The organism is Leptospira weilii, from assembly GCF_006874765.1.
In the GTDB taxonomy this organism is placed as follows: domain Bacteria; phylum Spirochaetota; class Leptospiria; order Leptospirales; family Leptospiraceae; genus Leptospira; species Leptospira weilii.
Genome location: NZ_CP040841.1, coordinates 1 through 57,671, shown reverse-complemented (window position 1 = coordinate 57,671; position 57,671 = coordinate 1). Strand labels below are relative to the sequence as shown.

57 protein-coding genes and 1 pseudogene (1 of these 58 running past the window's edge) are annotated in these 57,671 nt (G+C 42.4%); 17 read left to right on the top strand and 41 right to left on the bottom strand.

The features are described 5' to 3' along the window. From FHG67_RS19710 to FHG67_RS19670, 9 genes are all read left to right on the top strand, one after another. Nucleotides 1–891: the 3' portion of a hypothetical protein gene (locus tag FHG67_RS19710; protein ID WP_004501511.1), read on the top strand. Its footprint begins 201 nt before the window's first position; the window shows 891 of its 1,092 coding nt (coding positions 202–1,092); the start codon falls outside the window, past its left edge; its stop codon occupies nt 889–891. Next, nucleotides 888–1,460 (top strand): hypothetical protein, encoded by a 573-nt coding sequence (locus FHG67_RS19705; protein ID WP_004498866.1) that lies wholly within the window; start codon nt 888–890, stop codon nt 1,458–1,460. The genes FHG67_RS19710 and FHG67_RS19705 overlap by 4 nt, the downstream gene beginning before the upstream one ends. Further along, complete coding sequence (locus FHG67_RS19700; RefSeq protein WP_004498902.1) at nt 1,460–1,822, top strand: LIC10183 family protein; 363 nt, start codon at nt 1,460–1,462, stop codon at nt 1,820–1,822. The genes FHG67_RS19705 and FHG67_RS19700 overlap by 1 nt, the downstream gene beginning before the upstream one ends. 3 nt (nt 1,823–1,825) lie before the next feature. Next, nucleotides 1,826–2,140: a 7(1) septoil knot domain-containing protein gene (locus FHG67_RS19695; RefSeq protein WP_004498874.1), complete on the top strand. Its 315-nt coding sequence runs from the start codon at nt 1,826–1,828 to the stop codon at nt 2,138–2,140. Next, on the top strand, nt 2,137–3,267 hold the full coding sequence (locus FHG67_RS19690) for a baseplate J/gp47 family protein (protein WP_142499602.1): 1,131 nt from the start codon (nt 2,137–2,139) through the stop codon (nt 3,265–3,267). Before FHG67_RS19695 ends, FHG67_RS19690 begins: the two co-directional genes overlap by 4 nt. Then, complete coding sequence (locus tag FHG67_RS19685; protein WP_004501519.1) at nt 3,260–3,925, top strand: hypothetical protein; 666 nt, start codon at nt 3,260–3,262, stop codon at nt 3,923–3,925. The genes FHG67_RS19690 and FHG67_RS19685 overlap by 8 nt, the downstream gene beginning before the upstream one ends. Nucleotides 3,926–3,981: 56 nt before the next feature. Then, nucleotides 3,982–4,704 (top strand): hypothetical protein, encoded by a 723-nt coding sequence (locus FHG67_RS19680; protein ID WP_004498892.1) that lies wholly within the window; start codon nt 3,982–3,984, stop codon nt 4,702–4,704. Next, on the top strand, nt 4,697–6,181 hold the full coding sequence (locus FHG67_RS19675) for a hypothetical protein (RefSeq protein WP_004501535.1): 1,485 nt from the start codon (nt 4,697–4,699) through the stop codon (nt 6,179–6,181). Before FHG67_RS19680 ends, FHG67_RS19675 begins: the two co-directional genes overlap by 8 nt. A gap of 784 nt (nt 6,182–6,965) precedes the next feature. Then, complete coding sequence (locus FHG67_RS19670; RefSeq protein WP_004497448.1) at nt 6,966–7,466, top strand: hypothetical protein; 501 nt, start codon at nt 6,966–6,968, stop codon at nt 7,464–7,466. Here the strand turns inward: FHG67_RS19670 and FHG67_RS19665 are convergent. The 17 genes from FHG67_RS19665 to FHG67_RS19580 all read right to left on the bottom strand — a co-directional run bounded on the left by FHG67_RS19665 (nt 7,447) and on the right by FHG67_RS19580 (nt 24,609). Further along, on the bottom strand, nt 7,447–8,013 hold the full coding sequence (locus FHG67_RS19665; RefSeq protein WP_026054406.1) for a hypothetical protein: 567 nt from the start codon (nt 8,011–8,013) through the stop codon (nt 7,447–7,449). The genes FHG67_RS19670 and FHG67_RS19665 overlap by 20 nt on opposite strands. A gap of 17 nt (nt 8,014–8,030) precedes the next feature. Further along, entirely contained in the window at nt 8,031–9,854 is a 1,824-nt protein-coding gene (gene htpG / locus FHG67_RS19660; protein ID WP_004500627.1) for a molecular chaperone HtpG, read from the bottom strand. Continuing rightward, a complete protein-coding gene (locus FHG67_RS19655) occupies nt 9,851–11,488 on the bottom strand; it encodes a BatD family protein (protein ID WP_172616540.1) in 1,638 nt (545 codons plus the stop codon). The genes htpG and FHG67_RS19655 overlap by 4 nt, the downstream gene beginning before the upstream one ends. Continuing rightward, complete coding sequence (gene batC, locus FHG67_RS19650; protein ID WP_142499938.1) at nt 11,485–12,189, bottom strand: TPR repeat-containing protein BatC; 705 nt, start codon at nt 12,187–12,189, stop codon at nt 11,485–11,487. The genes FHG67_RS19655 and batC overlap by 4 nt, the downstream gene beginning before the upstream one ends. Further along, the gene (gene batB, locus FHG67_RS19645; protein WP_004502670.1) at nt 12,186–13,229 is read right to left on the bottom strand and encodes a VWA domain-containing protein BatB; all 1,044 of its coding nucleotides are present in this window, start codon (nt 13,227–13,229) and stop codon (nt 12,186–12,188) included. Before batB ends, batC begins: the two co-directional genes overlap by 4 nt. Next, nucleotides 13,226–14,164 (bottom strand): VWA domain-containing protein BatA, encoded by a 939-nt coding sequence (gene batA, locus FHG67_RS19640; RefSeq protein WP_002625205.1) that lies wholly within the window; start codon nt 14,162–14,164, stop codon nt 13,226–13,228. The genes batB and batA overlap by 4 nt, the downstream gene beginning before the upstream one ends. After that, entirely contained in the window at nt 14,161–15,030 is an 870-nt protein-coding gene (locus tag FHG67_RS19635; protein ID WP_004500659.1) for an LB_053 family protein, read from the bottom strand. The genes batA and FHG67_RS19635 overlap by 4 nt, the downstream gene beginning before the upstream one ends. Beyond that, nucleotides 15,027–15,857, bottom strand: coding sequence for a DUF58 domain-containing protein (locus tag FHG67_RS19630; RefSeq protein WP_002625186.1), 831 nt, complete (start codon nt 15,855–15,857; stop codon nt 15,027–15,029). Before FHG67_RS19630 ends, FHG67_RS19635 begins: the two co-directional genes overlap by 4 nt. A 5-nt stretch (nt 15,858–15,862) precedes the next feature. Further along, nucleotides 15,863–16,852 (bottom strand): AAA family ATPase, encoded by a 990-nt coding sequence (locus tag FHG67_RS19625; RefSeq protein WP_004497394.1) that lies wholly within the window; start codon nt 16,850–16,852, stop codon nt 15,863–15,865. A gap of 370 nt (nt 16,853–17,222) precedes the next feature. Beyond that, complete coding sequence (locus FHG67_RS19620) at nt 17,223–17,837, bottom strand: LIC20036 family protein (protein ID WP_036076074.1); 615 nt, start codon at nt 17,835–17,837, stop codon at nt 17,223–17,225. Between the two features lie 240 nt (nt 17,838–18,077). Then, the gene (locus FHG67_RS19615) at nt 18,078–19,403 is read right to left on the bottom strand and encodes an LIC20035 family adhesin (RefSeq protein ID WP_004502101.1); all 1,326 of its coding nucleotides are present in this window, start codon (nt 19,401–19,403) and stop codon (nt 18,078–18,080) included. A 191-nt stretch (nt 19,404–19,594) separates the two neighbouring features. After that, a complete protein-coding gene (locus FHG67_RS19610; protein WP_004502060.1) occupies nt 19,595–20,662 on the bottom strand; it encodes a DUF1574 domain-containing protein in 1,068 nt (355 codons plus the stop codon). Between the two features lie 16 nt (nt 20,663–20,678). Then, a complete protein-coding gene (locus FHG67_RS19605) occupies nt 20,679–20,891 on the bottom strand; it encodes a hypothetical protein (RefSeq protein WP_141638254.1) in 213 nt (70 codons plus the stop codon). Between the two features lie 222 nt (nt 20,892–21,113). Further along, complete coding sequence (locus FHG67_RS19600; protein WP_004497440.1) at nt 21,114–22,298, bottom strand: Kelch repeat-containing protein; 1,185 nt, start codon at nt 22,296–22,298, stop codon at nt 21,114–21,116. A 642-nt stretch (nt 22,299–22,940) separates the two neighbouring features. After that, nucleotides 22,941–23,312 (bottom strand): PIN domain-containing protein, encoded by a 372-nt coding sequence (locus tag FHG67_RS19590; protein WP_004502079.1) that lies wholly within the window; start codon nt 23,310–23,312, stop codon nt 22,941–22,943. Between the two features lie 61 nt (nt 23,313–23,373). Beyond that, nucleotides 23,374–23,796 carry an SRPBCC family protein gene (locus tag FHG67_RS19585; RefSeq protein ID WP_002625198.1) on the bottom strand — a complete coding sequence of 141 codons (423 nt, stop codon included), beginning with the start codon at nt 23,794–23,796 and terminating at the stop codon, nt 23,374–23,376. A 9-nt stretch (nt 23,797–23,805) separates the two neighbouring features. Further along, the gene (locus tag FHG67_RS19580; protein ID WP_004502084.1) at nt 23,806–24,609 is read right to left on the bottom strand and encodes an SDR family NAD(P)-dependent oxidoreductase; all 804 of its coding nucleotides are present in this window, start codon (nt 24,607–24,609) and stop codon (nt 23,806–23,808) included. Nucleotides 24,610–25,278: 669 nt separating this feature from the next. Between FHG67_RS19580 and FHG67_RS19575 the strand changes: the two genes are divergently transcribed. From FHG67_RS19575 to FHG67_RS19565, 3 genes are all read left to right on the top strand, one after another. Continuing rightward, entirely contained in the window at nt 25,279–25,896 is a 618-nt protein-coding gene (locus tag FHG67_RS19575; protein WP_036087079.1) for a hypothetical protein, read from the top strand. A 77-nt stretch (nt 25,897–25,973) separates the two neighbouring features. After that, a complete protein-coding gene (locus FHG67_RS19570) occupies nt 25,974–26,186 on the top strand; it encodes a hypothetical protein (protein ID WP_004500620.1) in 213 nt (70 codons plus the stop codon). Then, nucleotides 26,167–26,556, top strand: coding sequence for a PIN domain-containing protein (locus FHG67_RS19565; RefSeq protein WP_004500678.1), 390 nt, complete (start codon nt 26,167–26,169; stop codon nt 26,554–26,556). Before FHG67_RS19570 ends, FHG67_RS19565 begins: the two co-directional genes overlap by 20 nt. 156 nt (nt 26,557–26,712) lie before the next feature. Here FHG67_RS19565 and FHG67_RS19560 read toward each other — a convergent pair whose 3' ends face one another. The 5 genes and pseudogenes from FHG67_RS19560 to FHG67_RS19540 form a co-directional block, all read right to left on the bottom strand. Beyond that, the gene (locus FHG67_RS19560; protein ID WP_036076062.1) at nt 26,713–27,174 is read right to left on the bottom strand and encodes a hypothetical protein; all 462 of its coding nucleotides are present in this window, start codon (nt 27,172–27,174) and stop codon (nt 26,713–26,715) included. Beyond that, the gene (locus tag FHG67_RS19555; protein ID WP_002625162.1) at nt 27,171–28,442 is read right to left on the bottom strand and encodes an NAD(P)/FAD-dependent oxidoreductase; all 1,272 of its coding nucleotides are present in this window, start codon (nt 28,440–28,442) and stop codon (nt 27,171–27,173) included. Before FHG67_RS19555 ends, FHG67_RS19560 begins: the two co-directional genes overlap by 4 nt. Nucleotides 28,443–28,464: 22 nt before the next feature. Continuing rightward, nucleotides 28,465–29,016: a low molecular weight protein-tyrosine-phosphatase gene (locus FHG67_RS19550; RefSeq protein WP_002625212.1), complete on the bottom strand. Its 552-nt coding sequence runs from the start codon at nt 29,014–29,016 to the stop codon at nt 28,465–28,467. After that, nucleotides 28,992–29,738: an SDR family oxidoreductase gene (locus FHG67_RS19545; RefSeq protein WP_004497409.1), complete on the bottom strand. Its 747-nt coding sequence runs from the start codon at nt 29,736–29,738 to the stop codon at nt 28,992–28,994. Before FHG67_RS19545 ends, FHG67_RS19550 begins: the two co-directional genes overlap by 25 nt. A gap of 257 nt (nt 29,739–29,995) precedes the next feature. Beyond that, a pseudogene (locus tag FHG67_RS19540) lies at nt 29,996–30,175 on the bottom strand (hypothetical protein); the annotation flags it as partial. 759 nt (nt 30,176–30,934) lie between these two features. On the opposite strand from FHG67_RS19540, the gene FHG67_RS19535 reads away from it, so the two are divergent. After that, a complete protein-coding gene (locus FHG67_RS19535) occupies nt 30,935–32,101 on the top strand; it encodes an acyltransferase (protein WP_004497293.1) in 1,167 nt (388 codons plus the stop codon). Nucleotides 32,102–32,935: 834 nt separating this feature from the next. On the opposite strand, the gene FHG67_RS19525 is transcribed toward FHG67_RS19535, so the two are convergent. From FHG67_RS19525 to FHG67_RS19515, 3 genes are read right to left on the bottom strand one after another with little or no spacing between them, the layout of a single operon-like run. Beyond that, the gene (locus tag FHG67_RS19525) at nt 32,936–33,538 is read right to left on the bottom strand and encodes an NADPH-dependent FMN reductase (RefSeq protein ID WP_004497430.1); all 603 of its coding nucleotides are present in this window, start codon (nt 33,536–33,538) and stop codon (nt 32,936–32,938) included. 30 nt (nt 33,539–33,568) lie between these two features. Further along, on the bottom strand, nt 33,569–34,276 hold the full coding sequence (locus FHG67_RS19520; protein ID WP_004497326.1) for a ParB/RepB/Spo0J family partition protein: 708 nt from the start codon (nt 34,274–34,276) through the stop codon (nt 33,569–33,571). Continuing rightward, the gene (locus FHG67_RS19515) at nt 34,269–35,186 is read right to left on the bottom strand and encodes a ParA family protein (RefSeq protein WP_004500651.1); all 918 of its coding nucleotides are present in this window, start codon (nt 35,184–35,186) and stop codon (nt 34,269–34,271) included. The genes FHG67_RS19520 and FHG67_RS19515 overlap by 8 nt, the downstream gene beginning before the upstream one ends. A 203-nt stretch (nt 35,187–35,389) precedes the next feature. Here FHG67_RS19515 and FHG67_RS19510 point away from each other — a divergent pair, with 203 nt between their 5' ends. Further along, nucleotides 35,390–36,487 (top strand): putative porin, encoded by a 1,098-nt coding sequence (locus tag FHG67_RS19510; RefSeq protein WP_004500649.1) that lies wholly within the window; start codon nt 35,390–35,392, stop codon nt 36,485–36,487. Between the two features lie 13 nt (nt 36,488–36,500). Beyond that, the gene (gene hemH / locus FHG67_RS19505; protein WP_172616541.1) at nt 36,501–37,601 is read left to right on the top strand and encodes a ferrochelatase; all 1,101 of its coding nucleotides are present in this window, start codon (nt 36,501–36,503) and stop codon (nt 37,599–37,601) included. Between the two features lie 7 nt (nt 37,602–37,608). Here the strand turns inward: hemH and hemG are convergent, their stop codons facing one another. The 10 genes from hemG to FHG67_RS19455 form a co-directional block, all read right to left on the bottom strand. Then, nucleotides 37,609–38,892, bottom strand: a complete 1,284-nt coding sequence (gene hemG / locus FHG67_RS19500; protein WP_142499935.1) for a protoporphyrinogen oxidase — start codon at nt 38,890–38,892, stop codon at nt 37,609–37,611. 101 nt (nt 38,893–38,993) lie between these two features. Next, nucleotides 38,994–39,944, bottom strand: coding sequence for an LA_0442/LA_0875 N-terminal domain-containing protein (locus tag FHG67_RS19495; protein WP_002556557.1), 951 nt, complete (start codon nt 39,942–39,944; stop codon nt 38,994–38,996). Nucleotides 39,945–40,049: 105 nt separating this feature from the next. Continuing rightward, nucleotides 40,050–41,399, bottom strand: a complete 1,350-nt coding sequence (gene hemN, locus FHG67_RS19490) for an oxygen-independent coproporphyrinogen III oxidase (RefSeq protein ID WP_004502117.1) — start codon at nt 41,397–41,399, stop codon at nt 40,050–40,052. Further along, entirely contained in the window at nt 41,396–42,418 is a 1,023-nt protein-coding gene (locus FHG67_RS19485; protein WP_002556556.1) for a uroporphyrinogen decarboxylase family protein, read from the bottom strand. Before FHG67_RS19485 ends, hemN begins: the two co-directional genes overlap by 4 nt. Further along, nucleotides 42,408–43,100 carry a response regulator transcription factor gene (locus FHG67_RS19480; RefSeq protein ID WP_004497370.1) on the bottom strand — a complete coding sequence of 231 codons (693 nt, stop codon included), beginning with the start codon at nt 43,098–43,100 and terminating at the stop codon, nt 42,408–42,410. Before FHG67_RS19480 ends, FHG67_RS19485 begins: the two co-directional genes overlap by 11 nt. A gap of 1 nt (nt 43,101) precedes the next feature. Further along, a complete protein-coding gene (locus FHG67_RS19475; protein ID WP_004497267.1) occupies nt 43,102–44,007 on the bottom strand; it encodes a sensor histidine kinase in 906 nt (301 codons plus the stop codon). Next, complete coding sequence (hemL, locus tag FHG67_RS19470) at nt 44,007–45,332, bottom strand: glutamate-1-semialdehyde 2,1-aminomutase (RefSeq protein ID WP_004500614.1); 1,326 nt, start codon at nt 45,330–45,332, stop codon at nt 44,007–44,009. The genes FHG67_RS19475 and hemL overlap by 1 nt, the downstream gene beginning before the upstream one ends. Beyond that, nucleotides 45,329–46,282 (bottom strand): porphobilinogen synthase, encoded by a 954-nt coding sequence (gene hemB, locus FHG67_RS19465; RefSeq protein ID WP_004497425.1) that lies wholly within the window; start codon nt 46,280–46,282, stop codon nt 45,329–45,331. The genes hemL and hemB overlap by 4 nt, the downstream gene beginning before the upstream one ends. Beyond that, entirely contained in the window at nt 46,251–47,879 is a 1,629-nt protein-coding gene (locus FHG67_RS19460; protein ID WP_004497353.1) for a type 2 periplasmic-binding domain-containing protein, read from the bottom strand. The genes hemB and FHG67_RS19460 overlap by 32 nt, the downstream gene beginning before the upstream one ends. Then, the gene (locus FHG67_RS19455) at nt 47,864–48,739 is read right to left on the bottom strand and encodes a Rossmann-fold NAD(P)-binding domain-containing protein (protein WP_004500652.1); all 876 of its coding nucleotides are present in this window, start codon (nt 48,737–48,739) and stop codon (nt 47,864–47,866) included. The genes FHG67_RS19460 and FHG67_RS19455 overlap by 16 nt, the downstream gene beginning before the upstream one ends. A 109-nt stretch (nt 48,740–48,848) precedes the next feature. Between FHG67_RS19455 and FHG67_RS19450 the strand changes: the two genes are divergently transcribed. Then, complete coding sequence (locus tag FHG67_RS19450; protein ID WP_080597185.1) at nt 48,849–49,055, top strand: hypothetical protein; 207 nt, start codon at nt 48,849–48,851, stop codon at nt 49,053–49,055. On the opposite strand, the gene FHG67_RS19445 is transcribed toward FHG67_RS19450, so the two are convergent. Beyond that, the gene (locus FHG67_RS19445; protein WP_004500647.1) at nt 49,026–49,886 is read right to left on the bottom strand and encodes a Cof-type HAD-IIB family hydrolase; all 861 of its coding nucleotides are present in this window, start codon (nt 49,884–49,886) and stop codon (nt 49,026–49,028) included. The two genes, FHG67_RS19450 and FHG67_RS19445, sit on opposite strands and share 30 nt — an antisense overlap. Nucleotides 49,887–50,270: 384 nt before the next feature. Between FHG67_RS19445 and FHG67_RS19435 the strand changes: the two genes are divergently transcribed. After that, nucleotides 50,271–51,101 carry a 1,4-dihydroxy-6-naphtoate synthase gene (locus tag FHG67_RS19435; protein ID WP_004500642.1) on the top strand — a complete coding sequence of 277 codons (831 nt, stop codon included), beginning with the start codon at nt 50,271–50,273 and terminating at the stop codon, nt 51,099–51,101. Between the two features lie 301 nt (nt 51,102–51,402). Here the strand turns inward: FHG67_RS19435 and metF are convergent, their stop codons facing one another. From metF to FHG67_RS19410, 5 genes are all read right to left on the bottom strand, one after another. Beyond that, nucleotides 51,403–52,275: a methylenetetrahydrofolate reductase [NAD(P)H] gene (gene metF, locus FHG67_RS19430; RefSeq protein WP_004497339.1), complete on the bottom strand. Its 873-nt coding sequence runs from the start codon at nt 52,273–52,275 to the stop codon at nt 51,403–51,405. A 10-nt stretch (nt 52,276–52,285) separates the two neighbouring features. Further along, the gene (locus FHG67_RS19425) at nt 52,286–54,799 is read right to left on the bottom strand and encodes a discoidin domain-containing protein (RefSeq protein WP_004497445.1); all 2,514 of its coding nucleotides are present in this window, start codon (nt 54,797–54,799) and stop codon (nt 52,286–52,288) included. A 25-nt stretch (nt 54,800–54,824) separates the two neighbouring features. Then, entirely contained in the window at nt 54,825–55,715 is an 891-nt protein-coding gene (locus FHG67_RS19420) for a helix-turn-helix domain-containing protein (RefSeq protein WP_004500629.1), read from the bottom strand. A 374-nt stretch (nt 55,716–56,089) separates the two neighbouring features. Next, nucleotides 56,090–56,935: a ParB/RepB/Spo0J family partition protein gene (locus FHG67_RS19415; RefSeq protein WP_004497417.1), complete on the bottom strand. Its 846-nt coding sequence runs from the start codon at nt 56,933–56,935 to the stop codon at nt 56,090–56,092. Further along, entirely contained in the window at nt 56,919–57,671 is a 753-nt protein-coding gene (locus tag FHG67_RS19410; RefSeq protein ID WP_002727692.1) for a ParA family protein, read from the bottom strand. The genes FHG67_RS19415 and FHG67_RS19410 overlap by 17 nt, the downstream gene beginning before the upstream one ends.

The following is a 57,671-nucleotide window of genomic DNA, read 5'->3' as shown; positions in this document are numbered from 1 at the left end:
CCCGAGTTCTGCGGTTACGTTTTGGAAGTCAGTCAAAGCGTCCCATTATCAATCAAATGTGTAGACCCGTTTTTTTTCTGCCAACGAAAGACTATGACAAGAAGTTATAGCAACGAATCACTGCTTTCATTTTTAAACGATTGTATTCATCCTCAGATAAAAACTGACGTATCGATTCTAATTCGCGATTCAGATATTCCATCCATTATTAGTCTTGAATGTGCTGGAAAGTCGGCGCGATATGCTCTTTCACGGTTAAAGGAAACGCTTGGTGTGGATGTTTTTTTTCACGATTGGAAACTTGTTGTTCAAAAGGCATTGGTTCATCCAAACCTTTTCGAGAAAACGAAGAACAAAAAGATCCAGAAAACGCAAAATACTTCCGCATCTGGATCTTCCAATCCTTCTGGAAACTTTCCGGCGTTTCGAGTTGGTTTCAACATAATTCAAGACGAACTCATAGCAAGAGAAAAGAAAGAAATCAAAATCACAGTGCGAGGTGAGAACCCGAAAACGGGGACAACATACAAAGGATCGTATGGAACAGGAGAGGAAAGATTTTTTGAAGTGGATGGGCTTGATAAAGCGGGCGCGGAAAAAAGAGCGAAAGAACTCTTTATGGAACACTGTGGATCCGGATATAACGGAAAATTCGTAACGTTCGGATATCCGCCGGTCACTCACTCGCAAGTCATCCACGTTATAGATCCGGAAGAACCTTCGAGAACTGCGAAATCTTTTGTAGAGAAAGTGACAAAAACGTTCGGAATCGGCGGTTATCGTCAAGAAATCCACCCCGGATTTTTCTTCGAACCTCCGAAAAAATCGGGATCAAAGCCGTCCAAAAACGAAAGCAAATTCCGAAATGATTATACTGGACCGCAACCATGAAAAAACAATCGTTAGTCGATCTTGTCGTAAAAGCGTGGACTCTTGGCTTTCCGGTTTATTGGCCGGAAAGCGGAACCATAGAATCTGTGGACAAGGTGAACAAGACGCTCAAGGTAAAAGTTGGTGACATTTTCCGAAACGACGTAACTTGGACTGATCCGGTCATTCCGCGAGAGGGCTCAAAGTGTTTGCTCATCGCGCGAAACAACAAATCGGAACGTTATACAGCGTTTGCGTTTGAGAAGGTGGACGAAATCAAAACCAAAATCGCGGATACCGTCGAAGTCGATATTTCGAAAGATCAAGCATTCGTAAATTTCAATAATCTAATCAAGATTTCCATTACTCCAACCGGATTTTTGCTTGATTTGGGTGGGCAAAAGTTCACGATTATGGGTGACGTGGAACAAATAGGTAACTTCAAAACCAGCGGAAAAGTAGACGCAAAGATGGAAGTAACCGCGTTTTCGGAAACTCCGAATTCGGTGGGACTCTCCACTCACGTGACCGATTATGTGGATACGCCGGTCGGTCCGGCGGTTACAAGCAAACCGAAGGCAGGAACCTGATGATTGATTTCGCAAATGATACTCTCTCGTTCGGCGATCTCGTTTTGGATTCTTCGAACGATGATTTTCAAACCGATTTAAATCCGGTTCGAATTGTTCTTTCCGAAGTTCGGGAAATGTTTGAAATGACGGTCGCGGACGATCTGGATTATCCGGAGATTTATAGTCGTCAACGCGCCGCTCAAAACTCCACAGAGTTTATGGATCAGGCCGCGCGAATTCGAGACGCGGAAAGAATTCTAAATTTACACCCGATGATTGACTCAAATTCAATCGATGTTGGTCTAAATTCTGAGAATGGACTTGTTGTAAGTTTTAAGCTCAAAACCGGAGAAGCGATTCAGGGCTTTGTGATGGGGTAAACGATGAAGAGATTTATTTTGATTCTATTATTGATTCCTGTTCTACTTTTTTCAGAGAGTTCTGTTTCCAACGACTGCATGTTTCAAGGAAAGAAATTGTATGGTCGAATCATGCTCGTTTCCTCAAATCCGGATCTTCGAGTTCGTTCCGTAAATACGATTCCCGATTTGAGAGTGCAGGCGGTGACCACAGTCCCGAATCGTTGCGGAGAATGGCAAATGGTTACTTCGAATCCGGATCTCCGTATCCAAATAGATCCTTCTTTCGGTGAGTTTACAATTCAGTTTGTGGAATCTTTCCCGGGAGTCGGTCCTTGAATCTAAATGTAACGAAGGATCAGGTTCTTTCCGATCATCTGCAAAGTATAAAAGCCTCCGGAGTTTTTAAGAATCATTCATTCAGCCCAACTTCCAAAACGTTCACGCTCATACGCGCTGTTTCGAACGCTGTCTTCTCGTTTATCGATACCGATCTAATCTCAATTCAAAAAGCGATTCACCCGCATACTGCGGAGGACGATGCGCTCCACGAACATTTAATCCGACGCGGTATGAAATGGAAACCGGCTCTTCCCGCAATCATCAAGGTAAGAATTGGTTCCTCTACTCAGCCGATCATCGATCGGGATATTCCTCAGTCTTTGGTTGTAACGACTTCCGGAAACGAAGATCAGAAGATCCGATTCTTTCTGATCGATTCACTTACTCTTCCCGCCGGGATCTCCGCAGACGCTCAGGGAAAATTCACGATCGAAGCCTTCGTTCAGTGTATGATCGACGGTCCTGCGGGGAATGTCGTTCCGGGATCGATCTCGATCATAGAAAGTCCGCCGGAAGGAATCGACTACATTAAGAATCTCGAATCAGATCCGATTCAACAAGGTCAATACCGTGAAACCCGAACTTCCGTTCGTTCCCGCCTTCAAACCGCCGAAGGCGTTTCTTCCAAATGGACTCCGGCGTGGTATACGAGCGAAGCGGAAAGTTTCGCATTCGTCAAACGAGCTATTTTCAAAAGCGCGAAAACACTTGGAAAAGACGGAGAAGTAAAAATTCTTCTGCAAGGTTCTGTTGGTTCTTTGACATCCGCTCAACTGAATCAAGTTCAGGATCATTTCAATGCCGAGGAAAACGATCCCGGTGGAGTCGCTCATCTTTCCGCAGAGAACATCAACGAAGCGGTCATAAACAAAACGGTGACTGTCAAATTTTCTTCTTCGGATAAGATTCCAAGTAAATCCGTTCTCGATCAAATCACGGATGAATACTTTCTTTCTCTTTCCGAAGGACAGGATTTTGTGGATGCTCAACTGAAAAGTCTTTATCAGGCTCTTCCAAGTTGTATCGATGTGGAATTCAATCCTCTTGGAAACATAGACGTTCCTGCCGGTGCTTTAGCAAGTCCCGGCTCCGGATTCCAAGTTGTAGGGACGGTCTATGTCTGATTTCTTCCAGTTCGATTTTGACGCGACCGTTTGGAAGAATCTCCGCGCGTCGATTCGGAAGAACGGAAATTCTTCTCTTTGGTATCGAGCGTTAAATTCGATTCTGAAAATCTTGGAAGATCGCGATTCCCGTTTAAGTTGGCTTTATCGTCAAATGTGGCTCGAAACTTCCGATACAACCGGTCTGGTTCTTTGGGGAGTTCGTTTCGGAATCGAAAAACTTCCGGGGGAATCTGATGAATCATATAGAACTCGTCTTCTTCTCGGGAAGCTTTTCAGACTCTCGGTTCCGACGGTCGCAACGAAACGTCAGGTAATCCAATACGCGACAGGATTATCTTCGGATCAAATCTCATACGTAAAACTCTATACTTCCGACGAAGGAAAATCCGGTTTTAGAATGGGTTCCGAAATGGATCGTAGAATGCTTCCACGAAAGTATATTCTGAATCGATACCGTTTCCTATTTTCAAAACTTTCCGACTCCTTTGACAGAATCAGATTGAGTAAAGCGGTGGACGCCGTAAACGTGGGTGGAAACGTTCCCGAACTTTGGGAAGATCGAGGCGAGTTTGATCCGTTTGTTATGGGAGGAACCTTAACCGGAAAATTCCATACAAGGCGAGCTGAAAAGGTTCGTGAATTCGCAATTTATTAGAAATAAAAAGAGCGTATAACGCGCCAACTACTTAATCGCTCCTTGTTAGGAGCAATATGGAAAAGGTTTTTGTTTACTCAATCGATTCTCAGGAAGAATTTCCTGTCGATCGCAACGATTCAATCAATCTTGAGGTTGAATTATTTAACCGTGGAAAATCCGAGGAAAAACAAAAGCGAATTCATCGCGGAACGTCTTTTCCTCCGGAAGGCTTCAAATTTGAATCAGGTTTTTTGAAAGAACTCTCCCTTTCCGAAAAAGCTGATCGAGGCTTATTCAATGTTCCTCTGAATCAAAAAATCGAAAACGATCAGCTCGTTCCGAAAACTACATTAGAGCTTTTGCAATGTGGTTTTCTTACGATTTCAAACTACAAAATTCAAAAAATCACCCTAATCAATTCAAAATTCGACGAAGCTCTCGAAACCGTTCTTGCGCGTTATCCTAAACATGAACCGATCTCTTGGCCGGTGTTACGGGAACAAGCGAATCTTTGGATCGAAACTTTACCGGCTGGTAGAGATTCGATAAAATTAAAGCTTCAAGCCCTTGTAAGTGAATCAAAATCAAATTCCGATGATGATATTTCAGAACTTGCAAGTTCCGTTCAAGATAAGGCCGCAAAATACGAACTATTCAGCGGTACCTGTAAACGAATCAAAAAGGATCTGATTTCTCAGATCGAGAATAACGAAAAAACGAACGTTTCAGTTCTCTACACAGAAATAGAAGCGATCGAAATTTCTTTCCCCACTTATGAGGAGGTCACAAATGGATAAACTCCCAGGAATTACATTTCCAAGTGTAGGCAAGAGAGTCTTTCCGGAAGACTGGATTCACGAACAAGAATCAAAGTCCAACGCAGTGCTTCAACGCGACATGGATGCTTGGGGTCCTGGTATCGACTCCGGAGGAACCATCGTTATCGGAACTGGAGCGAATCATGTAGACCTTACTGATACTTTGATCGCTTACGATGAATTTGGAAAGAGAGTTTGCATTCCTGCAACGGCAAACATCCAGGTTCCAAATAACGTAACTTTCACTCTCGTTGTTCGTCACAAATTTCAGGAAACTCCATACGATAGTCCTTCGAATCTTCCTTCTGACGGTCCGGTCATTTGGAGAGACGATTCTAACGAAATAATTTGTCGTCAAGGTTCTCTCGTCGCCGGTGATATTTCACTACGAACCATCACTGTAAACGGTTCCGGAACTGTTTCGCTTGGAACTGACCTTCGTATTATGCGCGGACTTAAAGGAAATCGTATCAAAGACGGTGAAGTTACAGAGTCAAAACAAGCGGCGAACGTGAAAACCGGTTTGGTGACTGATCTTCATTCCGACATTATCGCTGGAATTAATCCAGATACAAACAATCCTTTGAAGTTCGTAAAGGGGATCAATCAAGTTTACCTTTTCTTCAAAAACTTCCTTGACGTTACCTTCAAGCAGGAAAGGAAGTTCGTTGGAGAAATGTTTTGGATGGACGACATTCGAACTCCGTCTACGGATTTTCCAGCGTTTTGTTTGGCCAGTCCGGATCAATTGATCAATGCAAGTGGTGCCGGTGGAATGCCGGATCTGGTTTCGTATTGGTTGAACAAACCTTTTCGTTATGATCCTCTTGGAACGAATGTGATCGACTTCGACGCAATCAGTTATGCGATTTCAAGCAACGTTCTGACTGTGACGTTCGCAAATACGACAGCCTGTCAAAAGTTGATCGATGCCCTTATTGAGGATAATCTGGTTCATAGTTCTTTTACGAATTGGATGACTGGAACGCTTCAACAAGCAATTGGGGGAGTTCCCGCAAATGCAACCCTGGCTATCACGGCCCTCTCGTCTGCCAGTAGAACGATTAGTTTCACGTGTTCTGCTGCGAATTCCAGCGGATCACTCTCTGGAGTTAAGGTTCGTTTCTACAAACATCGATTGCCGGACATCACTCCGGGAACCTCAATTACAAATCAAGCTCGACATTTTGCGGTTCAGGGACGAGCTTTTGTGTCGGTGATGGATTCGGATAGCGAATGGATCGGCGGGTTAAGAAGAAGGGATAGATTTCAGGGGCATGTTATTCAGGGTATTCAAAATGGAGGAAGTGCAGTTATGCCAGGTAGTTCTATTGGAACGGGCAACCCGTTAATCCCATCCAACGATGGAATAAATGGACCTCCGAGGATGGGTAAAACTACCGATCCCAGAGGATTATCGGCATTTCCGTATGTGTTTGCAAAAAGGGTTCTCTGAGGGAGAAACTGGCTTTAGTTTAGGGGTTAGTGCGCAACGCGCTTTTCAGTGTTGCGCGCGGATAAGTAGGAAATATTGGAACTTGCGAAACAAAGTGAGACAGATTTTAGGAAAAAAATATTCGAATTGAATTTTTAAACAAGATTTGCAAAAGTTCCTAGGTTTCGAGATGCGAGTGAATAGCGGTTGGGAATGTAGAATAAAAAGGGAGTTTTTATGTAGAGCGAATATTAGAGTTGTTGAAAAATTCCGTGATTCGATTAACAAAACCGCTTCAAACGTCCATTTCAATGAAGCAGAAGCGGATAGAGAATTAATTTTTCAAAAACTCTATTCGCTTCAATTGCAATCAGAGCGATTTTTTGGTCTTCTGGCATGGATTCCAATCCGCAAAAATCTATAAAAAAATTCAATTTTTTAAGTCTTCGGTTATGATTTGTCGGGTAAGTCCTTCCCTAAAAAAAATTTGATTTCCGGATAAACTGTAAAAAAATTTTTACTATTCATCTCTATACAATAGAGCGTCTAAACGCGGGATTTATGTTCAAATGAACGGTATTCTATTTTAAGCCTGTCCCAAAACGTAGGAACAATTCCAGCGATCCGCGGAGATTCCGATACGATCGAATGGTTTTGGGACGAACTCTTTATAGAAATCAGTAAAAAACCGATTTTGAAAAATTTTTAACTCTCAACCTTTGTACCGAATTCACGTTCTTTTATCTGGTTGTAATAATCCGGTGAAATTAGAAACTATCCGGATAGAACTCTATTCCTTGTTTCCATGAATTCTACTGTTAATTCCACTCCGTTTTATAAAATACTCTTTACAATCGGATTCGGTTCGATCTCATTCTTTCTTCCGTTTTATCTCGTCGTCTCCAACGAAAACAAACGCCTGGATCAAGTTTATCGAAGTTTGAGAGAACCCGGTCCGACCGTTTTCGGAACCCTTACGGAATCGGTTCGTATAGAGAAACCGGGAAGAAGAGCTTATCTTGTTTCCTATAGAGTCCCCGATGAGTTCGGGAAGTTATACGAAATCACGGAACAAGTAGACGAGAATCTACACCAAAGACTTCGGGTCGGAGATAGCATAGAAGTACGCAGACAAACTTTCGAGACTTTCGGAAAAATTCAAGTTCTGGCGAGAATTAAAAAGAATTCTCTTTTTATAAACGATTTCGACTTTTTAGAAATGTTCTCGATGATGGGGCTTTGTTTTTCGGGAATTTTACTCGCAAGCGGATTTTATTATCGGATTTTCAAGGATCGGGCAGCTTGATAAAAAAGGGATTCTCCTTTTGAAATATCAGCTGCATCTGGTACGGTTCCATTACGTACCGGGAAGGATTCATTTCGTACGAGATATATAAGAAATACTTATCGTAAATTACGATATACATATATTCCTGAAATCGAATATGTTGCATCTGATTTCGAATCCCGCGCATCCAAATGGAATCAGCCAGAACTCTCTCATAGCGAATGTTCGCCGCTTTGATCTGTTTGAAATAATCAGGCGACAGAGAAGGTTCCCTTCTCCTGAGTTCGAGCTTAAAGGAGCGGATTAGGTTATATTCCAGCTTCGCTTTTTCGAGGGCGTCTACGTCCGGGACGGTACGGAAGTAATATTCATAATATTCCTTATCGAGAGCGGCGGCGTTCTTTTTATGAACATCTTCGCTTTCCTCCGGTCCGGAGACGGGAGCTTGCACACTTTGAGCAAATAATACATTTTTGCCGGAAAGCAAGAGAACCAAAAACAGTTGTATCCGAAGCCGATCCATAAAACGCACACTATATGTATCGGACCGACTTCGAAATTCCAAGCCTTTTTTCCGAATTTTCAAGAAGCGCTTAACTCTTCCAAAGTTTCCGTAGTTCGTTTTAAGTATTCGGAGAATTCGGCTTCACCGAATATTTTAGAAGAAAGCAGGGCCATATCGTATACGGTTCGGGCCAACTTATCCGCCTTAGTCGAACGAATTCCTTTGGACAATCCCAGAATATTCTTCACGAGAGCGGAGCGAGTGTTGATTACGAGAGTATGATTCTTCAAAAGATCGAGGGGATTTTGACCGCCCATCGCACCCATCTCGCTCAGTCTGCGGAGATGCTCCGGAAGAAGAACAACCGCCGGAACTCCTTCCGCTTTGAGAGGTTCCACTTTGATTTCAAGTCCGTCCCGCTTCAGAATCTTCTCGAAAAATTCTTTGATCCGGTCCGCCTCGGTCTTGTTATCCGAGTCAACAATCGAAGAAGAATGTTCCTGATCCACGACTCCGGCCGCAAGTTCCGAATCCGCTCTTTGAAATTTCATATCCGGATTTTTAGATTCCAAAAATTGAATAAAGTGAGAATCGATTCTAGAATCGACTAAAATCGCCTCAAGCCCTTGGGATTTAAGCAGGTCCATATATACGGAGGAAGTTTCCGAAGCGTAAAACACTTTCCCGTTGTTCCTGTCCTTGTTTTTATTCCAATAATCTTCGAGACGAACGATTTCCCCGCTCGAAGTCTTAAAAAACACAAGATCCTTTGCGGCGTCGTAGAACTTGTCGTCGGTCAACATTCCGTATTTTACGAAAATGGAAATCTCATCCCAGTTCTTTCTAAATTCCTCCTCGCTCTTTTTAAACTCCTCGTTCAAACGATCCGCGATTTTTTTCACGATATGCGCGGAGATTTTTTTCACCAAAGGATCGTTTTGCAGATACGAACGGGAAACGTTCAGAGGCAGATCGGGAATGTCGATCGTTCCTTTGAGTACGGTCAAAAACTTAGGAACCAAGTCGTTGGCGTCATCGCTTACGAATACGTGATTACAGTAGAGTTTGATTCCGGATTGATTTACATCCAGTTCGTGTTTTAATTTAGGAAAGTATAATATACCCTGTAGACGGAACGGATAATCCACGTTTAGATGAACGTGAAAGAGAGGTTCTCCCGAAAAAGGGAAGAGATAATTGTAAAATTCCTCGTATTTTTCCTTAGTTACGGAAGAGGGAGCTTCGGACCAAAGAGGAGTTTGTTTGTTGGCTTGTTCGTTTTTGACGTAAATTGGAACGGGTAAAAAATCGCAGTACTTGCGGATCAGCTCCTTGAGTTTCCATTGATCCAGATATTCTCCGGAATCCCCGTCGAGATAAAGGGTGATTTTAGTGCCTCTTGCGGTTTTATCCGAAGAACGCAAAGAGAATTCGGTTCCGGATTCGCTTTCCCAAATTACTCCGGTAGAACCTTTTTTATACGACTTGGTTTCTATAATTACTTTCGTGGAAACCATAAAACAGGAATAAAAACCGAGTCCGAAATGCCCGATGATTTCGGGTTTAGCCCCATCCCCTTGAAATTTTTTTACGAACTCTTCCGCGCTGGAAAACGCGATTTGATTGATGTATTTCTGAACCTCTTCGGAACTCATTCCGATTCCGTTGTCTTCGATCGTGAGAATCCTTTTTTCTTGATCGAATTCAAGATCGATTCTATAATCGGTGCCTCCTTCGAATTCCTCGGAGAACGCTATTTTTTTTAACTTAGTGATCGCGTCGTTTGAGTTGGACACCAGTTCTCGGATAAAAATATCTTTTTCGGAATAAAGCCATTTTTTAATGATCGGAAAGATGTTTTCCGTCTCCACGGAAATTTTTCCTTTGATTTCTTCGCTCATAGAGCTCTCTCCTTTATATGTTTTAAAATACGATTCGCAATACGAAGCAGCGTCCTTTTATCCTTGAGATTCAACCGAAATGCAAATTCCGGCCCGGCTCCGGAAATTTCTACGAGGAAGGAAACATCCGTTTCGGAGATCCCCTTGGAAAGCAGAAACTGTCTTAATACAAAGCCTCTTTTAGATCCCATTTGTAAGTCAAGTTCTTTTAAAATAGGAACCCCGAAGATCGGGAAAAGAATCGGGAGCGATATGAGAAAAGTTGAATCCGATTTTCGAACATGAAACCAAATTGCGACGATCGTAACGAACAAAAATCCGAAAAGAAAAAACAGAATTTGAACCTTCCTTTTTTCGGCAATCGAACTTGAAGACCCCGCGCTTTTAGAATCTTTTTTCATCCGAGTCGAAGGAAGAACGTTCACCGACGGAATCTGCAGAGAAATCGTTTTGTAACTTCCAGAATCCGGATTGAAAAAAACGAAATCCCTCGGCTTCTGTCTCCAAACTCCGACCGTCTCCATCGGAATTCCGTATTCAAAACGAGCAACGGAATAAAAACCGTAACCGCCGTTTTTCAGTTCGGTAAATTTCCAAGACTTGGATGTGTCATACAACGTGAATTTTGAAGAGCAATTCTTTTCTTCTTTGCAAGTCGAAAGAGGCTCCGTGACCGAGGAAAGATTACCCTCTCCTTCGATGACAACGCTCAGATACAAAGTGCTTCCCGTTTCGACCGTATTGGGGTCGTTTTCAATTTTTACGCGAGCCTTGAATTCTCCGACACCTCCGCTGAAATTCCCTTCGAATTTGGGAAGTTCCTTCACACGAATCCGACTCGCTGTCGTGGTGACTGTTTTCATATCAAAGTAAGACTGAAGTTGACCTTCCAAAGAAAAAGTGGTCTTGCCTAGATCAAATTCCCCGGCACGGAGAGGAACCAAGGAATAAATTTCTTTGTTATATACGGCGACGTCGTAGATGTTTCTTTCATATAAAACTTGATCGGGAACTTTTACGGCGACACCGGAAAGAACTTCGCTTCGGAAATACGGAAACTGAATCGAATCGGCCGGATTTCGATCGAAGTAAGGTTTGCGCACGTCCCTATAATACAACGTAAAATAACCGATGATCGGCTCTCCGATCCAGGCTTCTTTTTTACTCGTTTGAAAGATCACTTTTAAATCCGCGTTTTCGGGCAAATCCTCTTCCTCAAACTGAAAGAAACGATCAAAAAAAGAACCTCCCCTCCTTGTAGTTTTAGATCTTTCGAGCACTTGAATCTGAAGAGGATCGGAAACGAATTTTTTACCATTCACTTCTATGCTCATACGGGGAAGCGTAAAAACTCCTTGTCTCGAAGCTTTGATCCTGAACTTTAAAAGCTTTTTTCTAAAAACCTGAAAGTTGACGATCGTAGTGTTCTGTTCCGAACCCGCATAAAAAACAGAGATATCCCCGCTGGAAAAAGAATTCTGAGGAATCGAAACTCTGGAACCCATATCCATTTCAAAAACCGCATAGGATTCCTCTCCGAGATGAAATGTGTTTCGCGTAACGTAGAATTTTGTTTCTTCCGCCGCAAGAGATCCGGCCCAAAACAAAACAGGCAAAACCCAGAATCTCTTCACCAAAAAACCTCTCTATCTCTGCTTTTCCCGCTCTTTCTACGGACCTTATTCAAATCCAAAGAATCCAAGATCCTTTTTGTTTCCTCTTCGGTGAGACTGCCCGTAGCGGATCCTTTCTTTTGACTTTTTTCGATCGGTGAATTTCCGTTTTTCGAGTTATCCTTGGAATTTTGAGATTGGCTTTGAGAGGAAGAATCTTCCGAGTTCTGAGGCTGGCTCTGGGAATTGGAATCCGGGGAACTCTGAGAAGGAGGAGGTGTTTTACGAAGGTATTCTAAATTTTTTCTTGCTTCTTTTAAATCGGGATTCAACTTCAAGGCTTTGATGAATTCTTCCGCCGCCTTTTTGCGGTCCCCGGTGCGCATATAACCGTTTCCTAAATTGAATCTGGACTTCCACTGAACCTCGGGAGAAGAAGAGGGAGAATTAGCGGCTTTTTCGAAATGACCAATCGCCTTATCTATGTTACCCGATTTAAATTCCGCCGCGCCACGATTGAATTCCAATCTGGAATCATCCGGAAAATAAGGCTCCGCTTCCCGGTACATCTTCAAAGAGTCGAGATATTCTCCCTGATTGTAGTATTCCAATCCTTCGGCGATCCGATTTCCTCCCGGATCCAATTCGATCGCAAACAAGGAGACGGCAAAAGGGAAACAAATCAGAATAATTAAATATTCTAATATACGAATTCGTTTCATACTTGAACTCCCGATTTCCGTTTAGAAAACAGGAAAAATTCCACCAAAATCCAATCTAACAATAGAAAAAAAATCGCCAAAAACAAAAATTTACCGGAACCTTCCGCGCGTTTCAAATCCTTACTTCTGGAATACAGATTCTCTTCCAAAGAAAGAATTTCCTTTTGAAAAGACGTTATGTCCGGAGGATTTGAATCCAAGGAATAAAATGTTCCTTCGTTTCTATCGGCAAGATCCTTTAAAAAAATCCGATTCATCTTGGAATGTATGATTTCGGGGGAATTTAAGTCCGGCGTCAGAGTTCCGTCCTTCAAAAGAAAACCTTTTAAACCAGAATTTTCGTCGTTATAAGCGATCGGGCCGCCTGCCTGCGTCCCGGCCGCCCACACTTGAAAACTGGCCGGAAAAGAAACCGGATCTGGATCGTTTTGATCTTCTCCGTCCGTCACCAGAATCAAAATTCGATTCCGAAAAACTTTTTCGGATTCGAGCAACGCGTCCGCTTTCAAGAACGCCCGATTCAAATCCGTCCCCCGATCCCCGACCATGTCCACATCCAAACCGCGCACGTAGTCCGAAAAGGCGGAAACGTCCGAAGTCATCGGACAGTATAAAAACGGATTCCCGGCGAAGACAATCATCCCGAACCGATTTCCCGAAAGAGCAGGCAACATACGCAATAAGATTTCTTTGAATCTTGCCAATCTGGTCGGAGGACTATCGATCGCTTGCATGGAAAGGCTTACGTCCACTAGGAAAAGTATATCGACTCCTTTGAAAGATTCCTTCTCTTTTTCGTCCTTGGTTTTCGTTTTCAGACCGCTAAAAAAGAAACATACCAAGGTCGCAAAAATCAACAGAATTCTTGCAAACACAAAACGAGTATCCGGAAAAGAGGAAGTCCTCTCCAAACCAGGATAAAAAAATTTCCATTCTTTTATTTTATAAATTAGGAATATTCTAAGTATAGAATATATGATCCACACGAACACGAGAGCGAAAAATAGGTTTTTTAGATAAGCGGAAAACTCGTGAATCATACGTAATACCTGAGAAAAAAAGCCCGTAACATCAGATCCAAAAGCAAAACGGCAAGGGCTCTGTAGAGCCAAATCTCATATTCGGTTTCCCGAATTTCTCGGGGAGGAGCCTGCAAAGGATCTTTTTCAAGAGAATCGATCGAAGCGAGAACCGCTTTCATTTCCTCCGGATCTTCCGCCCGAAAAAACTTACCGCCCGTGCTCGCGGAAAGTTCTCGCAGGATTTCGAAATTGATTTCGTAAGAACCGTCTTCTTTTCCGATTCCGACAGAATAGATTTTCACACCGATATGTTTCGCAAGATCCGTCGCAGTTACCGGATCAATTTTACCAGTATTGGAAACGCCGTCCGTAATCAGCACGATCACTTTAGAACGAGCCTGAGAAGCTCTCAGTCGATACGTGGAAAGTATGATCGCGTCTCCGATCGCAGTCCCCTGCTCCGCAACGGTTTCCTCTTCGATCGTTCCTAAAATTTCGTTCAGGGATTCCCGGTCGCCCGTGAGAGGAGCTTGCAGATACGCCGCACCCGCAAAAACGACCAGCCCCAAACGATCGTTTTTTCTTTTGTCGATAAACCTTCGAAGTAACTTTTTGGAAACGCCGAGTCTCGTCTCCGGAAGAAAATCTCGACTTCGGGACATGGAACCCGAAACATCCAGGGCGATCATGACATCGACTCCTTCTTTTTCATCGGGAAGAAAAGTCGTTTTTTTACCCGGTCCAGCAAGAGCAACAACCACCAAACTGATCGCGATCGGACGAAGTACGGGCAAGAATTTTCCGAAATCCTCGAACTTGGAAAGTGCCCCCTCCCTTCTACCCGGAAGTCGGACCTCCATTTTTTTTAAGTACATTTTGTTTTTATAATATATAAACGCCCAAACCCAAATCGGAATCCAAAGGAGAAATGCGTAAGGATATTCAAAATTCATTTTTTATCCCAAATTCCTCGCCAGTGTAGAAACTTTTTTTCCGCCTCTTCCTTGGATAAGAACGTGCTTTCGGGTCTGAATTTTTTTTCGGTTAAATACGATCTCCAGAACTGAAGTTCTTGCTCTTCGAAAGGAAACTGATCGTACAAAAAACGAAAGAGTTCCGCTTCGGTAAAAGCGGAAGTTTTTCTTCCGGAAAGGCTCGCGGACTTTTCACGGATATAGCCGGATAATAACCGAGCAAAATCACGCGCGGGAACCGACTCCTGTTTCAAAAGTTCGTTCAATCGAATTTCATAGATTTCCGTTCTTTCCGGAATCGGTTCCGATTGAATAATCGCGTCCAGAGGTGAGCTTTTGCGGGTGTAGATACGATAAATATAAATTCCGAAAACGAGTAATAGCACGACAAGAATAAAGAACACGAGTAAATTTCTCAGATAAGGACCCGAAAACGCCAAGGGCGGAATGATATCTGCAGGCCCCGCATCCGAATCGGGAATCGAAGATTCGATCAGAACTCGTTTTCCGGAAAATTCCTTTCTACCGTTTATGTCCGTCCAAGAAATCGGAACCGGGTATTCCCCCGTAACGTAAAAAACGAAGTCCACCGTGAGAGAGTTCTTTTTCCTTTCGGAATATAAAATTTCGAACCAAGGGATATCCGGAGAATCTTCCAAAAAATAAAGCTTTGTTTCCGGAAATTGGATGTCTTTGATTTCTCCGGCATCCCATTTCAATTCGTACCGGATTTTTTCGGCAATCAGCACTTTTTCCGGAGCAAGAAACTCGACCGTTTTCGCGTTTAAATCCACACATAATATTATAATCCAAGAATATATAATAATTCGAATACTTTTTTTCATTTTGAAAAGTACCGTATCAAGTCCCCGGTTTTCAACTCGTGTTCGGTCAGGTCCAATAAAGAGGACTGAAAAAAGGAACGTAAGGATTTTAATTCGAATTCGGGAGAAAGACTCTTACCGAGTAATCCTCCTCTGGTTTCCTCCGGATCGCGCGTGTAAAAAAAGGACAATAAAGATTTAGGCGGATCCATTTCCAGGGGATCTCTGAATCGAATCGCGTGCAAAGAATAATGTTTTTTTAAACTGGAGTATTTCTTTAAGTTACGGACCCCGATAAAGTCGCTTAATAAAAATACCTCCGCATGTCTATGGATCCGATTTTTCAGATATTGAAAGGGAAACAACGGCTCCGATTTCCTCGGGATCAGTTTCTTATCCGAAATTTTGCGCAGCACCGGAAGCAATTCGTCACGAGATTTTAAAAAGTCGGTTTCCCATTCCGCCTTATCGCAATAAAGAACGATCTTGACTCGGTTCCCTTTTTGTACATAGAGCAAGGAAATGAGCGCAAGAACCTGGAACGCATTTTCAGCTCGGGAACATTCCCCCGAACCCCATTCCATCGAGGAAGATATATCATAGAATAAAATTGCCTGTCTTTCTTTTTCTTCGTAAAACTCCCGCACATACAATTCCCCGAAACGAGAGGTCACGTTCCAATCAATCAGTCGGGTGTCATCTCCGAAACCGTAAAGCCGAACATCTTTGAAATCGAGCCCTCTTCCTCGTTTGGAACTTTCCGCACTTCCGACTTTTTCCCTAAAGGATCGGGACTTACGTCCCAATTCAAGACTCGAAAGAACCGATAAAAATTCTTTACGGATCATAAAGACTAAGGAACCGGAGTCGCCTCCACAACAGTCCGGATCAGAGACTCTACGTCCAATTCTTCCGAAATCGCCTCGAACGTGAGAAGAATTCTATGCCTTAAAATTTCCACGAGCGAAACCTTTACATCCTCCGGAATCACGTATGTTCTTCCGTTCAGAAGCGCGTTTGCTTTAGAACTTTTTAATATACTTAAGGAAGCCCTCGGAGAAGCCCCATGGCGGATATACGGAATCAATTCCGGAATGGTTCTTTCTTCCGGTCTTGTGTTTCGAACCAACCGAACAATGTAGGACTTGATTTTTTCCTCGACGAATACTTCGTCGAGCATAGAAGACAATCGCAGAATTTCCGCGGAAGTGATCGCTTTTTTGATCTTTCCGTTTGTCGTACCCAATTTACCGTGCTGATCCAAAATGGAAACTTCCTCTTCCAGTGCGGGATAATACACGTTAACCTTCATGAAAAACCGATCCATCTGCGCCTCCGGCAAGGGATAGGTCCCGTCCTGATCGATCGGATTCTGGGTCGCGATCACTAAAAACGGCTTATCGAGTTTGTACGTTTTGTCTCCGATCGTAATCGTCTTTTCCTCCATGCTTTCGAGAAGAGCGGATTGAACCTTTGCGGGCGCCCTATTGATCTCGTCAGCAAGAAGGACTCCGGTGAATACCGGACCTTTTCTGGTTTCAAACTCGGTGGTCTTCGGATTGAATACGACTGTTCCGACAAGATCCGCCGGTAAAAGATCGGGAGTAAATTGAATTCTTTTAAAATCCAAATCCAATGCCCTCGCAAGCGACCTTGCGAGCAATGTTTTTGCAAGTCCGGGCATTCCCTCCAAAAGAACGTGACCTTGACAGATTAGACAGACTATGACGTTTTGGATAACTTCGTTTTGTCCGGTAATTTCTTTTTCCAATTCCTTTTTAAGAGTTTCCAATTTAATTCTGGCAAACTCAACGTCTTCTGCGGAAAGCGGATCTTTTTCCATAGGGTAAGAATTCGACAGCCTACGATCCGCTTCAAGCGAATTCAGGATCGATCGGACATGATTTGGATTTGACCTTCATTTCCAAAAGAGTTGGAATCTTTAGTAACGACTTAAAGCCCGAAACATCAAACCGACCTAAATCGTTTGTCGGAGATACAACATACGTACATTGCGCCTTTAAAATACTTATTATCTTACCCGGGACTTGGGATTCCTATACTTTAGTAATTCCACGTTGGGCTCAAACCTTCCCAGTTTTTACGTATAAAAACACGTAGGAGTTCCCACAAATTAGAAAGACATTCCTTTCATGCATTTGTCAAAACAAACTTTATCACTTTCTACAAACGCATCCTATGGAACGACAAAGTTACCGCTTTGCATCCCAATTTCCGGAGCTATTATTACCTCGGTATGTTCCGCTGATGGAACGACCTTCTAAAACTCCGGTGTATTTTTGAGAAAACGGAACGTTACTTCCGATCTCCGAACATTTTATTCCGACGCAAGACCGGACGAATTGGATTTGATTTCCCTTCGTGAAAATCCCGCCGAGAAATTCCGGCTTCCCTTTTCCCCAATTCGAAAATTTTAAAATTCCGTAGAGCCTTCCGTTCTTTCCGCCGAAAAATTGCAGAGTGCCTTTGTGAGGACCTACATTCAACTGATAAATACCCACGAAGAGTTTATCGTTTGCGGAAAGTTCGGCGGAGTCGGAAGATTTTTCTTCCGGTAAAAATTCTATCTTTTCGACCAGATCCGTCGGAATTTCCTGATCCGGATCCGTGATCTTGAGAAATTTTGAATCGATGGAAACGAGAACGCCTTGCGTAAAAGATCCGTTATAAGTTACCTTTGCGGTTCTTCGAATATTTGAGCCGCATGCTCTCAGAAAAAAACCGAGAATAAAAAACAAAATCGCTGTGGGGATAAAAATCGTCAGACCCCGTCTCCAAAAAGACCGGAAAGAATTTTCAATACTCATACAATATTTATCGGTGGATTTTAAAAAAGGCTTACTTCGAAAATAAAAAGCCGGAAACCGCAAAACAAAGAATTCAATATGCGAGAATATTCCTAACGGAAGCAGGTTTTTAAATATATCACAAAATTAGAATATACGCCCCCGTCTTACAAATCGATTTTTTTAAGAGAACATTTAGGAATTAGCGCAAAGTTCCGAGCTTTGAACCTAATTCCTAAAATCTGTATTTGCCTCTTCTAATTACTTGCAAGGCGGGCTCTGCATTTCTCCCATTCTTTTGTTTTCGTTTCCGTTGATGTAGAACATTTTACCGGAAGCGGTCGTCCAACAACCGTTCTTTCGGTTGGTACCCACCATGATCGCGCCTTCTCCGATTTTAGAACCGTTGTCGTCGTATTCTATCGCTTTCGACTCGCTTAAAATTTCGAAATGTTTTTTACCGTTTTTGTAAAACGTGAAAGGAATATCGGGTTTATAACTCGCCTTAAGTTCGTTTGTCGCCTCGTCTATGTTCATAATTGAAAATTGAAGTTTACCCTTTCCGATCAGCTGCCCTTCCTTGTTATACGCTTCCGCAGAGGACATCATAAACTCGTTCATCATCTCACCCTTATAAGCGGGATTCCCGTTACTCCAATTGAACTTCCAAACTCCTTTGCGAGTATGTTCTCTCTGACCTTCGGCAAAGATATTTCCATTTTTATAATATTCTTTCCAGTAACCGGAACGAAGCGCCTTTTTCTCTTTCGGATCTTTTTCCTTTTCGGTTCCCGGTTCCAACTTCGGTTTATAACCGCCTTCCATTTGGATGGAACCGTTATCGTAATAGGTTTTCCAAACTCCGGTTTTCAGATCATCCTTGTAGGAGCCTTCGCTTTGAACCGTACTTCCATCTTTATGATAGGAAGTTTCGGCGCCCTGTTTCTGTCCGTTGGAATAGTTGGAAATTTTTTTCTTAGCTCCATTTTGTCCGGGCTCTGCGTAGTATTCGGTCCAAAGACCGTCCTTTTGATCGTCCTTATAAGAACCTTCCTCGTCCATTAAACCTTGATTGTTCTTTTTCCAATAAGGTCCATTTTTCTTATCCGCTTTGTAACTAGTACTTTCGGTTTGAGTTCCGTCTCTTTTAAATTTCTTTTCTTCGCCTTCTTTCACACCGGCCACGTAAGGAGTGTCCCGCAGCACTTCTCCGGTTTCGTAAAGAGTTTTCCAAGAACCTTCCCTTTTATCGTCCTTGTATTCTCCCGTTCTAATAAGAATGCTGACTTTCTTTTTTGTGGAGGAATCCTCCTTCTCCTGATATTCCTTCCAGGCTCCGTTCTTTTTGAATTTCTTAATCTGATCCGGTTTTAATCCGTCAAGTTGTTCCGGAGTGCAGGGTTTACCGCTACAATCCGTAACTACCGGACCTTCCGCTTTCATATTGAAAGTTTCCTTATATTTTTCCACACGGATATTAGGAGGTAAAATTTGAATTTCCTGATCCTTTCCTTTATTTTCCACGCCTGGAATCGTAGAACAAGAAACGGCCGCAATCGCGATAAGAGCTAAACAAAGTTGTTTCATAATTATTCCTTAAAAGTTAACAAACTTCCCACAAACGTTAAGAAGCCGAATTTAAAAGTCAAGAAATTCCGAAATCACAAACAGATGCAGAGTGAGACCAATTCAAAAACGGTCGGATCCTCGACAAAGTATAAAGAATTAACCCGGCTTTTCCGCGACGAATCAGGCGAAACAACGACGTTCCCGAAAATTTATTTTTTGTCCAGATAGTAGTGAAGCAAAATAAATCGAATGAAAGGACGATAACAATCCAAGGACATATGACCGCTATCCGCATACGTATTACAAGCGTAGTAAGAATCCTTACTCATATCCAACAAAGGAATACCCGCTTTTTCGTGCATCGGTTTTACGATTTGGAACCAGGGTTCGAGAACATTCAGTTCGTTCAGCACTTTTTCCATCGGAGCCGAAGCGCTTGGTTTTACGAATAAGGCTCTCCATTTTTTTTCCAGAAGTAAGTTTAGAATTTTTTGATAAAATTCATACTGTATCGGCGAAGGAGCATAGGAAGGATAAATCCAACCGACCGTTTTATGGGCGGATTCTTGAATTTTGCCGAAGTCCTTTTCCACATAAGCTCCCGCAGGAGAAATGGCATTTCCCTTGTCGGTTTTCAAAGTGGCGATTGTCATCGTTTTAAGCAATTCGCCGATCTCGAAATTCTCGTTCTTCAAACGTTTGATCACATTTCCGATATAAGGTTTGTTGTAACTCACTCCGAAAAGAAAATTCGCAAAGTAATAATTCACGTTCTCTTTTCCCAAAGTCCAAGCATATTTCAGAATAAAGATCGGGTCGAAGCTGTTCGCTAAATTCGATTTTTTGAATGTAGTACTGTTTTTATTGAATTGAAACGGATCGCTTTCGATCACGATCAAGTCGGGATTCACCCCGCCGTTTGCAAGTCCCTCTAAAAAGTAAAGATAATAGACGGGAGTTGTAACCGCGGAAGAGAGATTATAGACATCCCAATCAGGATAAAAAGCCTGAAGATCCGAGTTTTGAAAGTAGAGCATCCGAGAAGATCCCATAAGAATCATAAGTTTTTTCTTTTTTTCCGGATTTTTGGAATACTCTCCATCGGAACCGTATTTGGAAACGATCTCCCGAAGAAGCTCCTTTTTTACATCGTAGTAGATGTAAGTAAATTCCTGTTTTACGTAATCCCTAACTTTATCCAAAAAGAAAATCTTATCGAATAGAAATATCGCCAAAAAGAGAAGGACCGGATACCAGAGGAAGGGTTTGGACTTCAAGAAATTCTCCCAATACTCAATTAAGAAGTTGTCCAATTTCAGGAGGAAATGTTGTAATTCCTTGCGAACTCAAATCCAAACTAAGAACCTTCGAAGGATTTTGAAGTGTTTTTGCTAAGTCAGTGTAAGTTTCTTTTTCAACTTCCTCCGTTTGCAACTCAGCAAAGAGACAAATGAGAAGGAAAATTGTAGCTTTTTTCAAATAAATCATTGTTAAACCGAAGTTCATAGATGGGTTCTCCGTAAAATTTAGAATCTTTCCCAAAACGTAGGAACAATCGCAGCGATCCACGAAAATTCTCATAAAATCGGATGGCTGGCGGATAGCTCTTATTATTTTCTTGAAAGATAGAATCGATTTTGTAGAAACTATAAAATCACTTAATCTTTCACTCACAACAAATCAACGAACAATCTATCATTCAAAAAGTTTAACTTTGGAGGTCCGCATCTACCACTTTAAAATTTCAGAAGAATTTTCATATCCCGTGGCGCTCATACCACCAAATACAAAGATAGATCCATTGCGAAGTGTAGCCGAGTAATGGCCATGTCGTAGTGCTTTGAGTCTGGGGATTTCACACCAGGAATCCGTACTCGGAAAATAACGCAGATTGGAAGAAACGAACCCCTCGTTCCTTCCTCCTAAAAAAAGAACCGATCCGTCGTTTAGAAGTTCCATCGTAAATTCGGAACGAGGAACCGACATCTTTTTGAACGTCCATTGATTGGTTCGAGGATCGTAGATTTCCATACTGTCGCGATACGCAGATCGATTTGCAATAGAAAATTCTCCTCCCGCTACCAACAATCTACCGTCGTTTAACAAAATTGCAGAATGGCTATGTCTGGATTCTCGCATCGGAGGAAGTAAGGTCCAGGAATTATCATTCGAATTGTAGAGTTCCGCCGTATTTATTGAGACGCTATTGTTGTTATTTCCTCCGGCCACCAATACCTTTCCATTTTGAAGGGCGGTCGCAGTGGTAGCCCAACGAGCAATTGTCATTGGCAGTGTGTCGCTCCAAGTGTTCTGAGTCGGATCATAGATCTCGGCGCCGAAGGTTGCATTGAAATTCTCTTCTCCACCGGATACAAGAACCCTCCCATCTGCAAGAAGTACGGGAGCATGCAACGCTCGAGCGTGTCCCATCGGAGCCGCGAAGCTCCAGTTTCCATTTGCAGGATCGTAGAGTTCAACCGAAGACAAAGAAATAAGGTTTATATCCGTACCACCGAAAACCAATGCCTTGCCGTTATTCAAAGAAATACTGCTATGATATTCTCTGTCAACGTTCAACGGATTGATCGTCGTCCACTGGGAAGTATTGAAATCAAAGGATTGCACTTGATTTAAGATTCCATTTCCAAGATTACCTTCTCCGCCGATAGCCAAAACTTTTCCGTTTGTAAGAATCGCTTTACTTGCTTGCGATCTACCGGTTGCTCCGGATATTACATTCCAAGTTCTGCTACTTGACGCAGAATCTTGACAAGCAGGGACGGTCGTAGTCGTAGTTCCCAATATACCCAACAAAGCCAGGAGATCGGATGAATCCCCTCCATCCGATTTCTTACATCCGATCCATGATATGATAACCAGCACAAATAAGAATAACTTTATCTTGAATTTCATAAAAGCGAGAACCCCTTCGTTGAACGACTACTTCCCCGTATAACCAATAGAGTGGCAAATAATTCCTGTCAACGAAAAAGATTCAACAGCGTTACATTGGATGTGAATCTACTGAAGTGAATATTTCCAAACCTAGATAAAAGACCTTAAAACTTGTTCTATTTGCCTCTATAAAAATAAGTACCTAAACGCCAGTATGTTTTAGAATAAAACACAATCATTCGGAAGTTCTCACATACCACAAAAGCATTTCATCCAAACTCTAACACAACATTCCTATCATAGTCTAAACCACCACAAGTGCTTGGATGGATATAAACCCGTCGTTCGAACGACAATTTTTTTCAAAAAATAATCGATCCCATCTACATTGGGGAAAAGTTGTTCGCAACATCTCTTGTCCTCTAAAGAATGATCGGCAAAAAAGATGACTCGGGAGAATTTTCTCCATCGTAAAATCATATTTTCGCAGACCAAAAGTCATTCGTTATGGGAACTCCCAGAGCGACTAAAAAACAACATGAGAGTTTCGAATGTTCGCATCAGAGAGAATTTGATTTTCGAAATTCGTGATAAGAAGAGGAAGAGTCGGTAAAAACACCGACTCAGGTTCTTTGAGAAGCAGGAAGTTGTCAAATGAAATCAGGCTGTTACCATGTCTTTTTGAGAGAACTGTTTGCGCTTTCTTTGTAACTCAGCGAACCATTCTCCCGCGTGTTTATGATAAGCGACTAAACGTTTGACATAGACTCTTCTTTCAGGCATTAGAACTCGCCTCGCTTCAAAAATAATTTCTTCCACAATCTTCGTGTGAAACGTAAAGTGACTGGAAAAAAGATTGAAGTAATCTCTCTCCGAAGCTTCCCAAGGTCTGGAAGCGATGTCCGTGAAATATTGTTCTAATTGTCCGATATCATGATCAAAGTCCGATTCGTAAGGGGAATTGACGACCGCTATCGTATCGGTGAGGTCTGTGAGGGTTTGAAAGTAAGTCTCTAATTCAGGTAGTTGCACAGGTAAAAATCACCTTTCCTATAGGTTCCATTTTACCATCTTTTTTAGAGGCCTTGCACGTTCAAGATTTTTTAAGATAATCTTTCAAATGTTTTCCTTCTTCGTCCCATCCTTCCGAAGCGGCTTCGACCCACACGTCATACTTCTCGCTTACGGGATAACCAGAATTCGTCACAATCAGTTTGGAAGAATTCTCGCTCAAAGAATGAAATTCCAATTTCAACTCAATATCGCCCGCGGGATGATCTTGCCAAAGTAATACTAATTCTTTCAAAGGAATGATCTTTTTATAAATTCCGTTTGTCGTTAGATCCCCTTCCATTCCAAGTTTCCACGTCCAAGCAAAGTTAGCTCCTTCCTTAGGACGGCCGGTGACCTTATCCGCAAGCCAATGGATCAGTTCTTCGTTCACTGTGACCGCATTCCAAACTCTCATCAGAGGATAGTCGAACTGAAATTCTTTTACAACGCTTCTAGTTTCCATGCTTTCCTTTTAGTGAAAATCTTTATAAAGTTTTTTGAATAAAGTTCGCTCCAAAAAAGCGGGAGCGATATTACGCAACCATTTCAAAAAGAATCCAGAACTATCCATGATGACCAGTCTCGATTCCGGATCCTCCACCGAATCGATCATCTTAGACGCAACCTCTTGCGGAGATTTAATCTTCTTACCGGAATAGTGATCCTCGTTCAAAACGTTACCGTCTCCGTCCAAACCGGATGCCCGAAGTTTCGTCTTCGTATAGGGAGGGCAAAAAATGATAAACGACAAACCTTCTTCCGAAAGTTCTATTCTTGCCGCTTCCAAAGCTGCGTGAAGCGCGGACTTAGAGGAAGAATACGCGCTTCTTCCCGGAATCCCATAAAGACCGCTCACAGTGGAGGTCGCGATTACGGAACCCTTGGCTAATTTAATCTGCGGAAGTAATCTTTGGATAAGATAGATAGGACCGAAAAAATTGATATCGAACGTTTTACGAAAGGTTTCGATTCTCGTTCCGTCAAAACGAGAATGCGCGGTAACTCCCGCATTTGCAAAAAGAACGTCTATGCCCCGATAGTCCTTGGAAATTTTTCTGACCGCCTTATCGATTTCCTTTTCCGAACTTAAGTCGGTCGGAATATGAACCAGATTTGCGGAAAGATGATCTTTTCGTTTTAAAAGTTCAGGCTGAGTTCTGGAAAGATTGATAAGATTGCAACGAATACTAGAAAGAGCGCCGAGAACGGCTTCTCCGATACCGGAAGAACCTCCGGTCACTATGACGGTTTTGCCTGTCCAGAACGAAGGATTCATATTAAAGAGCATTCTCAACATAAGAAAGAAGGATTCAAGAATTTTTTCAAGGGAAAGAAGAACATTCCGTTGCGTCCTTCCCGCATAGAGCCTTTGCCGAAAAAAGAAAAACAAGAACATCGGGAAGGATTTTGCTTATCAAACAAACATTTCGGTTTTTATAAACTCGATTGAATTCGAACCAATCCTTTTTTATAGAATTTATCTCAAAAATACTTACTTAACGCGAGTTCGGCGGTTGAAAGTTTTGGCGAATAAGAAATTAAAGTGCAACGACTCCCTATGGGTCGTCGCAGCTCGCGAATTTCATAGATAAAACGGCTCGCGACCGCGCTTTAACTCAATGCTCCAATTCCTTCGGAATTTCCGCTACAATCGCTTTCTCATTTTGTTATATCGAACTCACGTTACTTAAAACACCGATTCCAATCATTCTAAGGTGTTTTTGAGATAAGTTCTAGACTTGTTCCGATTCAAAAGATTTCGCTGCTCGACTTCTAAAAATGTGAGTTTGGCACAAAAAATTTATGATTCATTTTTCTGTTGGAATTTGTAAATCTATTCTTAAAATCTGGGAACTATAACAAATCGCGATTTTACGAATAAATCCTAAAAATAGAGACCCCTGCTTTTAGAAAATTTTCTTATACCGAACTCACATTAAAAATGATGAAAAAATATAAAATCCAGATTCTTTTATTTTCGCTGACGATCTCAATCGCCGGTTTTTCGATATTCTACAAACCGAATTTGAATAAGATTCCGGATTCTATCGATTCAAAAAATCAAACCGGATCTGATCCTGAATCGGAAATACAAAAAGTATGGATCCAATTTGCGAATTCGATTCTCGAAAATGACCTCAAAGAAATAAAAAGGCTTTCTACGAGTTGTATTTATTGTCCGGAATGTCTGACCAACATCCCGGAAGAAGAATCCCAATTAGAAAAATTTCAGGATTTGAATTCCGATAGGTTTGATTCCGATCCTTCCTATATACCAATTGATACCTTTTTGGAAAAAAACAGGAATCTATTTTTAAATGCTGAGATAAAAACAAAACCCCTAAATCTAAGCATCTATAAGATCTATCCGGATGATGCAAATCTGAATCAATTCAATCGTTCCTGTATTCTTTCAAAAAAAGAACTTAGTTCTACAAAGGTCTATACTGTTTCAGTAACGGTTCGAGAATCAATTTTCGGATCGGAAGGGGATCAGAGAATATTTACTTTTATTCGGACCAAAAAAGGATTTCGATTTTGCGGATATCTAAGTATTCCTTAAATTCTTAAATCGTTTTTTCGGTTTTTATAAACTCGATTTTAATTGACATTCGTCTGTATCCCGATACAGACCTAAGTATGATCGCTCAAACGCACGACAAACGGATCACCGCGAATCTTCCCGAAAATCTCTTAAGAGAAGCCAGGCTTGTCACGGGAAAGGGAATTACCGAAACGATCGTGATGGGACTCGAACTACTCAAAAGAAGCAGAGCTTACGACAAAGCACAAAAACTCAAAGGAAAAATCCAAATCGATTTGGATACGAGCCGTGAGCGCACTCGTCGTTGATACTTCCAATTTTATCAGTTACTTCAAAGTCGGAAATGAAACCATAGACGACGCCATCAAAGAGGGAAGAGCGTATCTTTCTCCGATCGTTGCCGCAGAACTTCTGAGCGGAATTCGTTCTAAATCGGACCAATCTTTGATGAAGGATTTTTTCGAAGATTTACCTCTCTGCGGAAATGAAATCGAATCTTGGTTTAAGACGGGACTATTACGATCCAAACTCTATTCCAAAGGTTTGTCCGTTTCGATCGCAGACGCACACATCTGCCAGTGCGCGTTGGAACTAGGCGGGCATCTTATCACCGAAGATAAAATATTCTCCAAGATCGCAAAGATAACCGGGCTCAAACTTGTAAAGGAACGCTCCTGAATTCATATTACTGATTTCTATAAAATAGAGTACCGTTAATTTGAGCACAAATCACACGTTTAGAGACGCAGAATTTTAGACACTCTATTTTATAGAGATCAGTAATAAAAGTATGATAGTTAATGAATATTTAAAGTGTCTTCGTTCAAATAATTTTCAGTCTGCATGAGATTGAAAATTGATCACTTTCCAATTCCCGTTTCGATTCAATCGAAGTGAAATTTGAAACGGAACCTCACAAGGATAATATTCTACGTTTAACAGATCCGCTTCAGCCTTACTCCCATTCAGATAGCGGCTCAATCTGGTTCTATAGGTTTGTTTTGGGTTGACTGCTTTGATTTCAAAATCGCAATTCTTATTTTTTAAGAAATCTGTATCTAATTCTTGGCGAACCTTAATTTGAAACCTGTCAAACGTCGTTCCTACAATCGCATTTTCATTCGTTAACGCATATGCTTGATCGAGTTTATTTGTCATCATTAGATTTAAGAAATTGTTAGATACGGACATCGCCTCTATTGGTTCGTATTGAATATACTTCAGAGCATAGAAGGATATGAAAACAAAAAAGCAGGAAAGGAGGAACGAAATCGCTAATAAAAACTTATTTCTTATCCGTTTTTATCCGCGCTGATCTCGTCCTGAATCACTCTGGCTTCCGCGCGAAACGCGATGTAGGACCAAACCCAAGTAATCAAAATCGTAACCTTATTCTTAAACCCGACTTGATAAAACAAATGAACAAAAAGCCAGGCAAGCCAACCGAATAGGCCTTTCATTTTCAGAACTCCCACTTGGGCGACCGCATCCGTTCTACCGATCGTAGCCATCGAACCCTTATCAACGTAACGAAAAGATTTGCGTTTCTTATTCCTCAAATCTCCTTGAATGAGTGCGGCGACGTAACGGCCTTGTTGCATCGCAACGGGAGAAACCCCGGGCAAAGGACGCTCCAAACCTTTGGAATAATTGGCGATGTCGCCAATCACAAAAACTTCCGGATGACCTTCCACGTTGCAGAACTCATCCACGATCACCCTACCGCCTCGATCCAAGGTTACGCCTAACGTGGAAGCGATGCCGTTTGCTTGAACTCCTGCGGCCCAAATCACGGTCCCGGTGGGAATCATCTTTCCTTCGAGTTGAACCCCGCGTTCGTTGATATCGATGACCCTAGTTCCGGTCAAAACTTCCACTCCCCTACTCTCCAAACGTTTTTTGGTAAATTCCCCCAAAGAAGGATCGAAGGTCATAAGCAGCCTGGGAGCGGCCTCAATCAAAGTGATTTTGGACAAAGCAGGATCGATCGTATGAAATTCGTCCCGAATGATCTGGTGGGAAAGTTCTGCGATAGAGCCCGCCAGTTCCACTCCGGTTGGTCCTCCCCCGATGATGACGTAATTCAAGAGGGCTTTAACGACCTCAGGGTCTCCCGAAAGTTCGGCTTTTTCAAAGGAAATTAAAAGTTTATGACGGATCTTTAAAGCGTCCTTTAGATTCTTCAGACCGATCGTATATTTCTCCCAGTGATCATTTCCGAAATAACTGGACTTAGCTCCCGCGGATAAAATTAGATAATCATAATTTATTGAAGTATTCTGATAATAAACGGTTTTTGTCGCAAGGTCGACTTTGGTTGCCTCTCCCAAAACCACGGTCACATTCAGCCTCTCGCCCACTAGGGAGCGGATCGGAATCGCGATATCCGCAGGACTTAAAACCGCGGTTGCGACCTGATAAAGAAGAGGTTGAAACAGATGATGATTCTTTTTATCAATCACCGTGATATCGAGATTGTTATTTTGGGAAAGTTTTTTAATGACTTGCAAGCCCCCAAATCCCGCACCGATAACTACTATTTTTCTTTTCCCGGATTCACTCATTTGTGAGGGTTTTCCTCCCAGATTAAGCTTTTAAATCCAATTTTTTAGAGAGAAGAAAATCAAGAAAGTCTTCTGCGGTATCGGAGACAATATTTTGCACTTCGTCAAAGTCTTTTAAAGTACCGTAATATGGATCGGGAACCTCAGAGTCTTTTTTAGAATCTTTTTGAAAAAATCGAAACAATTGCACCTTTTTTCTTTCTTCGTCCGAAGAAGCGAGATACAAAACATCTTTCTGATTTGACTTATCCATCGTAAGAATGTAATCGAAATCCCTAAAATCCTCCTTTCGAAATTGTCTCGCCTTGTGGGTAAGTTCGATCCCTCTTTTGCGTGCGGCTTGTCTAGTTCTAGGATCCGGAAGTTCCCCGATATGATACCTGGACGTTCCGCAAGAATCCACGAAAAAAGAAGATTCCAAATTTCTTTTCTGGATCAAATCCAGAAAGGCTCCTTCCGCAGCAGGAGATCTGCAAATATTTCCGAGACAAACGAACAAAACCCGAACGGACCGCTTCCCTTTTCGGTTTTGTTTTTCAAAAGGTAATTCTATTTCAGACCGATCTTCGACCATAAAAACTCGGGAATCCGTTTCATCAAATAACCAAGGAAAACCCATGGGAACCAAGGAACTGTAGCCGATAAAACTTTGTTTTCAATTCTTTTATATATTTTCCGAGCGCCTCTTTCCACCGGAATTACAAACGGACGAGATTTCATTTGATTGTTGATCGGAGTATCTATAAATCCGGGATGAATCACCGTTACCGAAACTCCATATCGTTTCACTTCTCCTCGAAGAGCCTCCATATAAGTGGAAAGTCCCGCTTTCGAGGAAGAATAACTTGCAGAACCGGGGAGACCTCTAAAAGAAGCTACGGAAGAGATCGCAGCGATTTGTCCCGATTTTTGTTTTTGAAAAATAGGCAAAGCAGCTTCCACACCCGCCATCGCCCCGATCAAATTGGTTTCAATCACCGCACGATCGGCTTCAAAACTTCTGCCTCCGAACGAAGCGGTGGTTGAGATTCCAGCATTTAAAACGATCAAATCCAAACCTCCAAGCTCTTTTGCCAACTTGGGAATGACTTTAAAATTCTGATCCGCGTCGGAAACATCCAAAGAAGCAAATAAAATCTTACCTTTTGCGCCGGAAGATTTCAGTTCGTCGCTGATCTTTTTAAGAGAATCCGTTCTTCTTGCGGTCAACGCTACGTTGGCTCCCGCCTTCGCATAAAGCCTTGCTAATTCTTTTCCAATACCCGAACTTGCACCTGTGATGAGCACATTTTTCATACGAGACAATTTAATGTAAAATTATAACCTACTTCAAACATTAATTTCAAGGAAAATCCAATTTATTTCAAACCCATCCTCACTTTCCTATTCGTTTTCGTTCTTTCATTTACACGATCATTCCGTTTTACATTTTACGGAAATAGAAAAAACAATAAACGAAAAATACCTCAACGACATTCTCGATAAAAACAACCGGAACTCAGTACTTTACGGATACGAATTGACGACGATGACATTTTCAAAATCTTGCGCGCTTACTTGCAAAATTCTTCCAATGTCGAACCGAGAAGTTTATCGGTATTTGCCAAACGATCGGCAAGAATTCGAACTATTTTGGCGGAAAAATCCGGATTCTTGATTAACGTGAGTTCGACGGTTGAAAGTTTGGACGAATCAGAAACTAAAGTGTTGCTCTCTAACATAACCAACCCACAACGCGACCCATAGGAAGCGTTGTGCCTGAGTTTCTTCAACGCGACCCATAGGAAGCGTTGTGCCTGAGTTTCTTCAACGCGACCCATAGGAAGCGTTGTGCCTGAGTTTCTTCAACGCGACCCATAGGAAGCGTTGTGCCTGAGTTTCTTCAACGCGACCCATAGGAAGCCATCACCTTACCCACAAGTAATATGATCTCAAGATCAATTTGTCGGAATTACGACAAATCCTCTGCGAAACTTACCCCACCCTGATTTTTGGGTGGTGGGTGATGAGCGACCCGTAGGGAGTAAATCATTGAGCCTGGAGGCGGAAAGGCTCGGGAGATTTTTCTCTATCAGAAAATCATATTTTTTGCAAGTAAAAGTCTCATTCTTGTCGGAACACTTGAAAAATATCAGTTTTTGATCCTTATGATCCCAAAAGCCTTCTTAATTTGTGGGGTTGGTTACGGCTCTCTACGGCTCGCAACATAATAACCGCTTTCGCATTTTGTTACGCCGAACTCACGTTTGATTAGAGAAACTTCTCCAGTTATTGTTTATTCTCAATCATTGCGATCTGACAACCCAAAATCGCCTTTAAAGGAGTGCATACATCGCGTTATTCATCTCACCTTCTTTAAAAAAGATTCCGTCGGCGGGGATCCCCATTTGATTCATTTTTTAAACCGACCTAAAAAGATTTCCTTCTTTATTAAAAAATCGCATACAGACGAATGCATATTAATTTCATGATCGAAAAAGCATATTCTTTTTATGATTTCAAACCTTTCATTAATAATAGATGTATTCGGACTTTGTATACTAATTCTGGTCTGCATTCTTTCCGACACACCTTCTCAAATCCTTCTTTCCTCCCCGAAAAAAGAAACCTCGGGAATCAGGAGCAAATCTGTGGATTTCATCCGAGGACTTGCCATCACCGGAATCGTCTTCATTCACGTGAATTCGTATTATCAGTATTTTGGTCCGGGGGAAAACGCTTCCGTACTGACACTGGCCCTTTCGAATTTATTTCGATTCGGAGTTCCGGCTTTCATTCTTTCTTCCGGAATTTTTTTAAAGTTTACGAACTGGGCAGATTATTGGAGGCCTAAGATCTTTTCTCTTTTGATTCCATATTTGGGTGTCAGTTTTTTGGCCGCTTGTATAAAACTACAGACTCTTCCTAGCATAACCGAATATTTGAACGGAATTCTTCTCGGATCCTGGTGCGCTCCCTATTACTTCGTTCCTCTATTAGTTTCCTTGTATCTGATGTTTCCTTTTCTCAAACGAATCCTGCTTAAGTCCAATTCCAAAAAGGTGACCTTAATCTTTTTTTTCTCGGCTCTTATCCTGAATTTTTTATCGAACCATATTTTCCGTTACTTTGAAATTCCCCTCGTAAAATCGATCGAGCCTGTTCTACCGACAGGGTTTCTTTTTTTCTTCACCTTCGGGTTGTTAGCCGAACAATGGTTTAAAGAGCCGAAAAGTTTTTTGCGACTTGCCGAAAAAACCAAATCTTCTTTTTTCCCCTACTCTTTCAAAAGAATCCTCTTATATGGAATTTTTCTGTATTTACTCGTCTTAGGTATCGTAGGATACTTCTGGAAATTCGATTCTTCCAATCACCTAATCTTTTATCCGCTCGCGATGTTTCTTTTCCTTTTTTTCTGGGCGGAAGATTCCCGAGAACAAAAGAGACATAAACGATTTATTTCCGTTTTTGCTTTTATCGGGGAAAACAGCATGGGAATTTTTTTGCTGCACCCAATCCTCATCCATTGGATGCACGCTTGGAACCCTTTTCATTGGGGGGCAAATTTCGCCTGGCCTCTTATCTTAGTTGTCGGACTTATTAATATCGTGATCCCCCTTTTGGTTTGGTCATTTACATCGAAATTGATAAGTCGTATCTTTCAACTCATTCGATTCTAAAAACCAAAAAGAAGGTCAATGACAAAAAACGGTAAAATGTAAGACTTTCTCAACGAAAAACGAAAGGAATTGATTTGGAGTTCATCTTAACGTGAGTTCGACGGTTGAAAGTTTGGACGAATCAGAAACTAAAGTGTTGCTCTCTACCACAACGCGACCCATAGGAAGCGTTGTGCCTGAGTTTCTTCAACGCGACCCACAAATACTCGGATCCGAAGATAAATCTGTCGGAATTCCGACAAATCCTCTGTGAAGCGATCGGGCCCCACCCTGATTTTTGGGTGGTGGGGTGATGAGCGACCCGTAGGGAGCAAATCATTGAGCCTGGAGGCGGAAAGGCTCGGGAGATTTTTCTCTATCAGAAAATCATATTTTTTGCAAGTAAAAAGTCTCATTCTTGTCGGAACACTTGAAAAATATCAGTTTTTGATCTTATCATCCCAAAAGCCTTCTTAATTTGTGGGGTTGGTTACGGCTCTCTACGGATCGCAACATAATAACCGCTTTCGCATTTTGTTACGTCGAACTCACGTTAAACTACCAAAGGAGATTTCTCTGTGAGAACCTATGTTTTACTACAAACTTATGGAACGATTACAGCTGATTTCTCTAAAGTTTTCGGGACGGACTTTCATAAAAACCTGCGGGTTCTACAAAAAGCCCCGACCAACTGATAAAATTCCTCTCCAAACACCGATCGGAGTTTTTAGAAAGTTAGGATTCGTCTTTTACCAAGGGACCTCTCGGATCTATAATTCTGTTTTCTGCCCGACAGCTCTTCGGTAACGACGAATTTACAAACGGCAAACAACGAAGGCTTGCCTATCATTCGCCTCACATCCCGTTTAAGAATTCTTTTTTAACCGTCACACCGGAATCACGAACGGTTTTCAAAGCCTCTCCGTAACTCACGAGAATTTTAAGGGCGAAGTCGATTCGATCCCTGATATAAGAATCTTCCTTACTAGCGGGCTCGGGACCGTTAAGAACATGTTCGGCGTCCCGAACAATGATATGTTCCGGAATATAACAAAGTTTCGTATTCTTATAACTGCTCATTCTAAGTTCCGCAATCGGATACGCGCCGCCTCTGCCCGCGGAAACGGCGCCTATTAAAACCGGCTTATGGCCGAGTAAAGTCGAATTACAATAAAGAAGAAAATTTTTCAAACCGGGAGAAGCCATTCCGGAATATTCCGGCGTTACAAAAATAAAAGCGTCGGCGTCTTTGAGCTCGGATTCGATCGGTCTCCAAATCCGATCCCAATCATCTCCCCCATCCCAAAAAGTATCGTCCCATATCGGAAGTTTATGTTTACCGAGATCGAGAATCCAAGTCCGATGGCCAAACGCCTCGAGACGGTTTCCCATCCAATTTGCGACCTTGGCCGACTGAGAAACCTTACGATGTGGACCTGCAATAATAACGAGTTTCATATGTTTATTTTTTCCGTTTAAAGAACCGTATCAGTCCCTAATTCCATATTTCTTTTTCAGAGAGGAAAGTTCCCTTAGAAATTTTTCTCTTTGTTGTAAGGTAAGCCCCGCTAACTGAATGGTCGTTTTCGTGGGAGCCGATTTTCGGGATGAAATCATTTCACCCCCCCTGCCTTCTTTTTGTTTTAAAAGCGCTTCCAGGTTTTTTACGGAAGGATCCTTCCCCGATCGAATCAAATCTTGCACCGACTTTTGGTCAAGCCTCGCAATCGAACTCAACTGCTTTACATATCTTTCGGTAAAACCCAAAACCTTGGAAACCTCTTCGGCGGTTTTTCTTTTTTCTTTTCTTAAAAACTGAATCGCGCGGCCGACTTCCCAAGGGTTCAGACTTTTACGTTTCTCGTTTTCGGCGAGCGCCATTTCAAAACATCTATCTTCCGATGCGGAGGTTTCGATCGCGGCAATTGTATTCCACTTGAGAACCTTGGCAGCTTGGTATCTTCTTTCTCCCGCCACAATTTGATATTTTTTTCCCTGCTTTCTGACTACGATAGGCTCGATCAAACCTAAACGTTTCATAGATTCTACGAGATCGGAAACCTCCTCTTTTCCGAACACGCGCGGTTGGGATGGATTCGGAACTATATCCGAAACCTGTATCTCCGCCTTTGAGGATTCTTTTTCTCCGAACGCGGTAAGAAGGTCCATACCCGCAAAATCAGAACGTTTAGCCATTTGAAATCCTCTCTATCAATTCATCCGCCAAAGAAGAAAACATCTGCATAACCTTGCTATCGTATTCCCCTAAAAGTTTTTTCTTGGCCTGAGCCTGAGGAATCGACTCTCTTCTGTAGACAACCGTATCGAAAACCTCGAAATATTTTCGGATTGCATCCGCCAGTCCCGCGAGTGCGCGGGCGTCTTCGTATTGGTTGAGAACGGCCCCTAAAAGATTGAGAGACGGATTCGCTTTCTTTTTTATTTTTAGAATCGTGGAATGCAAATCCTTCAAACCTTGAACACTAAAAGCACGAGTCTGAATCGGAATCAGAACGTGATCGGCCGCAATCAACGCGTTCTCTAAAATCAACCCAAGAGACGGAGGACAATCAATAATAATATACTTATACGCGGAGCGAACTGGCTTGAGCGCATCTTTTAAAAGTTCGAAATCATCCCTTTCATACGGAGTCGTAAAGTTCGCGAGATGAATGGAAGAGGGCAAAAGATCCAAACCCGGCGTGAGTTGAACCAATAGATCTTTTGCAGGTATAGGCTCCTCGCCCCTGTAACCCAAGGAATGGAAAACCGATTTTTCCACAGAACCGAAAAACAGCTGAGTGATATTCGCCTGTGCGTCCCAATCCACAAGAAGCACAGGAGCCGATTTGGAAAGAGCCTCGGCTAAACAAACGGAAACGGTGGTTTTACCTTCTCCGCCTTTCTGGTTGGAAACGGCTATAATCGCGGAATCGTAAACGTGTTTATCGGTTTTTTGAAAATATTTTTCTATTACTTCACGTTCAAATTTCCCTTTCCCCGAAGCCGGGATTTTCCATTCCTTCACCTTGGACAAAAATTCTTCCTCGGAGAAAATTTCAAACTCCTCTAAAATCTGCCGGGTTGTTAGAGTTTTGGAACTCATGAAAAAAGAAGTCTCGGGGCCAGAATCGCACAAACACAAGCGCACTGTCAAATCAATACTATGTCCCATCGATTTCGCAACGTTAAAAACTGAATTGCGTAGGTAGGGTAGGGCTGTTAACCTGTCTTGACTTCTTAGTACTATTCGGGGTGAAATGATTGCACCCTTAGCTGTAGTCCCAACGAAAAAACAAAAGTAAGCTCATGAAAATACAAAAACATACGCTCAAGATTTTTTTAATTCTTATCGGTCCCTTTTTACAGATCGGCTCGATCTACGCGCAAACATCCTCCGGAGAGCCTCCGAAATCATTTCAGGAAAAAGAAAAGCAGGCGGTACCAGAGGAAACATTTTTAAAAAAACTGCTCCAACAGTCCTCTCTTACTATACTCGCGGGGCGAAACGGCGGGGATAATATTTTTGAAACCGGCACCAAATACCCGAATCTTTCAGGTCTGCGAGGAGGTTCGAGAATCACATACGCAAGGGATTTTAACTATGGCGGACTCGGGTTTACTCTTCGTTGGCAAAAATGGGAGGCCGATCTAAATCTAAAAACCACCGGGCGTTATATAAATGCGGGAGAAGGGAGAGACGAGGATTTTTTTCTAGGCGATCCCACGGTCGAAAGAGGAACCAAAATATCAACCAGAGAACTTTCATACTATGACACTCCTTACACGTTTATCGGATCCCGCAATTTTGCAGACGGAAAAGGCCGACTGTCGATGATACAACACAGGCAATCTCTTATTTTGAGAAGATACTTTGGAGACAGTGATCCGGATTTTCGAAAAGAAGGGAAAGGAGTTTATCTCACGGGCGGTTTTCAATATACGTTTATGAAATATGTTCTCTACGACGTATTTCAATTCTTCGATTCAAACCCCATCTTTTTAAATAGAATCGGCTTGGGTCTAAGTCTTTCGTACTCGACCTACGAATTTCCGTTAGGTCTCGGTTATCGATACTCGAACAAGGAATGGCTTTTTGAAACCTCGCTTTCCGGTATTTTCTGGACGGGGCACTTTCGAGACTTCCATTATCAAAGATCTCTTAACTTTATCGGAGATCTTTCCGGTTTCGGAATCGATTTCAACTTAGGAGTGGGAAAAATTTTCGGGAACTATCTAGCGTTTCTAAAACTCAACGAACACAGACTTTTTGGGGACGGTCATTTTTCGACAAAAGGCGGATTAAATAACAACGACATTCTCTCTCAATATTTCGGTCATTATAAGAATTATATGAATCTAAAAGAATGGAACGTGGAGTTGTCCCTAACTGGATTTTTATATTAAAGGTGTACTTTTCCTGAAAAACAGAATCTTATTAATCAATCTAGGCGGTCCGCGGGACGCGTCGGAAATCGAAAAATTTCTGATCGACCTTTTCGAAGACCCTTTTGTTTTCGATCTTCCTCTTCCCGAATGGATCAGAAAACCTTTAGGAAAATGGGTCGCAAAAAAAAGAGTTACGAAAGTCGCTCAAACCTACAAGTCTATGGGACTCGGAGGCGGTTCTCCTCTTGTTTTAGAAACCTCCAAACAGGCGACCGCAATTGCCGAAGCCCTCGAAAAAATTACGGGAGAAGAATGGGAAGGCAACATCACGATGACCTGCGGCTATCCCGACATTAGAAAATTAAACCAAGACTCCCTCATTCCCACAAAACGAAATATCCTTCTCCCCTTATATCCCCACTTTTCCAGATCCACTGTTTTGAGCACGGCTAAACTCGTGGAACAAACGACAAAATTCTGCCCCGTGAGTTACGAAGGCTGGGTCGCACCATTCCATTCTTCACAAGCCTATTTGGAATCGATTCGGGATCTTATTTTGGATTTTTTTCAAGACAAACTAAACCGGAAGGACTTTTTACACTCCGATTCCTTCCAAAGTGTGTCGAATTGGGAAACGATCGACTTGATCTTCAGCGCTCACGGCATACCAATCCGTTTGATCGACAAAGGGGATCGATACAGGGAAGAAATTAATTCCAACGTCGAAAGTTTAAAACAACTTCTTTATGAAAAAGGATTTCGAGGAAAATGTCATACTTCCTTTCAAAGTAGGGTAGGGCCTTCGAAATGGACGGAACCAAACACGATTACGATGCTCAAACAATTGGGAAAAAACGGGATCAAAAGGGTTGCCGTATATCCGATCAGTTTCGTAAGCGATCATTTGGAAACCTTGGAAGAGATTGGAGAACAGCTCAGAAAAATCGCCTACGAAAACGGGATTGTCGAGTATCATCGAATCCCGGCTCCCGGAATTTATCCGAAATTCATCGAAGCAATGGCAAAAATCGGTTTGGAATCCACTCAATCCCCGAAGAACGAATGTATCTGTAAAAAGTTAGGGGGATACTTTCCGAATTTAAAATCGGGAGAATGTCCGATCAGCTCCTAAGCGAAAATTACTTTCCATTTCGCATAATATTCCAAACCCTTTCTAGAATCGAACTTAGACCGATCCCGTATCGAAAATTTCCTTCCACAAAAATCCCTTGCGGCAGACTACGATCCAACTCTCTGTTGAATTCGAGAAGCGCGGCGTCGTATACCGGAAGTGCGGATTTCCAGATCGTAACGTAGTGATTGATGGGCTCGTCGTTTTGAGCCGCAATCTTTTTCCGATCTTCTTCCAAGATGGATACGATCTCGTCTTCTTTGAGTTTCACAATGTCTGCGTCTAAGGCGCCTCCGAAAATAAACGTCTCGGAATAATGTCCTTCGGAGGCTCTTCCCGGAAAGATGGAGGAATTCAATAATACTCCTCGGGCCCGTATACCTGAATCCGGAGGAAAAAGAATTCCAAATCCTGTTTTTTTACCGAGCAGCGGCTGATTTCCGAAACGAGTGACCGTCACAATTCCAAGCGTTTTGCAAATTTTTTGGTATCTCTTAAAAACGGGGAAACTCGAAGATAATAATCTCAGAGAAGATTCCAAACCGCAAGCAAGGACGATTTTTGCCTTCGGATATTTTTTTCTAAGCGAACTTAGAGTAGGGGATTCTTCCGAGTACAAGATCCTGGAATTCGGAGATGATGTGATTTTTGCTTCCATCACGCTTAGGAATTCTCCCAATCCGCCTCGAAAACTTACGGTTCCTCTTCTTTGCTTCGCTACCTTTTGTTCCGCTTTTTTCTTTCGAATCGTCGACCGAATATTTTTCAACAGCGATTCTTCCGAAGAAACCCATCTTCTCAACACAAGCTCGGCCGACATGTCCTTTAAATTTCCTGCATATACTCCCGCGAAGCCCGGTTCCAATAAACTTTCCACGGTACCTTTTCCCAAAACACGAACCCCCCATTGATAAACCGATTCCTCCCGTCGAATCCCGGCAGGTATTGTCAAAACTCCGTATAACAGGCGTAAGAGTTCCAAAAAGGAAAGTGGAATTCTTTTTGGAATTCCGTCCTTCCAGATAAATCTTTTTTTCGAGTTCTTTTTTGCGGATATAATATCCAAGTTGAGTGCGGAAGCGAGTTCTTCAAGTTGATAGGAATTTAAGATTCCGTTCGCCGCCGTTTCCACGAGTCCGAAAGGAGTCGGAACAGACCCGATCAATCCCCCGGAACGATTTTGTTTTTCATAAAGAAGAACGGACTCTCCCTTTAAAACAGCAAGGGTAGCATATAGAAGCCCAGTAAAACCCGTTCCGACAACGATATGATCCGGCGGTTGCGTATTCACCGGCCCATTTTTGTAGAAATCAAAAGATTGTAAATCAGCAATCCGGAAATCAAAACGGATTCTATTTTCTAAAAAACCGCCGGTTTTAAAATAAACCGATTCTAGAATTGATACCGATATCCAAACGTGTATTTAGACTCAAGAGTAGCCGTAAATCCGCCGTTAGAGATTCCAGAACTCGCCATCGGATTGTAATCGAAAATCAACCCTTTGGTCGTCCCGTCCGAAATTCCAACCTTGGAGGATATTTGACCGCCGAAAAGAAAAGCATCCGCCAAGTTAATCAGATAAACTCCGGCTAACACTCCAATACTAGTTTGAAGATTTTTATAGGCCTTATCTACGGCTTCCCTTTTGTCCTGATAAGGACTAAAATTCTGGTTGTAAATATGAAGAGTAACCGGATCGGAAATCACCGGAGGTAAATCCGGATTTGCGATCCCTAACGCGGCCATTACGAACGAACTCTTCGAATACGGGTTTCCGTAATTTTCATATTCTTTTTTAGCGACTATATATTTGCGATTGTTCTCATAAACCGCATAACCCGCCGCTAAAAAGAGAGTAGGGTAAAGAATCGCCGCGAATTTTCTTCCGCTCGCCCATTGTCCCCAACCCGGAAGTACTGCGGATCTTGCAAACGCTCCGACCCGGGAAACCTCGGGTTCTTTGAGGAGAGGAGGGGGAAGGGGTTTATTATCCATTTCTTCTTTCTCTTTTCCGAGACGCTCTTCTTCCATCTGCCGTTTTTTCAATTCCTGATCTTTTTGTTTTGAAAGTTTTTCCTCTTCCAACTTTTGGATCTCGAGGTTGCGGATCTTTTCTTCTTCCGCTTCGTTGACATCTTTATAAATGACCTTCAACACTTCCTTTTTGGGAATAACCCGTTTGCCTTCTCTGGTTTGAATCGTAATTGTTTTTTGATTTTGAGTAACGACCTTACCGCGGAAACTTCCGCCTTCTTGCAAAAGAACGGTTTCCGCCGAAATCGAAAGAGCGGCGGTAACGAACACAGCGAAAGTTAAAAATAGTTTTTTCAAAAATAATTTCAAAATAGGCCTTCCCCACGATAAGCGACAATTTTTGTTTGTTAAAACCGTCATTCCTTACTCATAATTTTTTGGACGACTTTTCGACCGAAAACCGGATATTTCATTTCAAATCGACCTTGAAAAAACCCTCAATTCCGGGCTTTTTCTCCGTAATCTGAGATCCAAACCGGTGCAAACATTGCGAAGAAAAGGCCAACCCTTTTCGGTCAAAGAGAGAAGATTTCCTTCCCATCTAATTAAAGTATCGTCCTCCATAGAAGCTAAATACAGCTTCACATCCCGCAAAATTCGCTTCGGTACTATAACCGTTCCCGTCGTCGATAATTGCAGAATCAATGATCTTTGTATCAAATCTTCCTCGTCAAGCTTATGTCCCCGAAGTGTGGCAAACCCCTCTTTGTGAATACGTTTTTGATATTTTTTGACGATTTTCTCGTTTTGGTGGAAACAATCCCAACTATCCGAAATCGCGGAAACTCCGAGACCCAAAAGTAGATCCGTCGTTTTGGAAGTATAGCCCATAAAGTTCCGATGTAAATTTCCGTTTTTTGCCGCCTGGGAAAGAGAATCCGATTCCAAAGCGAAATGATCCATTCCGATCTCGATATAACCCGCTTTCAAAAACATTTCTCTGGAAACTTCATACAATTCGCGCTTTTCAGGACCGGAAGGAAGATCCGACTCCGTAAACAATCTTTGCGCCGCCTTGAGCCAAGGTACATGCGCGTAACTGTAGAATGCGATCCGATCCGGACGCAATTCCAAAGTTTTTTCAACGGTCCGTTTCATACTCTCCAGATTCTGTTTCGGAAGTCCGTAAATGAGATCGAAATTTACGGATGTGTATCCCAATTTTCTGGAAAGTTCCGTGGTCTTTTTCGTCATTTCGAAAGGTTGTGTACGATTCACTAACCGTTGCACTTCCGGATCGAAGTCTTGCACTCCCAAACTGATTCTTTTAAATCCGAAATCACGGAGAATTTTTAACTGCGTATCTCTGGTCCTACGAGGATCCACCTCGAGAGAAAACTCCGGCATAGAAGAAACATTCATTCTTTCTAATATAAAACTAAGTAGAACTTCCAAATTCTTCTCCGAAAGATACGTCGGAGTTCCACCGCCTAGATGGATCTCTTTCAACTCCCTTTGAGAGATTTCGGGCGCCTCCCTTAGATAACTGGAATATTCCGACAGAATGGTCTCGACATAAGGATCTTCCACGGAATGATTTTTTGTAATCGAAGTATTGCACCCGCAAAAAGAACAAAGGGTTTCGCAAAAAGGGATATGCAAATACAGGGAAAGGGAAGAATTTTTGGAACGAATACGATTTCTCACCTTATTCAACCATTCTTCCGTGGTCGGATTTTCGGACCAATAAGGTACGGTAGGATAACTCGTGTATCGAGGCGCCGGGATATCGTATTTTGCAATCAGCTCTTTTTCAACCGTCATCGAAATGTCTCTCTCACAATTTCTACGAAGCTTTTCACATTCTCTTCGGGTGTTTTGGGCATGACCCCGTGTCCGAGCCCGCAAACCCAACCGATTCTCTCTTCGGGCGAAAGATCCCGATAAGGCATTAAATAACGTTTGAGAGTTCTCTTAAATTCCTCTCTCTCCATAAACAATAAGTTTTGATCGAAATTTCCTTGAACCATTCTCTTTTCATTTTTAAGAATTTCTTTCAGATCCCACCTATGATCGAATCCAAAACCGGCAAGAGTCAAAATCTCTTGAAGCGCTTGAAAATGCGGAGACGATGTTCCTTTTCCATAATATCCGACCTTGCCCGGATAACTATCGGCCAAAGTTTTTATCCCGGGAATTACGATTTCACGAAACAATTCGGGAGAAAGGTCTCCTCCCGCGGTATCGAAGATCATGATCAACTCGGCTCCGCCTTCCAGTTGAAGAGAAATGTTCTCTTTTAAAAACCGGATTATTTTTTTCAAAAATTCATTTCGAACATCTGTAAGAATTTTCGGAAGCGAAAGATTTCCTTCGTGTTTTCCGGAAACCGCATACGTAAACAAAGTCCAAGGGCCGCCCACGAATCCGATGACGGACTTGTCCTCGGAGATCCTCTCCCGAGTCAACTGTATCGCCTTTTTTTGAAACTGCATAAAGGAAATTGAATCTTCCACGGGCTTTAACTTCCTCAAATCTTTTTCGGATCGGATCGAAAAACTCAAAACCGGTCCGGCATCCGCGTATCGAAGTCCCATTCCCAAAGCTTCCAATGGAAAAAGAATATCGGAGAAAAGAATCGCAACGTCAAAATCAAAGTCGTCTACGGGACCGAAGGCGACTTCCGCCGCCAATTCCGGATTTTTACAAAGTTCTTCAAACGCATATTTTTGTCTGAGAGCTTGGTAGTGTTTATGATAACGGCCCGCCTGCCTCATCATCCATACGGGAGGAATTTTCTGAGCGACTCCGCTGATAGCGTTTGAATACCGTTTACTCGACATCTTTGATTTCTCCGATCCATTGATAACCGACACCTCTGACGGATCGAATCACCCTTTCTCCCTCCTCTCCAAAGACATGCCTTAGTCTTACGATCGAGTTATCTATCGTCCTATTTGTTGGAAAACGTTCTTCTCCCCAAAGTTTATCCAATATTTCCGCACGACTGACCGTCCGATCCCTTTCTGTCACGAGAAAATGGAGTAGGGCACAGTCCCTTTTGGAAAGCGGGAATTCTTCCGATCCTTTCCTAACCTGAAATCCCTGAAAATCCAAGACGTAGTCCTTATAAAAAAATCTGGTTTCTTCGATGGAATGTTTATGAGATTCTAATACGTGTTTAACGCGAAGAAGAAGCTCCTTGAGATGAAACGGCTTAGGAATGAATTCTTCCGCTCCGAGTTCGAATCCTCTGAGCCTTTCCGGCGCTCCCGCTTGCGCGGTTAGAAACAGGAACGGGGGGCAGTCTTTTGCTTCTTTCAGTTCTTCCGCGAGCGCAAAGCCGTCTCCGTCCGGCAAACGCACATCCAAAAGAATCAGATGCGGTTTTTCGTCTTTGACCAATTTTTTTGCGGAAACCGCGGAAACCGTCCAAAGAACCTCATACCCCTCTTTTTGCAAACGCTCTTGAAGAGTCTCACCCAGGGAACGATCATCTTCGACTAACAAGAGTTTGGCTTTCATTTCAGATCGCTCCCAAAAAATTCAGATCCACTCTAAAACCGTTTTTTTGCGGAACGATCCGCATATCGCCCTTCATTTTTTTCATCAACTTTTTTATTATATAAAGCCCTATGCCGGTTCCGCTCGTGCTCCCGTGTCTATAAAAAGGGATTCCCAAAACTTTATACTTTCCGTCAAATCCGAATCCGTTATCCGAAACCGTTATTAGAATTCGATCGGATTTTTGTTTTTCGGAAATCACTTCAAGGATCCGAGCTTTGCCGTGTTTCAAAGAATTTTCCGCTAGATTTTTAAAAATACTTTCGAGCGCCTTTCTGTCAGCGGAAACGGAAACGTTTTCCAGGCGGGAAAGATCGATTTTGAGTTCGGGAAAATCCTCTCCGATAGAAAGAAAAATCTCGCGCACGTTCACTTTTTCTATGTAAAGGATTTCGGATCTAGTCAGACTCGCGAGATACATCGCGCGATTCATCTGGGATTCAATTCTTACGGAGTCCATCAATAACCGATGAATGAGTTTGTTCTCATTCAAACTCAGCGTTTCCTCCTGTAAACTTTCAGCTTGAAGACGCAGACTCGCAAGGGGCGTCTTCATCTCATGAGTCACAGTGGAAAAAAAATCGTGAATCAGTTTATTTCTACGCGTTTCACGATAAGAAAACCAAATCAGCGTCGCTCCTCCCAGAAAAAGCATCAAAAGAAAAAAAGCGCCTTCCATTTTGATCATTCTGCTTTGTCTTTCCAAAATGGAAAAACTTTCAGACGACGAATTCAGTTTCGCGCTAAGCCCCGCTACGGTATTCGTAAGTTTAAGCCCGAGTAAAAACCACCAAACCCCGAGTGAAACCGTGACCAACAACCAAACGATTGCAAAAAGGATTCTAGAATTTTTCCACAGAGAAGACATTAGAGTCCCTTGAAGGCCTTATCTGCTATTTCCAAAGTCCTTGCGATCACCGAATCATTATGGGCCCAGGATAAGAATCCCACCTCATAACCGGAAGGAGCCAGATAAATTCCGTTCTTTAACAAAACGTGAAATACTTTCGCAAACCCTTCTTTATGACCTTCCGGAATCTGATCGATCCTTCTTACCGCTTGTTGCGTTTTTTTACGAAACCAGAACAGGGAGGAATGAGTCACAGCCTCCCATTCCTGATCCGTTTTTCCATTCAGAAGTTTTACCATTCCGTCGGCAAAAGTTTTGGTTCGAGCTTCTAACACCGAATAGATGGAATCTCTTTCGGCTTTTTTTAGAGTTGCAAGCCCGGCTCTCATTCCAAACGGATTGGCGCTCAATGTTCCGGCCTGATATACCGGACCGGAAGGAGCGACTAAATCCAAAAGATCCTTCCTTCCGGCGTAACAACCGACCGGAAAACCGCCCCCTATGATCTTACCGTAAGTTACTAAATCGGGACGAATTCCAAGCAAACCGGACATTCCCTGAAAACCGGTCCTAAATCCCGAAATCACCTCATCAAACACGACTAACGTTCCATATTTTTTCGCGATCTCTGCAATTTTCAAAAGAAATTCCTTTCTTTGTAGGAGAAGTCCGTAGTTAGCCGGCAAAGGCTCGATAATCAAAGCAGCTATATTTTTTCCTTCGGATTCGAACAATTTCTGTACCGCCATTTCGTCGTCCAAAGGTAGCGTGAGAGTATTTGCGATTGCAGTCGAAGAAATTCCAGCGCTGTCGGAAGAGGATTCTCCTGCAAGGCCGGAACCCGCTTTAACCAAAAGCGCATCCAAATGACCGTGATAACATCCGTCGAACTTGAAAATTTTTTCCCTTCCGGTCGCCGCACGCGCGACACGAAGCGCGCTCATCACCGCCTCGGTACCCGAATTCACAAAACGGACCTTTTCGGCCCAAGGAATCCGACCCGTGATAAATTCCGCAAGTTCGAGAGAGTAGGGTTCCGCGGTTCCGAAACTCCATGCAAGGCCCGCAGTTTCACGAACCACTTCTTCCACTTCCGGATCTCTGTGACCCAAAATCAAAGGACCGAAACTCAGACAAAAATCGACATATTCCTTGCCGGAAACGTCGGTTAACGTGGGCCCATTTGCGGAAACGAAAAATACGGGCGTGCCTCCCACCGAACGAAAGGAACGGACGGGAGAATGAACCCCTCCGGGGGAAACAATCTTAGCTCTTTCAAAAAGCTCTTCGGAAGTATTCCCTTTCCACGAATCGGAAATCAATTCGGATGAACGTTGACTCAAGATAAAATCTCCTTACCTTTTCTCGCTCCATAAGTTATCAAATAAGCGGCATTCGCCCTAGAAAAAATCTGCCAGGTCTCGCACAAGGCAGCGTTAAAATCACAAAAACCGTTTTGCGCAAGATAGTGAATCGACGCATATTCTCCGCTGACCTGATAAGCGCCGGTCGGAAGTCCTGTTTTTTCACGGATCGGACCGATAAGATCGATAGAAGTCATTCCGGGCTTGACCATTAAAAAATCTGCGCCTTCTTCCTTATCGCGGATGGAGGAAAGAATCGAATCCTCCCGGTTTCGAACGTCGATCTGGTAGGAAGAACGATCCCCTTGTCCCGGAGCGGAATCCGCAGCCACACGAAACGGTCCATAAAAATTGCTCTTAAATTTAGTAGAATAACTTAAAATTGGAATATTCGAAAAACCGTTTGTGTCCAGAATAGAGCGGTGGCTTTTGACTCTTCCGTCCATCATATCGCTCGGAGCGATCCCATCCGCACCGGACTGCGCATACGTCAAGGCGATCTCGGAAAGATGTCTTACGGAAGAGGGGTTATCGACACTTCCGTCCGGACGCAGAAGTCCGCAGTGACCGTGCGTCGTGAGCGAACACATACAAGTATCGATCCATAAAAAGGCGTTGGGGAATTCCTTTTTCAAGGAAGAGATGGAGCGTTCGTAAAAAGATTTCGGAATCTCAGAATTGGATTTGGACTTTGGAACGAGAAAAAGAATAAAATGAGTCACTCCCGCCTTAAGATCCGATTCCGCTTGTTTCAAAACGGAAATCTCGGAGTCTCTGTAAACGCCGGGAAGAGAATCTATCTTTTCTCTTTCCTCTAAACCTTCTACGATAAAAAGAGGTTGTATTAGTTTTTTTGAATTTAGACTTTCCGAAGACGCAAGATCTCTGAGTCCTGTATTAAGGCGAATTCTTCTTTGTTTGGTTTCCAAGCTCTTTTCCTTTGAATTCTTTAAGTCCGAGACTTTGTAGCCAGGACTCATAGTGTATAAAGACAGATAAGTTTGCCGATTCTCCCAGAACTTTTCGGATATGGGAGGAAGTAATTCCGGGCCCGCAGGCATGAAATCGATCTCGGATTCGAGGGAAAAACGACAAAGCCGTATCGAACTGAGACGCACTCATCCAAAAAAAATGAGTTTTTTCGGAAAGATCGGGGTGATCTTCCATAGGCTGTGTTTGATACGTAAGAATCCGCGTAAGACCGGATGCGATCTCCGTGGAACCTATGTGTGTACACTTCACAAAATCCAAGGAGTTTCCAAAAATGGAATGTTTGGGAAGTTCCTCTTCTCCGAGCGCATCCAAAGAACCATGAACCCAAATATCCTTTTCGGCGAGTTGGTACCAAGTTTTCAAACCGGAAGTCCAGACGAGGCCCCTGTGCTCTAAGGACGGATCCAAATTTGGAAAGGCATTGCCTCGGGTCACAAGCCAATCTTTTAGGATCAGCTCTTCGGGAAAAATGACTTTGTCTTCTTTACCGTCCTTGGAAAGAACAAATCCTTGGGAAGAATCCAAAGGAGTTCGTTTTTGTTTGACCGCCTCTCCCGGCACCGGATAAGCTTTTGCGACGGACTCGGCCGGAGGAAAAAAAGTATCGGAGAATTGTTCCTCAATTTCCAAAATTTCGCCGGAATCCGTAAGTCCTCTTTGGTATAAAATTTTTCCATAGGGTTTGCGAAGAATCGAAACGCCTATCTTTTGATGACAACCTCCGCCGAAACGTTTTAAGATGCCTCTTTCCTCTTGCACCGCTGAAACAACTTCGGGTTTGCTTAGGACCCGGACAAGACTCAAAGCCCACTCGTCATCCGCTCTCACCTCCGCCGCGATCGCCCCTTGTGCGGGAGCGGAAGGATTTAAGGAAAGAGGAAAAACTTGAAATACCGACTCCGCTAAGATCTCTTTTAAGAATTTTCGAATTTCTTGATATTCTAATTCATTCGAATTTAAAAAACCCTCCGACAAAAGTCGATCAAGCGCCGCCTTGGCAAGCACAAGTCCATCCGAGTCGGAGTCTCTCCATTTGCGGATTCTCGTTTGGATATTACCTCGAACCGGTAAAAAGATAAGCGAAGAATTTTTATAACGGGAAGGCAGGGAATTACTTAAGAATTTTCTTAAATTATATTCCCTTCTCGGAGAAGAGGTTTGAATTTTCAGTTCCGAAGGGGAATATTTAGAAAGGGAGGATTTTTTCCAAAGAAGAACGTCTCTTTGATCTGCACGGTCCAACACGCCTACGATTGTCGTTCCGGGATGGCCTTCCAAATCCAAGTCCTTCCAGGAGTGAATTACGAGATCCACTTTTTTTTCCACGAGATCCTTTGTGAGATCTTGTGTAAAAACTCCTCTCGTCCTCATTTTCCAGAGAGGGGTTTGCAGATCCAGATCCCCCGAGGCTTCTCGAAAATGAAGTTCGATTTGGGTATTCGGAAATTTTTCCCTTAGAGCATCGAGTACAAGATAGGTTTGTAGTTTTGCGAGAGCGCTGTTACGGGAACCAATCTTTAGAACGCGGGACAAGTCAGATCTTCCCAGCCGAAAATGAATTGTCGAGTTTCAAGCTCTCGTTCTTCTACGAGCTCATCCAGAGCGGGTCCGATTTTTTCCCGAATTTGCAAAGCCCTTTCCTCGGTTTCACGAAGAGAATCCAACATCTCGGCAAAAGACACGTATTGAATCGTATCGGGCCATTTTTCTTCCAAAGGAATTTCCCTAAAATCGACCGCGACAACATCGCCCGTAATCGAATCCAGATAAGAAGAAAGATTCAAAGGCGCCGCAATCACGATCGCTTCCCCGGAAGGTTTCCAATCAATCAGCGGCTTAACGGACACACCAAATTCTTTAGAAAGTTCTAATAAACGTTTTTCGTTGCGCCCGACGAGAGTCACGTTTCGACTTTTCAACCAAGGAAGAATTTTTTCGGCGAGTTGTCCCGTTCCTAAAATAGAAACCAAACCTCGGTCTTTCAGATACTTATTTGCAAGACCCCCGTAAGATTGTTCACCAATATTTTGAAGATAACGGGAACGAATACTTCTCGAATCCTGAATCAGACTGTCTCTGAATTTCGCGAGATATTCCCCGAATGCGGAAGAGGGTAGGGAGGAGTTTTTGAACTTATCCCGAAACTGTGCGAGAACTTCAGTTTCACCTAAAAGTCTGGAATGAAGACCGGAAACAACCTCAAGCATAAAGCGATACGCTTCATAACCATTATATTTCTCTAAAGTAGCTGGAAGTGCCGAAGGTTCTCCGTGAATCCGGCTATCCGTGATCCAAATCGTACGCATACAAGTCGTCCAAGAATACGAGCCTGGAATTTCTACATTCTCTCTACCTTTTTGAATCGAATGATAAACTTGCAGAGTGGACCACATAATCGATAAACAAACTATACCAGTTTTAAAGTTCTGATTGTCAAAGAAGTGTCATTCTTTCAAAAAAGTTTTTATTGACTTTATTGAGACTGATTTTCAATTTGGACCTATGCACTTGGACATTCAGACGCAAAATTGGATTGTATATACGGTTGTCAGCCTAACGGCGGTTCGGCTTTTCTTTCCTCTGTTGTCTGTAGTCCGGGAATTGGTCGGCAAACCTTCCGGTTCCGAAACAGAAGACTTGAGTTGTTACAATGGTATGTGCAAAAGTTGCGACATAACCTCAAAAAAGGATGATCCGATTTTCCACTAAAGCAAGAGCCACTCCGTCTTCTTCATTACTGTATCGTGTAATGTGTCTTACGGATTTTTTGATTTCGGGAATGGCGTTCTTCATCGCAAAGCCGACGCCGCTATGAAGAAGCATTTCCAAGTCGTTTCGCTCGTCCCCGAAGGCAACCACGCCTTTCCCGTCCAAACCTTTTAAGAAAAGAAAATTAGAAATCCCAGACCATTTCGAAACGGATACATTGATAATTTCCACACAATAAGAAACTCCGGGAATTTTGGTAAGAATACACCGCAGTTCGGACGCTTCCGGAAGAGCGGAAACTTTACGGATGAGAGAAATTAAATCTTCCTTATGAAGCGATAAAAAACAAATCACTAAAATTTTTTCGAGATCCGCAGAAAGAAAATCGCCGACCTTCTTGGTTCTCGACTGATCTCCGCCCGAATAGTTATGATATATCCTGTCCGTAATCGGAATTTCGGTGAGCATATCGATGCCTTCTTCGAATTTGTCCACGTGTAAAATAGGCGGAGTGTGAAATTCTTTTCCTAAATGAAGAATTTTTTGAACCAAACTTAATTCCAAATAACTTTCGGAAATTCGTTCCGCACTCGGAGACTTTCTAAGAATTTGCCCATTATTGGACACAACGTGAACTTCTCCCCTAAATTCTTTTGCAAACGGAAAAGAGGAGTAAAATCTCCTACCGGTCGCGATCACCAAATTTTTTCCCTGGTCGATCGCCTTTTGAAGCACCGAATGGGTTAGGGGAGAAATTCTACTTTTGGAATTGAGAAGAGTTCCATCTAAATCGACGGCAATGGTATGAATCTGAGTCGGGTCAATAGACATAGATTGTTTTCAGTAAATCGGAACTAAAGATTTAGAGAACGATTTTTTTTCATAAAAAGATCAAACAAACATATTTTTCCGAGACATCTAAAAGTTTCTATCACTTTGGGGCTTTGAAAGGAACTCTTATTTCGAAAAAACACTCCATATAAAGCTTATGAAATTGTCAGAACGATCAAGCACAGGGAAAACACAACGAACAAATAAAATAGATGACAAATCTGCCGACGCTCAAGCTTCGTTTTTCATCCGACGATCGGATGATGAAAATTCTGCCCGACCAACAATCGTTCTTTCGGATCGAACAGAAATTTACAAATTGTAAGAAGAGACTTTTCTTTTCCGACCAAAGATGAAAAATGATCCTATAGGCGAACAAGAGTTATGGAATTCAGTTTAGCATATTCTCCCTGTCCTAATGATACGTTTTTATTTTATCATCTCGTACATGGTAAGGTCGCGGAACGATTTTATGTTCGAGAGGAACTTCACGACGTAGAAAGACTGAATCGAGCCGCGTTCGACGGAAAATACCAGATCACAAAACTTTCTTTCGCCGCATATTTTTCAGTGATGGATCGGTATTCCATATTGGACTCCGGCTCTGCGCTTGGAAGAAACTGCGGGCCGCTTCTCGTTTACAAAAAGGGAAATAACCCCGGAAATCCGAATCCCAAAGGGAAAAAAATTCTTATCCCGGGAGAATGGACCACGGCGAATCTTCTCTTAAAACTTTTCTTAAAGAACGACTTGCAAACGATCCCTGTCCGATACGATAAAATCATTCCTCTTTTAATATCAGGGGAAGCCGACTTCGGAGTTTTGATTCACGAAGAAAGGTTTACCTACGAAAAGCAAGGGCTTTCCAAATTTCAAGATTTAGGAGAGTGGTGGGAAGAAACAACCGGCAAACACATTCCGTTAGGCGCCATCGCGTTTCGAAGAGACATTCAAAAGGAGTGGAAGGAAAACTTTGATTCTTCTTTGAAGTTAAGTCTTGACCTTGCTTACAAAAACCGAGAAACAACTTACGAATACATTCTCAAATATTCTCAGGAAACTACCCGAGAAGTTGTCGATGCGCATATCGAACTTTATGTAAACGAATTTACACGTTCCCTCGGAATCGAAGGTAGAGATGCGATTCTTACGCTTTATCAAAAAGGAGTGGAAGCAGGGTTTCTTCCCGCGGGGAAAGAAAAGGAGCTTTTTTAAAGCGAAGTGTGTCCTCTAAATTGTGTAAACAACCTGTGAATACCGCAAAAGTAGCGATGAGCAATTCCCCATAACGTTACTTATCCTTAATTAACACAATTCTAATAGAGTTGTTGAAAAATTAATTTCCCTTCTGTTTCCGTTTCATTGAAACGCGCGATTAGAGCGGTTTTTTTAATTCCGCTCTGGAATTTTTCAACGACTTGAGTGTTCTAGGACAAGATCTGAGCCAAAAACTGTAAGCACTTTTCCCAAAACTCGTAGAACACCACAAGTTTGGAGAAAACAAAAAATCCAGATTTTAACTTTTCAATTCCCTTACAATATCATAACTCGCGTGAGATTGATTCAGAGTATAAAGATGAATTCCCGGAACCCCCATCGCAAGCAACTCCCTACATTGTTTTACCGAAAAGTTTAAACTCCTTCTGTAAAATTCCTCTGGGCGATGTTCCACTTCTTGCAAATCTTCAATAAGAGAAGAGGGGAACTCGCAACCGGCCATCGAGCGAAATCTCTCAATCTGAGAAAAAGAAGTGATCGGCATAATTCCAGGAATTACAGGAACACGAATACCTGCCTTTCTCACCAAATTCAAAAAGTTTTCAAAGATAGAATTCACAAAAAAAAGCTGGGAAACTAAAAAGTCAGTTCCGGCATCCACTTTCCGTTTTAAATTTTCGACGTCTTCTTCAAGACTTTTTGCATCCGGATGTTTTTCGGGATAACAACCGCCTCCGACGCAAAAATCCAGTTTTTCGGAACGAATGAAGGAAATGAGTTCCGTCGCGTTCTCAAAACCGCCTTCGGTCTTTTTAAATTTTCCCTCTCCTTTTGGAGGATCTCCGCGAAGAGCCATCAAATTTACAATCTCAGAAGAACGAATTTCCTCCAGAGCTTTAAAAATCTGATCTTGATTTGCTCCGACACAAGTAAAATGAGAAACCGTCGGAAAAGAATAACGTTTCGAAATCTCAGATAAAATTTGTACGGTTTTATCTCTTGTCGAACCACCGGCACCATACGTCACGGTCACAAAATCCGGATCAAGAAGGGCCAACTCCTTGACGGTCTCCATCAATTTTAAATCCCCATCCGGAGTTTTCGGCGGAAAGAATTCAAACGAATACACTGGTCCTTTTGCGGAACCGTAAATTTCAGATACTTTTTTCATAAACTCCTGATCACTGAAAACAGAGAAGAATTTGGATTTGTCCTCGCCCACTGCGAAGAGGGGTCAAAGCCTTTCCAAAAAGGGCGCCCGGACGCAAGGACTCCGCCGAAATTCGAACAGCATGCCCCCCCGTCAAACCGGTCACAAGCAAGCTCCCCGGCTGAATCGGATATGAGGAAGCGTCCGCATTGACCGTTACGACACCGGATACGGCCACCAGCCAATGATTCCCGTCAGAAGGAGCCTGTCCGCCCAATAAAAGAGCCGCCGATTTCACGGCAACACCGATCGTATGAGTCGCGTTAGCGACCTTTGCTTTTTGCAGTCTTCCATCTTCTCCCATCACCAAAATATCCCCCTCGGAAATTACATCCGCTGGGCTTACGGGAAAAAATCTTGCGATGCAATCCGAATTTTTTCCTGTCGAAATTCGAACAGTTCCGGAAAATTCAGATTCCCCCTCTGCAAGAAAAGCTTTTCCCGATCCGACTTCCCCGAAGGAAGGAATTCCTTTTCCCGTCGCAAGAAGAGCAAATCCCGATCTGGAATGAAAAACTCCGCCAAATCCTCGTTTTGCAAGACCGATGACACCGGCACCATCCTTGTCGCCGGAAGAAGAATCGCCTCGAACTCCGAATTTTTCTCCGTAACCGATAAGACCCGTATCACGAGCCACACCAATAATTCCGGCTCCTTTTTCACTTTCATTTTTTCCGTAAATGGGAGCATGGTTTTCCGGAGGGGGAGAGATATTTGTATAAGCGGCTTCGGTAGCACCTTTTACTTTTAGAAAACCTGTATGAGAACTGAAATCGTGATTCAGAGATGCATAATCGTGAGTATGAGGTTTAGGATCCCTTTTGTCGGATAATCTTGGATCGTCAGCAGAAACGACTTTCCCAGCTGCATTAGTTCCAAGCGTGGCAATCTCTACGATTCCCGGATACGACGTTGTAGCCCTGCGAAGTCGTTCATCGTTTCCTTGGACCACAAGTCCTTCTTTGGATTCACCGGACTGAGCTAACTGAACAATACCATAGGCTTCGGTTGTGGCGATTTTTAGGCGTTTATCATTTCCTTGAACAGCGGTCTCCGAAGAATCTTCTCCATTTCTTGCAAAACGAACGATTCCGGGAAATTCCGTATTCGCTTTTTTAATTCGAGGATCGTCGGCAGTTACAGCTCTTCCAGGTTCGGATCCGCCGGGTTCGGAAAGAATCACAAGTCCGTATTTTTTCGAAGTGGCAATTTTTAGTCGATCGTCGTTTCCTTGAACTACAACGCCTTCTTTTGTTTCTCCGTTTTCCGCAAGTTCTACAATTCCAAGACTTGCAATTGTAGCCGCCCGTAAACGGTCATCGTTCCCTTGAACCGCCCGTTCGGCTCTATTTTCACCGTTGGACGCCAAACGAACCAGTCCATGCGTAAGTTCCGTCGCATGTTTGAGGCGTTTATCATTGCCCTGAATAACAACACCTTCTTTGTCTTCCCCATCCCCGGCAAGTTCAACAATACCTTTGTATTCAGTGGAGGCGTCTCGCAGTCGTCGATCGTTGGATTGAATTGCGACTCCTTCTGAGTTTTCTCCATCCACAGCAAGACGCACCAATCCGGATCTCAAAACCGTTGCATAAGGAAGAGGGTCTGCGGTGGGCTTACTCGTTAAGTCGCTAAGATGCGGAGTTGCATATAATTCCAACTCCACGATCTTAGATTGATAGGATCCCTGGTTTTTTTTCTCTTTCTGGCGAGCGACAAGTTTCAAATAACGAATGTTTGCCGGCAAAAATCTCCATTGATACCAAACTCCGGGTTCGGATAAGAATTGATTTTCTTCCAACAATTGATTCCAAGACAAATCATCTTCGCTATAATAAATGGTGAAACTTTCTGGAAAAAAAGTTGGATCTAACTTCGGGGTCAAAAGTCGTAATTCATTCACGCGACTGATAGAACCCAAATCTACGAGAAAAAATTCTTCTCCAGGTTTTGAAACTTCCTTGGATGACCAGCCATAGTCGGGTCTTTGGTCGATCAAATTCTCTTTCACCCAAAAACGATCGTGTTCCGAACTGACTTGAATTTTAACGATTCCGGAAATTCCGACTTCTAATCGACCCAAAGAAATTTTATATTTTCCCGAGTTGTCTTTCTCCGACACTTGACCGACTAATTTTAGGAATTTTGCTTGGACCAAAGAAAAATTCCATTGTCCTGTTTTTTGATTCAAGCGCTTAAATCCGGTTTCTTGTAAGATCGGTTCCCAAACAATTCCATCCATAGAAATGTCGAATCGAAACGTGTCCGGAAAGAAATTAATTTCTTGAGGATTGGAATGAAGACGAATTTGATTCAGACTGGAAATGTTTTCAAATTGAAGGATCAGTACGGAAATTCCGGGTGAGTTTTTAGTTTCGAAATAATGAAGTAATTTACCTTCTTTTAAATCGTATGTTCCCGATGATTTGACTTCACGGATTTTGATCAAGTCGGGGTGGCTGATTCGAATTGATTCAGAATTCATTCAAGATTTGTCCTGGTTGCTTTTTTTAATTTTTGACAGAGGTGGTTCGATTTTCTTCGCTTTTCGCGGAAAATATAACCAATATCGGAGGACTAATTTCCTCTGTGAAGTACTTTGCTATGATCATTTGCAGGGACTCGGGAACTGGATCCAAGATACAAAGCGTTCTTCCATCCGGTTCCACTCTAATCTTTTCTAACGTCTCAGTGCTGGATCGGGTCAATCGATCTCTAGACCAAAGTAGAAAACCCTTCCAAGTGGCGTCCTTTTCATGAGGATTTTTCATGTTTTGATTAAATTCCGGCATAGTCGAATTATTGCTGTTTTTCATTAGATTTTTACAGATTCCCTGTACATATTTTAGGTTCGCTTCCATCCCTCGGGTTTTAGCGATGGAAAGTGCTTCCGACAGAATTGACGAGCCGTACTTTTCTTCTAAATCATTTAAATTCAAAAGGGCCTTCTTTGTTGGTTCTTGGTTTTGGTTATTGGTAATGGTTATATTGATATGGTTTGGGGTTCCTTCTCCAGACCTCAGGGATTGTCTTTCGGCCACCCCTGAGGTTCCAAAAAACTCACCCCCGGGGTGTCCGAAATTATACCCCTGAGGTGGAATTTTGGAACCGGAGTAGTTGAAGCAAAAATAATATCTTGAACTTGTATGCCCAGTCCCTGGTGTAACTTGGAGTAGACCGGCTTGAATAAGATCTCTTTTTCCCTGTATAATCGATTTTTTAGTTTTAAAACCGGTTAATTTAAGAAGCACTTCCGTACTTGGCCATACTGGTTTGAAGTGCTGGTCGCTAAATTTAAGCAGCACGAGATAAAGAGTTTTTGCGGCCGAAGATAAATTGGCCCAAACACCTGATTCGATGATATCTGTGAAGAATTTAATGTAGGGATAATGCTCGCCCATCTTTCTCTTTCGGGACTCTCCTTATGGGAAAGTACATTAATTTTAAGCAAAAATTCCGAAGAGAGTTGACATTATCCGACATAATGATACCTATGTCTCATCCAACAACATTCCTTCGGGAAAATCCGGCCCCTGGTTAGCCAGGGGAATTTTTTTGTCCGGATCCAAATAAAAATACGTTTCCGACCCAAATCATTTTGGATCTGAATTTCGTACTATATTTCCGTTTACTATATTATGTCACATTAAACGATTGTGGGCAGAGTTTGTCAATCCCATTGGTTCATTTCCTTTTATTTTTAGAAATTTCTTATGCTAAGTACTTGTATGTACTTTAATGTCGCTTAATAATATTGTTAAGCGACATTAGGGAGCTATGTGGAATCGAATTTTTTACGGATTTCTTTTTTGATAAGTTTAAAAATATCACCTAACAGTTCTTCGTTATCAGAACTAATCTGGATCAGGCCTTGTTTTTTTGTGATTTTATATTCCGTTGAATTTAAATTTGAAACTTTTGAGTTTGTTACATTTGTAATTTTAGGTGTGAATAAGTTTTCCTCTTCCCGGTTAAAAGATTTTGCATCTTTAACAGTTTTGAGCGCACCCGCTTGAAACAAACTTAAAAACTCGGAGAAGGTTCCTTTTCGAGAAGCCGCGACTGCTTGGATCAATAAATTTTTGCTTTCAATTCCTGCTTCTTTACAGGAATTGAGTTCATCTTTGCTTAGATTTGAAATTCCAAGAAGTTCTGTCATGTAACTTCTGCTTTTTCCAAAGAGTGTTCCTAATTCTTGATCCGTATATTTGAAGCTATTTTTTAAATGCGACATAGCTTCCACTTCTTCATAGGGGGATAGGTTTTCTCTTTGAAGGTTTTCTATAATTGCGAGTCGAAAGGTTTCTTTTTCATCCCGGTCTAAAATTTTACATTCTATTTCTGCCCAGCCTAATTGTTTAGCTGCGTGGTATCTTCTTTCTCCGGCTACAATTTTATAGTTCTCGTCTTCCGGATTTTGTTTTGTTACAATGATCGGTTGGAGTAGCCCGTCTTTGTCTAAACTTCTCGCGAGGTCTTCGATTCCTTTTTTTCGATCTTGTCTGGGTTGGTTTTCCGATGGAAGAATTTTATCGAGCCGAATTTTACGAATAGTCCCCTCCAACTTTTCGGCTTGGAAAACATCTGCAAGAGAGCCGAGTCGTTTACTTTTTGAGCTCATTTAAAAACTCCTCTATAAACCCTTCGTATTCCTGGGCTTGTTTACTCGTCTTGTTGTATTCAAATACCGATTTTTTGGCAAGATGAGATTCTCCTACTGCAACCCCATCGGAGATGCTTGTTTCGAAAATCCGGAAGTATTTTGTTAAAACAGGTACAATAGTTTTTGTCAAAAGTGTTTGAGGTTTAAGTTGAGTAACTAAAGCCCCTAAAATTTCAAGGTTCGGATTGATTCTTTTTTTGATGCTAGTGATTGTTTGTTGGAGTCCTACAATTCCATCCACGGAAAATTTTTCAGCTTGAAGGGGAATGATTACGTAATTTGATCCGACGAGCGCATTAATCGTAAAAATAGATAAGCTGGGCGGACAATCAATGATACAAAAGTCTATCCCACTCACACTTTGAAGAGAATCTCTCAGAATATAAGGCGCATCTACGGAATTTCCGGAAAGCGTTTCTACTTCTGCAAGATTCATTTTGGAAGGGGCCAAAAAAAGATCGGGTAATCTCGTCTCTATCATGATTTCTTGAATAGTCATTTTCGAGTTAAAAACTCCGTGCATCGATTTCTCAATACCTTCTGGATTTGTAAAAATGCCGGTTGAATTTGCTTGAGGATCTATATCGACGAGCAGAGTTTTTTTTCCTCTTCTCGCAAGCCCCATGGATAAATTAAGAGAGGTCGTAGTTTTACCTTCTCCACCTTTCTGGTTTGCTATGGATACAACTATCAT

Coding starts and splice junctions, on each gene's coding strand:
- batA (WP_002625205.1), bottom strand. CDS start 14,164: ATGAATTTTGAATATCCTTACGCATTTCTCCTTTGGATTCCGATTTGG.
- FHG67_RS19410 (WP_002727692.1), bottom strand. CDS start 57,671: ATGATAGTTGTATCCATAGCAAACCAGAAAGGTGGAGAAGGTAAAACT.
- FHG67_RS19455 (WP_004500652.1), bottom strand. CDS start 48,739: ATGTGGTCCACTCTGCAAGTTTATCATTCGATTCAAAAAGGTAGAGAG.
- FHG67_RS19620 (WP_036076074.1), bottom strand. CDS start 17,837: ATGAGTATTGAAAATTCTTTCCGGTCTTTTTGGAGACGGGGTCTGACG.
- FHG67_RS19695 (WP_004498874.1), top strand. CDS start 1,826: ATGAAGAGATTTATTTTGATTCTATTATTGATTCCTGTTCTACTTTTT.
- FHG67_RS19585 (WP_002625198.1), bottom strand. CDS start 23,796: ATGGAAACTAGAAGCGTTGTAAAAGAATTTCAGTTCGACTATCCTCTG.
- FHG67_RS19675 (WP_004501535.1), top strand. CDS start 4,697: ATGGATAAACTCCCAGGAATTACATTTCCAAGTGTAGGCAAGAGAGTC.
- FHG67_RS19575 (WP_036087079.1), top strand. CDS start 25,279: ATGAAAAAATATAAAATCCAGATTCTTTTATTTTCGCTGACGATCTCA.
- FHG67_RS19425 (WP_004497445.1), bottom strand. CDS start 54,799: ATGAATTCTGAATCAATTCGAATCAGCCACCCCGACTTGATCAAAATC.
- FHG67_RS19535 (WP_004497293.1), top strand. CDS start 30,935: ATGATTTCAAACCTTTCATTAATAATAGATGTATTCGGACTTTGTATA.
- FHG67_RS19580 (WP_004502084.1), bottom strand. CDS start 24,609: ATGAATCCTTCGTTCTGGACAGGCAAAACCGTCATAGTGACCGGAGGT.
- FHG67_RS19700 (WP_004498902.1), top strand. CDS start 1,460: ATGATTGATTTCGCAAATGATACTCTCTCGTTCGGCGATCTCGTTTTG.
- FHG67_RS19550 (WP_002625212.1), bottom strand. CDS start 29,016: ATGGTCGAAGATCGGTCTGAAATAGAATTACCTTTTGAAAAACAAAAC.
- FHG67_RS19485 (WP_002556556.1), bottom strand. CDS start 42,418: ATGTCGAGTAAACGGTATTCAAACGCTATCAGCGGAGTCGCTCAGAAA.
- FHG67_RS19520 (WP_004497326.1), bottom strand. CDS start 34,276: ATGGCTAAACGTTCTGATTTTGCGGGTATGGACCTTCTTACCGCGTTC.
- FHG67_RS19615 (WP_004502101.1), bottom strand. CDS start 19,403: ATGAAACAACTTTGTTTAGCTCTTATCGCGATTGCGGCCGTTTCTTGT.
- FHG67_RS19680 (WP_004498892.1), top strand. CDS start 3,982: ATGGAAAAGGTTTTTGTTTACTCAATCGATTCTCAGGAAGAATTTCCT.
- FHG67_RS19450 (WP_080597185.1), top strand. CDS start 48,849: ATGCACTTGGACATTCAGACGCAAAATTGGATTGTATATACGGTTGTC.
- hemN (WP_004502117.1), bottom strand. CDS start 41,399: ATGACGGTTGAAAAAGAGCTGATTGCAAAATACGATATCCCGGCGCCT.
- FHG67_RS19420 (WP_004500629.1), bottom strand. CDS start 55,715: ATGGGCGAGCATTATCCCTACATTAAATTCTTCACAGATATCATCGAA.
- FHG67_RS19570 (WP_004500620.1), top strand. CDS start 25,974: ATGATCGCTCAAACGCACGACAAACGGATCACCGCGAATCTTCCCGAA.
- batC (WP_142499938.1), bottom strand. CDS start 12,189: ATGAAACGAATTCGTATATTAGAATATTTAATTATTCTGATTTGTTTC.
- FHG67_RS19475 (WP_004497267.1), bottom strand. CDS start 44,007: ATGTCTTCTCTGTGGAAAAATTCTAGAATCCTTTTTGCAATCGTTTGG.
- FHG67_RS19445 (WP_004500647.1), bottom strand. CDS start 49,886: ATGTCTATTGACCCGACTCAGATTCATACCATTGCCGTCGATTTAGAT.
- FHG67_RS19605 (WP_141638254.1), bottom strand. CDS start 20,891: ATGAACTTCGGTTTAACAATGATTTATTTGAAAAAAGCTACAATTTTC.
- FHG67_RS19630 (WP_002625186.1), bottom strand. CDS start 15,857: ATGATCCGTAAAGAATTTTTATCGGTTCTTTCGAGTCTTGAATTGGGA.
- FHG67_RS19705 (WP_004498866.1), top strand. CDS start 888: ATGAAAAAACAATCGTTAGTCGATCTTGTCGTAAAAGCGTGGACTCTT.
- FHG67_RS19415 (WP_004497417.1), bottom strand. CDS start 56,935: ATGAGCTCAAAAAGTAAACGACTCGGCTCTCTTGCAGATGTTTTCCAA.
- FHG67_RS19435 (WP_004500642.1), top strand. CDS start 50,271: ATGGAATTCAGTTTAGCATATTCTCCCTGTCCTAATGATACGTTTTTA.
- batB (WP_004502670.1), bottom strand. CDS start 13,229: ATGATTCACGAGTTTTCCGCTTATCTAAAAAACCTATTTTTCGCTCTC.
- htpG (WP_004500627.1), bottom strand. CDS start 9,854: ATGAGCGAAGAAATCAAAGGAAAAATTTCCGTGGAGACGGAAAACATC.
- FHG67_RS19555 (WP_002625162.1), bottom strand. CDS start 28,442: ATGAGTGAATCCGGGAAAAGAAAAATAGTAGTTATCGGTGCGGGATTT.
- FHG67_RS19600 (WP_004497440.1), bottom strand. CDS start 22,298: ATGAAATTCAAGATAAAGTTATTCTTATTTGTGCTGGTTATCATATCA.
- FHG67_RS19635 (WP_004500659.1), bottom strand. CDS start 15,030: ATGAAAAAAAGTATTCGAATTATTATATATTCTTGGATTATAATATTA.
- FHG67_RS19510 (WP_004500649.1), top strand. CDS start 35,390: ATGAAAATACAAAAACATACGCTCAAGATTTTTTTAATTCTTATCGGT.
- FHG67_RS19625 (WP_004497394.1), bottom strand. CDS start 16,852: ATGGAAAAAGATCCGCTTTCCGCAGAAGACGTTGAGTTTGCCAGAATT.
- FHG67_RS19545 (WP_004497409.1), bottom strand. CDS start 29,738: ATGAAAAATGTGCTCATCACAGGTGCAAGTTCGGGTATTGGAAAAGAA.
- FHG67_RS19515 (WP_004500651.1), bottom strand. CDS start 35,186: ATGAGTTCCAAAACTCTAACAACCCGGCAGATTTTAGAGGAGTTTGAA.
- FHG67_RS19525 (WP_004497430.1), bottom strand. CDS start 33,538: ATGAAACTCGTTATTATTGCAGGTCCACATCGTAAGGTTTCTCAGTCG.
- FHG67_RS19480 (WP_004497370.1), bottom strand. CDS start 43,100: ATGAAAGCCAAACTCTTGTTAGTCGAAGATGATCGTTCCCTGGGTGAG.
- metF (WP_004497339.1), bottom strand. CDS start 52,275: ATGAAAAAAGTATCTGAAATTTACGGTTCCGCAAAAGGACCAGTGTAT.
- FHG67_RS19670 (WP_004497448.1), top strand. CDS start 6,966: ATGAATTCTACTGTTAATTCCACTCCGTTTTATAAAATACTCTTTACA.
- FHG67_RS19685 (WP_004501519.1), top strand. CDS start 3,260: ATGTCTGATTTCTTCCAGTTCGATTTTGACGCGACCGTTTGGAAGAAT.